We start from the raw sequence: 55,079 nt of genomic DNA on the forward strand, positions 1-55,079 counted from the left end.
CGAGGACCGCATGGCCATGCTTGGGGCCGAAGTGGTTCACGGCATCCACCACCACACAGCCTCGGACGCCCTCTGCCAGCGCCTCGGCCAGGCCCTCCTCCAGGCCGCGCCAGAAGGCATCGAGGGTGATCTGGCCACGATAAACCACCAGGAAATGGGGTGAGGCCCAGAGGTCGAAGCCCACGCCTCCCGCCTGGCGGGTGCGCCGCGCCACGGCGCGGACCGCTTCCTGCACGGCCTGTTGGCTGTCCAGCAACGCCGCACCGAAGAGGAAGGCCTCGATGAAGCCCTCGAAGGGCACGGCGCCGCCGGACCACAGGGTTCCCAGCGGCCCCGGCAGCGCCAGTCCGCGGCGTTCCGCCTCGCTCCGGACCCAGGCCGAATCCAGGGCCCCCTCCAGGTGGGTGTGGCGGTCCACGAGAGGATGGCTCGACGGATCACTCATCCCGGCCTCTCCCAGATGGCCTTCTCCCTCACAGCGAATGAGCGCAGCTCATTCGCTACTCGTCGTAGTCGTCCATGCGGAGATCCCCGGGGTCGAAGCCTTCACCGCGGCCTCGTTCGAGAGGCACGCCGCTTTCGCTGAAAGCCTCCTCGAGGTTCTCGGCTTCAGGCTCGGGAGTGAAGTCGTCCTCGATGACGTGGACGCTCTTCTCCTTCTTCACGACGCGAGGTTTGGCGGGAGCCGCCTTCTGGTTCGCGCCGCACTTGGGACACAATGCCTCCGGCTTCCCGAAGTCATAGAACTTCGTCGCACATTGGAAACACGTAAACTTCTTGCCGAGATCTGCCATTGACTTGTTCCTCGCCCATGCCCAAAGGAACAAGGTTCTACCAGAGTCGGCCGCTGTTGTCACCCTTTTCTGATGAGAGGGTTCAGGGCCAGGGGACTCTTCCCAGCTTGGAAGCATCGTCATCGCATAACTGATGAACAAGGGTGCTGGTGAAAAGCCGGTGTCGAACCTCGACATCCTCTCCGAAACGTTCTACGAAGGTGGCACGGCTGCGTTCGAGCTCATCCCGGAGCAACCCATACAGGTTGCCTTGGGCGCGGGCCTGGGCGACCTTCTCCGGGAAGTACAGCTCCACGTCACCCACCAGGACGCGGGCCAGCCGTTCCGCGGCGGCGCGGGTCTTGGGATCCAGGTCCGCCACGGGAGGGGCCTCGATGGTCTCCGGCACCATTTGCGTGGGGGCGCTCGACTGGGTGCTTGCGCTGGGCTGGGTGCTGGCGCTGGGCTGGGGCAGGAGAGAGGGCGGCGGGGCATGGGCTGGCTCGTCCTTGCCTGCGGCCAGGCTGCCCAGGGCGGCGGAAGCTGCCAGCACGAGGGCGCGCACCAGTTCGGGATGGTCCAGGTTCTGGCGGAGGCCGCTGTCCACGAGCAGCAGGGCCACGGTCTTCCGCTTGTGGCGGATGGGGAGGATGACGACGTCGGCGGCTTCGTAGGGGCTGAGCAGGGAGAGCAGGGCCGAGTAGCCGGCACCCTTCTTCCGCAGAGACCGGCCCAGGCCCTGGATGATCGCCTCCAGATCAGGGGGTGGCACCACGGCACCGGGTTTCAGGGGAGCGGTCGCCTCGAAGCCGCGCTGGGCATAGAAGGAGGCCAACCCCTGTTTGAGAATGAAGAGGGCACTGCGTTCCACGAGGGGCTGCAGGCCATCCAGCAGGCGCTTGAGCAGATCGCCCTGGGACGGGGCCCCTTCAATGAGGTCGAGAGCCCCCGCGAAAGCCGTCATGGTGCTGCTGGATCCAGCCTCGTCGGGAGCCTGGGCCGGGAGGGCCTGGCGCAGCCGCTCCAGGAGCGCCTCATCGGGATGGAAGCGCTCCATGGCTAGCTGCCAGGTGGCGATCACTTCCTCGAGCAGGCTCTGGTTCTTCTGATTCAGCCACGTTTCCAGAGGCCCGCGAAGGGCGTCGTGGGTGGGCTGGTCCTCAGGGCGGGGGGCGCTCATTGGGGGCTCGTGCGAAAGGTTCCGGTCCAGGGTATCCCAGTTCGGGGCGGAACCCCGTCTGCTGGCAATTGGCCCAGGGAACCGATAGGATGGCCCAGGTTCCTTGGAGATGGCGGATGGCGGATCTTTCCATTGCGGTGAGGCAGGCTGGTGACGTGGCGGTGCTGCTGCCGGCAGGCTTCATCAACGCCCATACCGTCCGCGAGTTCGAGGAGGCCCTGGAAGGGCTGGTCCGGGACGGACGCTATACGATTCTTCTCAACTGCAAGAATCTCAATTACATAAGCTCCGCCGGACTGGGGGCCATCATGGGCCTCATCGAGACGGTTCGGGATCATCAGGGCGACATCCTCTTGTCTGACCTCCAGCCGAACGTCTTCGCCATCTTCGACACTCTGGGGTTCACCCAGCTCTACCGGGTCTTCGGCGATGAGGACCAGGCGCTGGCCGCGGTCACGCCGGAGTGGAAAGGGTGAACGTGGCCGCCACCATGGAACCAGCCGAGTTCCGACTCGTGATCCCGAGTCAGACCCGCTATCTGAATCTGGTGACGGGGCTGGCCAAGCGGGCTTCCCTGGTGGCCGGCCTCGACGACGCCACCGCTGCCAAGGTGAGCATCGCCGTGGACGAGGCGGTGACCAACGTGATCCTCCACGCCTACCACGGCGAGGGCGAGCACAGCGTCGAGCTGGAGCTGCGCTTCACCGAGCTGGCGCTGGAGATCCACATCCTCCACTCCGGTCAGGGCCTCCGCGAGGACCAGGTCGTGCTGCCGGATCCGAAGGAGTACATCAAGCACCCCCGGAAGGGCGGGCTCGGTCTGCTGCTCATGAGCCGCTTCATGGATGAAGTGCGGTTTAAGGCGGATGACGCCTCTGGCCGGAACGAGTGCTGCCTGATCAAGAAGCTGGACTGAAGCCCTGGGTCCGCCCGCCATGCCGACCAATCCCTTCGACCGCCTTCGCCAACTGGCGCTGAAGATCCCGGAAGGAGCCCAGGAGCTGCTTCCGCTCATCGACTTTCTGGAGACTTTCCCGGAGCAGGGCACCGAAGAGGACCTTGTCCATCTGGTGGGGGTCACCGTCATGGGCATCGCCAGGACGGGGCAAGGCGGCCTGTGGGATGGCGGCAAGTGGCTGTTCCTCAGGGGGGCGGCGCCAGCCTTTCCCACTCACCCCGGCGAGGGCTGGCAGGTCCTGCCCTGGGCCTACGGTGAGGAGATCTACGGCCACCTGGTCCTGCGGGCCGAGGCGCTGCCAGGGGCGGTGCCGCTGCTGCTGTCCATCAGCGCCCCTCTGCTGGCCTGGCGCCGGGCCGAGGCGGTGCGCAGCTCCCAGAACCAGGCTCTGGCCCTGCAGTTGTCCCGCCTGAATACGGTCTTCGAGCTCACCCGCAACCTGGGCCAGGTGGAGACCCGGCAGGATCTGGTCCGGCTGATGGCCAACACGCTCATGGGTGAATTCCGGATCATGCGCCTCCTGGTGGTGGATGCCCAGGGCGCCGTCCTGCACGGGAAGGGGCTCGGGCAACTCCCGGAAGTCCTGGAAGGGGATAGCCTGCATGCGCTGGTGGAGGCGAAGGGCCTGGTCCACGCCGTCGAACTGTTGGACCAGAACCACAGTCACGGCTTTGCCTACGCTGCGGATCCGGCGGTGGGGAAGCTGTCCGAGGACGACGAAGTATTCCTGCACACCCTGCTGAATCTCACCTCCTCCCAGCTGTCGAGCCTGGAGTTCCGCGAAGCCCGCATCCAGGCCGAGCGCATGGAAAAGGACCTGGACCTGGCCCGGGACATCCAGCGCAGCCTGCTGCCCAAGACGCTGCCCGAGCCCAGCGGCTGGCAATGCGCCGCGGCGAATCTGCCCTACCAGGCCGTGGGCGGCGATCTCTATGACCTCTGGATGGCTCGGGACGAGGAACTGGGCGAGCGGCTCCACATGGCGGTGGGTGACATTTCGGGCAAGGGTCTGCCCGCGTCGCTGATGATGACCCAGCTCTCCGCCTTCCTCCGAGCCCTGGGGGGGCGCCGGGTGTCGGACTGGGGCAAGCTGGCGGAGCGGCTAAACCGTCGCATGAACGACGTCCGGGACGGCAACCGCTACACCACCCTGTTTGCCGCGAGCCTCAATCCGCTTAACGGCGATTTCCGGTTCGTGAACGGGGGTCACAATCCACCGCTGCTCATCCGTGCCAGCGGCGAGGTGGTCCGGCTGGACCCCACCGGCCCCATGGTGGGCCTGCTGCCCGGCGCCACCTTCACGGAGGGTCGCGCGGCCATGGGGTCGGGGGATGTGCTCGTGATCTTCACCGACGGCCTCGTCGAAGCCGAGAACGCCGCGGGCGAGGAACTGGGTGACGGCCGGCTGGCCGACGTCATCCTGAGGCGCCCCCAGGCCGGTGCGGATGAACTGTTCGAGGCCCTGCTGGTGGAGGCCTTCCGGCACCTCGAGGAGGGCCGCTTCCGGGACGACGTGACCCTGGTGGTCGTCAAGCGCATGGCTGAAGCACAGGGCCTGAACGCCCCTTGATCCGTTCCGTATCCTGGTACCTGGAGGCAGTTGCATGAACCAGGCGAAAACCCTTCTCATCATCGTGGCCATGACCGGGCTGCTGGTGTGGATCGGCGATTATTTCGGGGGCCAATCCGGCATGGTGCTGGCCCTCGCCATCGGCCTCGTGATGAACGGGGTGAGCTACTTCTTCTCCGACAAGATCGTGCTGGCCAGCTATGGCGCCAAGGTGGTGACGCAGGCCGACGCCCCCGAACTCTACGCCATCGTGGCGAACCTGACCCAGCGGGCCGGCCTGCCCATGCCCCGCATCGCCATCATCCCCGAGGACACCCCGAACGCCTTTGCCACGGGTCGGAACCCTGAGCACGCCGTGGTGGCCGTCACCGAAGGCATCATGCGGATCCTCAGCCGGCCCGAGCTGGAAGCCGTCATCGGCCACGAGCTGGGCCACGTGAAGCACCGGGACATCCTCATCGGCAGCATGGCGGCGGTGCTGGCCCAGGCCATCATGTTCCTGTCCCGCATGGCCATGTGGGTCAGTCCCCGGGACGAGGAGGGCCGCTCCAACCCCCTGGCCGGCATCGCCATCATGATCCTCGGCCCCCTGGCCGCGATCCTGCTTCAGATGGCCGTGAGCCGCTCCCGCGAGTACCTGGCGGACGACTACAGCGCCCACCTCACGGGTCGGCCCGACATGCTGGCCTCGGCCCTGGAGCGCCTGCAGAGCTACAACCAGCAGCTGCCCATGCAATCTGCCCAGCCCGCCACGGCGCACATGATGATCGTGAACCCCCTGAGCGCGGGCGGCCTCATGAGCCTCTTCTCCACCCACCCCCCCATGGCGGTGCGGGTGGAGCGGCTGCGGCGCATGCCCATCGAGGCCCGGTAGATCCTGATCAGACGTTGAAGAGGAAGTTCATCAGGTCCCCGTCCTTCACGACGTAGTCCTTGCCTTCCGTGCGCATCTTGCCGGCGTCCTTGGCCCCCTGCTCGCCCTTGTACTGGATGAAGTCCTCGTAGGCGATGACCTGGGCGCGGATGAAGCCCTTCTCGAAGTCGGTGTGGATGACGCCGGCGGCCTGGGGGGCCGTGTCGCCCTTGTGGATGGTCCAGGCGCGGACCTCCTTCACCCCGGCGGTGAAGTAGGTCTGGAGGCCCAGCAGGTCGTAGCTGGCGTGGATGAGGACGTTCAGGCCCGGTTCGGTCAGGCCAGCCTCCTCCAGGAAGAGGGGGCGGTCTTCTTCCGGCAGATCCTGGATCTCGGCCTCCAGCTTGGAGCAGATGGGAATGCAGGGGGCCTGCCGCTCGGCGGCCAGCTCCTGGAGCTTCCGGTAGTGGGCGTTGCCTTCGGGGTTCCGGATGTCCTCTTCCCCAATGTTGCCCACGAAGAGGGTGGGCTTCAGGGTGAGCAGGCCGTAGGACTTGATGAGGGCCTTGTCCTCGGCCGACAGCCCCGCGGTGCTGGCCCATTTGCCGTTGTCCAGGGCCGCGAAGACCCGTTCCAGCACGGCCACCATGGCCAGGGATTCCTTGTTGCCGGTCTTGGCGACCTTGCGATGGCGCTCCAGGCCCTTCTCCACGGCATCCAGATCCTTGATGACCAACTCCGTCTCGATGATGCCCAGGTCCCGCTCGGGGCTCACATTGCCCTCGACGTGCGTGACATTCCCATCCTCGAAGCAGCGGACCACCTGCACGATGGCGTCCGTCTCCCGGATGTGGCCCAGGAAGGCGTTGCCCAGGCCCTCGCCCTTGCTGGCCCCTCGGACCAGGCCCGCGATGTCCACGAACTCCTGGGCCGCGGGCAGGATGCGCTGCGGTTTCACGATTTCCGCCAGGGCCGCCAGGCGCGGATCCGGCACATCCACCACACCCGTGTTGGGCTCGATGGTGCAGAAGGGATAGTTGGCCGAAGCCGCGCCCGCACGTGTGAGGGCGTTGAAAAGGGTGGACTTTCCCACATTGGGCAAGCCCACGATGCCACAGGCGACGGCCATGCAATCCTCCAAGCCTTCCAGTATCACGTACCGGACATGTGACGAAAAGAACGGCTTCCGGGACTTGCGCGAGGGCTCCAGGCGCCATACTCTCCCGGCCAAGGTCACAGATGGGCCAGGGGAGGCAGCATGATCGTGCGGGCGGAATGGCCGGGCTATGTGGTGGACGTCCTCGTCCGCCCCGGCCAGGAGGTGGAGGAGGACGAGCCCCTGATGATCCTTGAGGGCACGGATTCCTCCCGCACCGCCTTCTACATCAATGCCCCGGAATGCGGGAAGGTCCGGGAAATCCTCATGGAAGAGGGCGACTTCGCCTATGAGGACGACGACCTGGTGGTGATCGGCGACTCCGACAAGGACGAATAGCCTCGCTCACGGCTAGACTGGAACCATTGTCCTGATGAGGTGCTCGATGGCGTTGGTCCGTGCCGAGATGGCTGGGAAGGTTCTGGAGGTTTGTGTCGCCGAAGGCGATGCCGTGGGCGAGGACCAGGACCTGGTCATCATCGAGAGCATGAAAATGCAGATTCCCGTGGGCAGCCCTGAGGAGGGGACGGTCAAGAAGGTCTTCGTGACTCCGGACCAGTTCCTGAACGAAGGGGACTCCATCGTTGAACTTGGGTGAGGTTCCTCGTGCGCAGAATGCTTGGTGTTGAGGTCTCGCGTATTCCCGCAGGGGATACCGAGAGGATGCAGATTCCCGTGGGCAGCCCTGAGGAGGGGACGGTCAAGAAGGTCTTTGTGACTCCGGACCAGTTCCTGAACGAAGGGGACTCCATCGTCGAGCTGGGCTGATGGAACTCCGCGTCGAACGCCTCGCGGGAACCGATGCTGGCATCGTCTTGCTGGGTCTGGACCGCCCTGCCGCGAAGAATGCGCTGGGGCGGCAGCTCCTGGCGGAGTTCCGCCAGGCTCTCGCGGATCTGCGCTTCGACCCGGCCGTCCGGGTGGTGGTGGTGCATAGCCTCGTGCCGGGCGTCTTCTGCGCCGGGGCGGACTTGAAGGAGCGGGCCGGCATGGCCCCGGCGGAGACCGCCGCCTTCGTGCATGGCCTGCGAAGCGCCTTCACGGAGCTGGAGGACCTGCCAATGCCGGTCATCGCCGTCCTGGAAGGCGTGGCCTTCGGCGGTGGGCTGGAGCTGGCCCTGGCGGCGGACCTCCGCGTGGCGGGGGCCGAGGCGAAGCTGGGTCTGGTGGAGGCGTCCCTGGCGATCATTCCGGGCGCCGGAGGCACCCAGCGCCTGCCGAGGCTCATCGGCGCTTCCCGCGCCAAGGAGCTGATCTTCACGGCCCGCCGCATCGGAGCGGAAGAGGCCGGGCGCCTGGGGATCGTGGACCGGGGGGTTCCCGCGGGCGGCGCCCTGGACGCGGCCCTGGCCTTGGCGCGGGAGATTCTCCCCAACGGGCCGGTGGCCCTGAAGATGGCCAAGCTGGCCGTCAACCGGGGGATGGAACTGGACCGGGACTCGGGCCTGGCCTTCGAGCAGGCCTGCTACGCCCAGGTCATCCCCACCCAGGACCGGCTCGAGGGGCTGGCCGCCTTCCGGGAGAAGCGGAAACCCCAGTACCGGGGCGAGTGATGTCGGATCACCACCATCACGGGCCCAGCATCACCGGGCGCCTGGCCTGGAGCGCCGGCATCTTCTTCGTCAGCTTCATCCTTCAGGGCCTCGGCGGGTGGTGGACGGGTTCCATCGGCCTGGTCAGCGACAGCCTGGAGAATCTTAACGATGTGCTGGTGAACAGCCTGGGCATCCTGAGCCTGTGGCTGGCCAACCGGCGGGATCCCGACGACCGCTGGACCTTCGGTTGGCACCGACTGGAGGTGTTCAACAGCCTCGTGGGCGTGGGTTTCCTCCTGTTCCTCGCTGGGGCCGTGGGCTGGGAGGCCCTGGCCCGCTTCCGCCATCCGGTGCCCATCCATACGGGCTGGGTGCTGGTGTTCTCCGGCATCGGCCTCCTCCTGAACATCGCGGCCACGGTGGTGCTGGTGCCTCGGGACCGCAGCCTGCTGGAGCGGGATGCCAATCTGCGTGCCGCCTACCTGCACGCCTTCGCCGACAGCCTCACCAGCGTCTCGCTGGTGGGGAGCATGCTCCTCATCCGGCTCACGGGTTGGCGCTGGGTGGATCCGGCCATCGCGCTCGTGATCCTGGTGGTCATCCTGCGGGGCGCTGTGCTGCTGCTGCGGGATGCCGTGGGCATCCTCATGCACCGGGCCGCTTTCGAGCACGAGTCCGTGAAGGCGGAGCTGATGGCGCTGCCGGGCATCCTCGGCGTGGAGGACTTCCGCAGCTGGAAGATGTGCAGCCACCTCACCATCGCCACGGCCCACATCATCGTGGAGGCAGACCGGCTGGGGGACACCGAGGCTCACCTCGAGCGCATCGAGCGCCTGTTGTGGGATCGCCATGGCGTCCGCCACCTCACCGTCCATTTCGAGACCCGGGAGATGGCGGATCACCACCACCACCGGTTCATCCACCAGCACGAGGTGGAGGCCGACCATCATCATTAAGCCGCATGTCATGCACGGCAAAACCAAGGGCGGCCTGGGGCCGCCCTTGGTTTTGCTGATGGGGGGAGAACGGAAGTCGGGACTGGCCTCAGTTTCCCATCCCATGCTTCTTCATGATGGCGGCGCGCTGGGTGTCGTATTCGCCTTGGGTGATGAGCTGGCCGTCGAAGAGCTCCTTGAGCTCGGTCAGCTCATCCTTGAGCGACTTGGCGGGGACCGCAGGTGCGGCGGGGGTGCTGCCGGCAGGGAAGCCCTGCTGGCCCATCTGCTGGGCGGCCCCGGTCATCTGCTGGCCCATCATGTTGCCCATGCCGAAGCCCAGGCCCACGCCCATGCCCATGCCGGCGACGCCGCCGGGGTTCTGGGCGGCGAGCGGGATGCTGTCGGCCACCTGCATCTGGGTGTAGGCGCCCATGACGGGGGCCATCATGCCCACGCCGGTGCGCTTGTCCATCATGGCTTCCACTTCCTCGGGCAGGCTGATGTTCTCCACGAAGAACTTGGACAGTTCCAGGCCCATGGTCTTGAACTCGTCCATGAGCTTCTGCCGAACCAGGTCCGATAGCTCGTCGTACTTGGCGGCCAGGTCCAGGGCGGGGATCTTGGACTCACCCAGCACGTCCGTGAAGCGGCTCATGATGGTCTTGCGGAGCTGTTCCGAGATGTCGGGCATGGTGTAGACGCCGTTGGTGCCCACCAGCTGCTTGAGGAAGGTGCCGCTGTCCACCACCTTGATGGAGTAGATGCCGAAGGCCCGGATGCGCAGCATGCCAAAGTCGGCGTCGCGCATCATGATCGGGTTCGAGGTACCCCACTTCAGGTCGTTGTAGAGCTTGGTGGAGATGAAGTAGACATCGCTCTTGAAGGGGCTCTCGAAGCCGTACTTCCAGCCCTTCAACGTGGCGAGGATGGGCAGGTTCTGGGTGGTGAGGTTGTGCGTACCGGGCTTGAACACGTCCGCCAGCTGGCCTTCGTTGACGAAGACGGCCTCCTGGCTTTCCCGCACGACGAGCTTGCCGCCGGTCTGGATTTCCTGGCCCCGCATGGGGAAGCGCCAGGCCAGTGTGTCGTTGGAATCATCCAGCCATTCGAGGATGTCGAGGAATTGGGCTTTGCCCCAGTCCATCAGACCCATGTGTCGTTCTCCTTGCGGCACTGGCCGCAGGTACGATTCTAGGCCGGGCTGTCAAGCTGGACAGGCTGCGCGATGGGAAAAACCGGCGAACGGTCGCCGCCCGCCGGACAGTGGGCGTCAGCGGCTCCCCTTGATCATGCGCACGGAGCCGTCGGCCTTGCTTTTGGCACCCGGCTGATCGATGCGCGCCTTGCTGTGGACCATGTGCGTGTCCGAGTCGATGATGCAGCGCCAGCCGCGCTCTTCGTTCGGCATCCGCAGATCCACTTCCCAGCCGCCCGAAGCGCCGTTCAGGGGGATGCGCCGGGCGCTGATGGCATGGCCACCCGTTTCTTGTTCGGCGATGGCCTTGGCTTCCTTGGCGGAGCTGATCGGCCCGGTCGCGTGGTGCCGGCGCGGCTTGGTGGAGCCAGCGGACAGGACAAGGGCAGGGACGAGCGCCAGGGCGGCGCCAAGGGTCAGAGAACGCATGGTGACTCCGGGGTGTGCCAGGATTCTAGTCTTGCCCGGGTGTGGTCTGCAATTGGAGCGCCTGACAAAACACCACACGAGGCCTGCCAGCGCGGCCTGCGGGATTTGGCAGGCCTCCTCTCAGGCCCGATAGAGCGTGGCCCCCCAGTGCAGGCCGGAGCCCAGGGCCGTGAAGGCCACGAGCATGCCGGGCTGGAGCCGCCCGTCCTCCAGGCATTCGTGGAAGAGGATGGGCAGCGTGGCGGCCGTGGTGTTGCCGTAACGCTCTATGTTGTGGGGCACCTTTTCCGGCGGCAAGCCCAGAGCCTTCTGCACCCCTTCGATGATGCGGAGGTTGGCCTGGTGGACCAGCACCAGGTCCAGATCCTCCACGGCCACGCCGGCCTCGGCGCAGACCTCGCGCACCGCCTGGGGCATCAGGGTGACGGCGGACTTGAAGACTTCCTTGCCGGACATGACGGGGAGCGTCTCGCCGGTCTGGATCTGTTCGGCGGTCACGAAGGGGCGTCGCTTGAAGCTGACGCCCGGCATGGTCAGCACGCCCGCGCCGGAACCATCGGTGAAGAGACGGGTCTTCAGCAAGCCTGCCACGCCTTCCCGCGCCTCGATCACCATGGCCCCGGCGCCGTCGCCGAACAGCACGGTCCGGTCGCGGCTCAGGGTGTTCTCCGCCCGTTCGGCCTCAGTGATCGCCCGGGTGGACTGGCCGATGAGGGTATCCCAGCCCAGGTGCCAGGGCATGAAACCTGTATGCACCTCAGCCCCCACCAGCAGGACCCGCCGGTAGCGGCCACTCTGGATGAGGAGGTCCGCCAGCTCCAGGCCGTACAGGAAGCCACTGCATTGCTGTCGGAGGTCAAAGGTGGGCAGGTCCGTGCGCAGGCCCAGGGCCGCCTGGAGCAGTGGGCCGTTGCCTGGGAGCACATGGTCCGGTGTCATTGTGGCGAAGATGGCCGCGTCGATATCCGCCATGCCGAGACCGGCCTTGGCAATGGCGGCCCGGGCGGCGATGACCCCGAGGTCCGTGGAACCCTGCCCCGATTCCGCGTAGCGCCGCTCCTGGATGCCACTGCGCACGCGGATCCACTCATCCGATGTATCCATGAGCCGTGACAGCGCTTCGTTAGTCACGATATGCGGAGGCAAGCCAATGCCGCTTCCAGTGATGACACTTTGCATGGAACGCCTTTCGGTAGGACGGGAGCGCGTCAGCATAGCCGGATTTGAAGTGCCGAACAAAACCCCTCCCGTGATGATGGGGGGCGGATGGGTGCCTTCACCGTTCGGGCAGGCCCAGAAGCCGAAGGGCGGTGGCCTGCTCGGTGGGGCGCTCGAGGCGCGCTCCATCAGTCCTCAGGGTGAGGATTCGCAGTGCGCCATCGGCGAAGCCCAGCAGCACCCCTTCCCGCGAGGTCCGGAAACAGCCCTGAGGGCAGGGCAGTTCCGTGGGCAGGGCCCAGGCCACCTTGAGCGTCCCTTCCGCAGTTTCGACGAACGCATTCGGCCAGGGGTCGGCCACGGCGCGGATCTGGTTGAACGCCGCTCCGACGCTCATGGTGAAGTCGAGGCGGGAGTCGGCGGGCTTCCGGCCACCGAAGTAAGTGGAGGGGCCGAGGGTTTTCTGGTCGATGCGGGGGAGGCTGCCGTCCACCAGTCCCGGCACAGCTTCGCGAACCAGGCCACGGCCGGCATCTGCGGCCTTGAGGGTGAGGCTCAAGGCCGTCTCATCCCAGTCGATGGACAGCCGCGCCTGGGCCAGAATATGGCCGTCATCGGGTTTGGGCGTCATGGCATGCAGGGTGACACCGGTTTCAGTTTCGCCGTTGACCAGCACCCAATTGATGGGCGCCCGGCCACGATATTTCGGCAGCAGGCTCCCGTGCAGGTTGTAGGCGCCGAGGCGGGGGAGCTCCAGGAACCGCGCCTGGATCATCTCCCGGAAATAGAAGCTGAAGAGGAAGTCGGGCTGGTGGGCCCGGATGGCCCCGAAAACCTCATCTGTATTTAAGGATGGCGCCAGGTGGACCGGAATGCCATGCGCCTTGGCCACGACTGCGGGAGGGGTGAACCATTGCTCGTCCACTCCCTGGGCGTAGGTGTATAGGGCCTTCACCTCGACCCCGGCCTCCAGCAGGCCCTCCAGGGCCGCGGTCCCCACGCTGGAATAGGCACATACCACGGCGGTTGGGCTCGGCATGGTTCCTCCGCCATCAGCATCTCATAATCCGTTGACCTTCCTGTGCGTAGCCCTATGTTGTGCCAGGGAGTCACCCCATGCGCCTGCGTGTCCTGCCCCTCTTGTTCGGCGCTGCGCTGATGATGGCGGGCGAGGATCCCTTCGAGGCGCCTCCGGAGGTGCAAGCCTTCGCCCGCGAGCACACGAACATCCGCGAGGGCGTTCCCGCCAAGGTTTCGGCCCTGCTCAAGGCCTTCTTCACCCCCCCCGAGGAGGGCGGACTGGGAATCGTCTATGACAACGCCTACACCCGGACTCCCAAGGAGGTCTGGCGTGACCGCAAGGCCAACTGCCTCAGCCTCACGGCCCTCTACGTGGTGGCCTGCAAATCCATCGGCCTTCAGGCCCGGTATGGCGAACCGTTGCGCATCAGCCGCTGGCGGCGGGTGGGAGCGACTGTGCGGTTCGAACGGCACGTGGTGGCCGTGGTGCAGGGTGGAACCCCGGGTCAGGAACTGGTGGCCGACTTCCTGCCCGAAGTGCGCCGGGACACCATGCTCATCGCCCCGTTGGAAGCCAGCCGGGTGCGGGCGCTCTTCTACAGCAACCGCGCCGTGGAACTGATGGCGGAGTCCCGCATGGAAGAGGCCCTGGCGTCGGCCCACCGGTCCCTCGAGGTGGATCCTGGCTCGGGCGTGGGCTGGAACATCCTGGGCGTAGTCCAGCGGGCCCAGGGGCTGGACGCCGACGCCGAGGCCTCTTTCCGCAGGTCCCTGGTTGTGGATCCCAAGGATGGCGCCCCCTGCGGGAATCTGGAAAACCTGCTGCGGGCCCAGGGGCGGCTGGAAGAGGCCCAGGCCTATCGGGAGCGCGGGCTGGAGATCCGGAAGCGCGATCCGTTCTTCAACGCCTTCCTGGCCGAGGAGGCGCTCGGAGAGCAGCAGTGGGATGAGGCGGCCCGGCGCATCAAGCAGGCCATCAGGCTCCTCCCCATGGAACCCGAATTCTACTGGATCCAGGCGCGGGTGGCCCTGGCCCAGGGGCGGACGAAGGACGCCATCAAGGCCCTGGAGAAGGCCAGGAAGTGGGCCCAACCGGAAGCACAGGCCCGCTATGACAGCAAGCTCAGCCTGCTCCGGAACATCAAGCCGGAGTGAGGCCCGAGGACGTCAGTTGGACTCCAGTTCCGCCAAGGCGGCCTGGGCAGCCTCACTGTCGGGGTGGTGCAGCAAGCACTCGCGCAGGTAGCGGCGGGCCCCGTCCAGGTCCTCCAACTCCCGCCTGGCCTCGGCCAGGTGGAGCAGGGCTTCCTCGGATTGGCCGTCCACCTGGAGGGCCTGCCGCCAGTGGCTCTCGGCGCGATCCCAGTCACCGAGTTCAGCGCAGCCGTGACCTGCGTCCAGAAGGTATCTGAGGTTGCGAGAATCCATGCGCACCGCGCGTTCCAGGTCCAGGCGGGCGGGCACCTGTTCACTCAGGTTGGCTTGGGCGAGCCCTCGCAGGTGCCAGAAATCGGCCTGCCCGCGGCAGGCTTCACTCAGGCCGTTCAGGTAGGGCAGCAGCGCCTCCCAGGCGTCCATGCCGGCGAGGCAGTCGGCCTGGAGCAGCAGAAGGCTTGTGTCATCTGGCGCGTTTCGAAGCAGGGCGGCGACCTCCCCGTAGGCAGTCTCGTACTGCCCCAGGGCCACCTCGACCTGCAAGAGGATCGGCGGATGATGGTCACCCCGGCCTTCGGGCGGCAGCTTCGCCAGCAGCTCCTTGGCGGAGGTCGGGTCGTCTTCCCACCAGAAGGCGAATTCAGCCCGGCGGAGCTGCCACTCCTGGCGAAGGGCTTCCCCTTCGGGTCCGGCGGGCAGGGTTCGCCAGGCCCGCTCCAGACTTCCCAGGGCCTGTTCGGCCTCACCCCGTTCGAGGGCGATCTGGTACCGCTCCATCCAAAGCTGGAAGGCGTCAGGCAGGTGGCTGACCGCAGCCTCCGCCACCTGCCAGGCCCCGGCCAGATCCCCCAGCCGCCGCCGGGCCACGCTCTCCGTGAGCCAGAGCAAGGGCTGGTCGCGGCGATGGTCGCGGGGGAGTCCCGCCACCAGGGCCAGAGCCTCGGCCGGCCGGCCGTTCCGCAGCAGGTACATGCCGGCGGCGCCCCGATCCCAGGGCAGGCGGGGATCGCCGTGGTGGGAGGCCAGCACGGCCAGGGCCCGCTCGACCACGTCCTCTCGGCCGTGCTGGAGGCCGGCCAGCATCAGGTCCTCAAGCACCAAGGGGTCGTCCCAGGCCAGGGGCAGGGCGGCTTCGAAGTGGGCCCAGGCTTCGTGCAGCGCATCCTCGTGGCCGGAGCGCAGCAGGAGAATCCCCTGCAGGTGGTGCAGCCGTGCCATGCGCGGGGCCAGGCGAATCAGGCGATCCCCCCAGGCCAGCCGCCGGGCCGATGGCGTACCTGGGATTCGGCGGAAGATCTGGGATATCACCAAGCGCTTCCAAAGAGGAAGGCGGGCAAGGTGGGCTTCCAGGGCGTCCAGCCAGGCCCGATCCCGGTAGCCCAGGGCCTGGTTCGCTACGCTCCGCAGAAGGCGGATCCGGTAGCCCAGCTCTCCCGTGGCGAGGGGGGCCTGGGCCAGGCGCTCCGCCACGGCAGAGGCGGGATCGCCCGCGGCCCACAGCGCTTCCGCCTGGGCCAGCCGCGCCGGGTAGACCCACGTCTGGCGTAGTGCCCAGCCCACCCAGGCCCCCGCCACCACGGCAACGGGGAGGATCCATCCGAAGGCGGGATCGCGTCGGAAGCCTTCCACTGACAGGAAGACCGCCAGGAGGATCAGCAGGGTGCCCAGGGCCGGACGCAGGGAGACCTTCTTCATGGCTCCAGGGTACGCGACGAGCCAGGGTCGAAACCGGGATCCAGGGGACTAGGGCGATCAGGCCTTGGTGACGTTGGCCGCCTGTGGGCCCTTGGGCCCTTGCACCACGTCGAAGGTGACGCGCTGCTTTTCTTCCAGGGTCCGGAACCCCTTGGCCTGGACGGCCGAGTAGTGGACGAAGATATCGGCCCCACCCTCATCGGGGGTGATGAACCCGAACCCCTTCTCGGCGTTGAACCACTTGACGCTGCCTTCGGACATGACTTTCTTCCCGGGGACCTGGCCCCTCACGCCTGGAGGTTGATCGCGCGACCCGCACCAGGCATGGGGATCGCGGGGGCTTGCGCCCGCGCAGGGACGGGATCCCCGACGGGAGTCCGCCCCACTTTCACGGTTGTTGAGTTGGTAAAGATAGATGGTTGAGAGGGATTCTAGGGTCGGGGTTTGTGTCCAGCAAGACCCAAATCAGAGGCTCAGGTTCGTGTGGTCACTTTCAGGCCGATGACCCCGATCAGGAGCAAGGCGAGGAAGCAGAGCCGTGCCGGGGTCGCTGGTTCCCGGAAGAGGAGCATCCCCAACACTGCGGCCCCGAAGGCGCCAATGCCCACCCAGACGGCGTAGGCGGTACCGATGGGCAGATCCCGGGCGGCCAGGCCCAGCAGGACCATGCTGCCCACGATGGCCAAACCTGTGAGGATCGAAGCCAAGGGTCGCGTGAACCCGTGCGTGTATTTCAGGCCAATGGCCCAGGCCGTCTCCAGAAAGCCGGCGATGAGGAGGAGGGTCCAGCTGCGCATGGGGGTCCCGGAACAAAGAAGGCGGCCAGGAGGCCGCCTGCTGAGAATAGAGCGTTCTCTTCCGATCAAATACCCTGCTGAATTTCCTTCGCGATCACCAGCCGCTGGATGTCCCGACCGCTGGATGACTTCGCGGCCTCCGGGGGAGGCTGCGAAGTCAGGATCCGGCGAGGAGGGAATCAGGCCGGAGTGGGTCCGACTAGTTCCCCTGCTGAATTTCTTTCGCGATGACCAGACGCTGGATCTGATTCGTTCCTTCGTAAATCTGGAGCAGCTTGGCGTCGCGCATGCACTTCTCGACGAGGTAGTCGCGGCTGTAGCCGTTGCCGCCGAGGATCTGCACGGCGTCGGTGCTGACTTCCATGGCGGTGTCGGTGGCGAAGGTTTTGGCGATGGCGCTCTGCTTGGAGTTCTTGATGCCGTTGTCGGTCATCCAGGCAGCCTGCCAGGTCAGCAACCGGCTGGCCTCGATCTTCTTCGCCATGTCCGCCAGCATGAAGCTGATGGCTTGGTTGGCGAAGATGGGCTGGCCGAACTGGATGCGGGTCTTGGCGTAGTCCAGGGCGATCTCGTAGGCGGCGCGGGCCACGCCTACGCCTCCAGCGGCCACGGCGGCGCGCGTCTGGTCCAGGGTCTTCATGGCGATGACGAAGCCCATGCCTTCCTTGCCCAGGATGTTCTCCACGGGTACTTCGGCATCGTTGAAGTAGAGCTCCACCTGGTTGGATGCACGCTGGCCCATCTTGTCCATGGCCTTGCCCACCACCAGGCCCGGCGTGTCGCGGGGCACCACGATGCAGCTGGTGCCACGGGCCCCCTTGCTGGGATCGGTGCTGCAAAAGAGCGCGTACCAGTCGGCGTAGCCGCCGTTGGTGCAGTAGCACTTGGTGCCGTTGATGATGTACTTGTCACCCTTCTTCTCGGCCCGGCAGCTCATGCCACCGGCGTCGGAGCCGGCGTTGGGCTCGGACAGGGAGAAGGCCGCGAACTTGGGTTCCTCCGCGAGCATGCCCAGCCACTTTTTCTTCTGCTCGGGGCTGCCCGCGATGAGCATGGGTGTCATGGCCAGGCCGTTGGCCATGATGGAGGTGTAGAGGCCGGCGCAGCCCCAGGCCAGCTCTTCGCAGACGATGGCCTCCTCGACCTGCTTGGCGCCGGGGCCGCCGCAATCCTCGGGCACCAGGGCCTGAAGGTAGCCCTGATCCCAGGCCGCCTTGTAGACGTCCACGGCCCACTCGCCGGTCTCATCGTACTTGCGCGCCACGGGCCGCATGATTTTTTCAGCGAACGTATGGGCGCGATCTTTTTCGGCCTGCTGTTCGGGGGAAAGTGAGAAACCGAGCATGAATACCTCTATGAAAAATGGAGGGGAGGTGACGTGGCTGGAAGATTCCGGAAGCATCAGTCTATCTGCCCACCCGTTTCCGCCCAAGGCCTGAGAGTGTGATTTAGAATTCCCGCGAGCCGCGACGGCGGCCAGCCGCGTGATCCAGCAAGGAAGCGTGCGCAGGGCGATGCGGGACATCGTCCAAGCGCGATGACACAACTGGGCGCGCGGCTGGCAGCCGTCCCTCCGGGCTGGGGCGGCGGGCGTCGCCTGGCGTCGTCCAGGGCCCTAAACATGGAACCACCATGCCTGCGGGCCCTGTCCTAGCCATGCTCGCCCGGCGCTCCCAGCGCGGCCCGTGCGAATTCTAAAACACACTCTGAGGCCCTGACGCGAAGTAGGATGACGACGGTCACATCGTGAGCTCGGGTTAAACTCAAGGGTTGGAGTACCCATGACCATCCGATTGACCGATCTTGGCAAGGCCGTGCTCGAGGCCGAATACGCTGTGCGGGGCCCCATCGTGGCCCGGGCCGCGGACCTGGAGAAGCAGGGCCGCGAGATCATCTACTGCAACATCGGCAACCCCCAATCCCTGGGTCAGCGGCCCCTCACCTGGAACCGGCAGATCCTGGCCCTTTGCGAGTATCCGGCCCTCATGGAGCTGGCTCCCGGGGCCTTCCCGCCGGACGTGATCGAAGCCGCGCGGGCGATCCTCGCTGGCACGAAGTACGGGTTGGGCGCCTACAGCGAAAGCCGGGGCGTGCGATTCATCCGCGAGGCCGTGGCCGAGTTCATCCTGGAGCGCGATCACATCGGGGTGGATCCCGACGCCATCTTCCTCACGGACGGCGCCAGCAAGGGCGTGCAGACCGCCCTGCGCCTGCTGATCAGCGGGCCCACGGACGGCATCATGATCCCCATCCCGCAGTACCCGCTGTATTCCGCCACCATCACGCTCTACGAAGGACGCATGGTGCCCTACTACCTGGACGAGGCCAACGGCTGGAAGCTGAGCCGTCCCATGCTGGAGGCCTCCCTGGCCCAAGCCAAGGCCGAGGGCACCCATGTGAAGGCCATCTGTGTCATCAACCCCGGCAACCCCACGGGCGCGGTACTGGACGAAGCCAACATCGAAATGATCATTGCCTTCGCCAGGGACCACGGGCTCACGATCCTGGCGGACGAGGTCTACCAGGAGAACATCTACCTGCCAGGTGACGAGTTCGTGTCCTTCGCCAAGGTGCTGCACCAGTCGGATGCGAAGGAGGTCTCCCTTTTCAGCTTCCATTCCTGCTCCAAGGGCTTCCTGGGCGAGTGCGGCGTGCGGGGCGGCTACTTTGAGTTCCGGAACGTGCCTCAGGATGTGGCCGCGCAGATCCTGAAGCTCCAAAGCGTGAGCTTGTGCGCGAACCTCGCGGGCCAGGCGGCGACTTATGCCATGGTTCGTCCACCAAAGCCCGGGTCTCCCTCCCATTCCCGGTACCTCCAGGAGAAGGGGGCCATCCTCGATGCGCTGAAGCAGCGGGCCATCCTGCTGGCCGAGGGGCTGAACCGCATCGAAGGCATCTCTTGTAATGTGATCGCCGGAGCCATGTACGCCTTTCCCCGGATCACCCTGCCGAAGGGGCGCACCGATTCCGACTATGCCATGGCCCTGCTGGAACAGACCGGCATCTGCGTGGTACCGGGTTCCGGCTTCGGCCAGGCCGAAGGCACCGCCCACTTCCGCACCACCATCCTGCCGCCCACGGAGAAGATCCAGAAAGTGGTGGATGCCCTGGGCGAGTTCCACCGCAACTACCGCTAGATCCTCCAGGAGTCGCCATGCGTCCCGAGCATCCCATCGTTCTCATCACCGGTGCGTCCAGCGGCTTTGGTGAAGCCATGGCGCGGCTGCTGGCCTCCCAGGGCTGCCACTTGGCCTTGGGCGCCCGCCGCGTGGAGCGCGTGCAGGCCCTGGCCGACGAGCTCGGGAAGGCTCACGGCGTGAAGGTCTTCGCCGGGGCCGTGGATACACGCCACACCGCCAGCGTGGATACCTTCGTGACGGAAGCCGCTGCGGCCCTCGGCGGGCTGCATGTGCTGGTGGCCAACGCGGGTCTGGCCAGCGGCACCTTCAAGATGTGGGAGACGCCGGACGAGGATCTGGAAGCCATGATGCGCACCAATGTCGAGGGCGTCGTGAAGACGGTCCGCGCGGGCCTGCCTCACCTCCGCAAGGCCGGCTGGGGCCACGTCTTCTTCATCGGCTCCACCGCCGGCCACCAGCCTTATGAGGGCGGCAGTGTCTACTGCGCCTCGAAGTTCGGCGTGAAGGCCATGGCCCAGAGCCTGCGCCTGGAACTGAACGGCGAGCAGATCCGCGTGACTTCCGTGGATCCCGGCATGGCCGAGACCGAATTTTCGAACGTGCGCTTGAAGGATGAGGACAAGGCCAAGGCCGTCTACCAGGGCGTGAAACCCCTCACCGCCTTCGACGTGGCCGAGTGCGTGCGCTGGTGCCTCATGCTGCCCGACCACGTGAACATCGACGAGATTCTCGTGAAGTGCGTGGACCAGGCCAGCGTCCATAAGCTGCATCGGCGGGCATGATCAGTCCCGGCTGAGCCTCAGCGCCAGCGGCAACGACGCGAGAATGGCCAGGGCACCCAGGGCCCAGCCGGCGCGGTAGCCGTAGGTGCCGATGACCCAGCCGAGGCTGAAGCTGCCGAGGCCGATGCCCGAATCAAAGGCGAAAAGCAGGGCGCCGAAGGCCGAGCCCCGCCGCTTGGGATCCGCGGACTCCAGCAGCTTCGCGTTGATGAGCGTGTGCATCATGCTGTAGCCCGCGCCGTAGAGCAGGGCCGAAATCACGTGGCGGAGCGTGCCGCCGGGCAGCGCCGCCAGCAGGGCCATCCCCGCGAAGGCACCCACGAGCATGGCCGGCAGCAGGCGGATGGGACGCTTCCCGAAACCCCGTCGAAGCATGGCGATGCGCATGAGCACCATGCCCACCGCCATGGAGGACAGGAAGGCCGAGGGCACGGGCATTCCCAGGGCCAGGGCCTCCTGGGCCGTATAGCTCCCCAGGGCGCCGTAGCCCAGCGCCACGCAAAAGAGGACAAGGCAAGGCACCAGTACGATGGCATCAGGCCACTTGAACCCTTCCGCGCGACCGTGGGGATGATCCTTCGGCAGGGTGGTTCCCAGCACGCCCAGGAGGACGAAGAGGATCGCCAGGTAATAGCCGATGGGTGCGAAACCCCAGTGCTGGTGGATCCACAGCCCCAGCAGCGGCCCCACGATGACGCCACCGGGGCTGGCCAGGCCGTAGAGGCTGAGGCCGTCGGCATGGCGGCCATCCGGCAGCACATGGGCCAGCGAGGCCATGGTGGCGGTGAGCAGTCCCGACCACACGATGCCATGGGGGAGGGCCAGGACGTAGAAGCCCCAGCGCACGGGCAGCACGGCGTAGGCGCCGAGGAAAAGCGCGTAGAGCAGGGCTGAGGTGATCACCAGCCGCCGATGGCCCAGCCGATCACCCAGGGCACCCGTGAACAGGGCGCCCAGGGCGCTGCCCGCCGTGAAGAGGCTCATGAACCGGCCGCTTTCCGCCAGCGAAGCCCCGAGGGCGCGCAGGCGGAGCGGTACCGTGGGAAAGAGCTGGAAGGCCGCAAAAAAGGTCAGGAAGGTGATGGCCCAGACCAGGGCGAACTGCCGCGTCATCAAGCGCGGCTGCGGGCTCGAAAGATCCTTCATCCCTCTACGATGACAGAGGGCGCCGACGCGGATGTAACGCCCGGTCTGTGGACGACCCGCTGGGCCATGGGGATGCACAGCGTCATCAGGCCCGCCCCGATGGCCCAGCCCCAGCGGAAGCCACCGCGTTGCATGACCCAGCCGAGGCCCAGGGATCCCAGCGCGGTGGCTGCATCAAAAGCAAAGAAGAAGGCCCCGGTGGCCGCGCCCCGACGCTGGGGTGGGGTGGTCTCCATGAGGTGCGTGAGCATCAGGGTGTGCACCATGCCGTAGCCCGCGCCGTAGACGAGGCCCGAGGTCAGGTGCCGGGCCAATCCGCCCGGCAGGAAGGCCAACATGGCGTAACCCACCGCGGTCAGGGCGGCCATGCCCGGCATGAGCGCCACCGGCCGCCGGCCCATGCCCGTCAGCGCCAACACGCCGCGCATGGCCATCATGCCCAGGGCGAAGCAGGTGAGGAACGCCGCCGGCCAGGCCATGCCCAGGGCCTTGGCCTCCTGGGCGCTGTAGGGCGTCATGGGGCCAAAGCTTAGGCCCACCAGCCCCATCACCGCCACGGCTCCCCACACGGAGCGGTCCGGCCACTGGAAGACTGGGCCTTCGATTTCGCGGGTCGCCTCGCGCGGCAGGGCCCCGATGAGGGCATACAGCAGCGCGAAGACCCCGGCCAGCAGCACCAGCATCCAGGTGAAGCCCAGGTGGGGCATGAGCCAGAGGCCCACCAGGGGCCCCACCGCCACGCCGCCGGGGCCGGTCAGGCCGAAAATCGACAGGCCCTGGGCCCGATGCGCCAGGGGCAGGATGCCGCCCACTTTGGCGACAGAGGCCGTGCGCAGGGCCGACCACAGCAGGCCGTGCAGCGGCGCCAGCAGGTAGAACACCCAGCGCACCTTCAGCAAGGCATAAATCACGAGGATCCCCACCACCGCCAGGGAGGCCACCCGCAGCACGCGGCGCGGCCCCAGGCGGTCGCCCAGGGGGCCTGTGAACAGCGCGCCGAAGCCCGAGCCCAGCATGAAGGCCGTCTGGAAGCGTCCGCTCTCCGCCAGGTCCGCGCCCAGCTCCCGCAAACGCAGAGGCACCACCGGAAAGAGTTGGTAGCCGGCGGCGAACACCAGAAAGTAGAAAACGCAGACCACGAAGAAGGGCACCGTCAGGAACCCGGGCCGCCTCGAATCATCTGCGTCCAGCATCCCTCCAGGGTCGCATGCCAGGCCGCTATGCTGAAGGATCCATCCCGAGGTTCCCATGCAGCTGGATCAGTTCCATTCGGAAGTTGAGCGCATCAAGAAGGGCGGCTCGACGAAGGCCCACGAGAAAAACACCGAAGCCGGCAAGCTCTTCGCCCGCGAGCGCATCCGCCTGCTGGTGGACGAGGGGAGCTTCCTGGAGGACGGGCTCTTCGCGAACGCACTGCACAAGGAGCTTCCGGCGGATGGCGTGATCACGGGCACGGCCACGGTGGCCGGCCGCCCGGTGGCGCTCATGGCCAACGACAGCACCATCAAGGCCGGCAGCTGGGGTGCCCGCACCGTGGAGAAGATCATCCGCATCCAGGAAGTGGCGATGCGGATGAAGGTCCCCATGCTTTACCTGGTGGACAGCGCCGGGGCGCGCATCACAGACCAGCTCGACATGTTCCCGGGCCGCCGCCACGCCGGCACCATCTTCCACATGGAGGTGGCGCTCTCGGGCCTGGTGCCCCAGGTCTGCCTGCTCTTCGGGCCCTCGGCGGCCGGCGGCGCCTACATCCCGGCCTTCTGCGACGTGGTAATGATGGTGGAGGGCAACGCCAGCATGTATCTGGGTTCGCCGCGCATGGCGGAGATGGTCATCGGAGAGAAAATTAGCCTCGAGGACCTCGGCGGCGCCCGCATGCACTGCTCCGTGAGCGGCTGCGGCGACTTCCTGTGCAAGACCGAAGTGGAAGCCATCGCCCTCTGTCGTCAGTACCTGGCCTACTTCCCGCAACACTGCGAAGCCGCGCTTCCCACCGTCCCGCCAAAGGCGGTATCTCACAAAGCGAAAGCGCTGGACAACCTGGTGCCGATGGACATCATGGCTCCCTTCCAGATGAAGGACCTGATCGAGGGCCTGGTGGACGAGGGCAGCTTCCTGGAGGTGAAGAAGCTCTATGCCGGCGAGATCATCACGGGCCTGGCACGCCTCGACGGCAAGCCCGTGGGCATCCTTGCCAACCAGCCCCGGGTAAAGGGCGGTGTGCTGTTCGTGGACAGCGCGGACAAGGCCACGCGGTTCATGACGCTGTGCGATGCCTTTGGCATTCCGCTGGTGTTCCTCAGCGACGTGCCGGGCTTCATGATCGGCAGCGCCGTGGAGAAGCAGGGCATCATCCGCCACGGCGCGAAGATGATCAGCGCCATGGCCAGCTGCAGCACGCCGCGCATCTGCGTGGTGGTGCGCAAGGCCTACGGCGCGGGCCTCTACGCCATGAGCGGGCCGGGCTTCGATCCGGATGCCACCCTGGCGCTGCCCACCGCCAGCATTGCCGTCATGGGCGCCGAGGCCGCCGTGAACGCCGTCTTCGCCAACAAGATCGCGGAAAAGCCCGAAGAGGAACGGGCCGCCTACGTCCAGCAGCTCCGCGACGAGTACAACGAGGACATCAACCTGAAGAAGCTGGGCGCCGATCTCCACGTGGATGCCATCGTGGCTCCCACGGACCTCCGGGCCGAACTCATCACCCGCCTCGCCCGCGCTCGCCGCCGGGACGTCTGGCCCGCCAAGCGGCGGGCCGTCACCCCCGTTTGACGAGTGCCTCGAACTCATCGACAGGAAGAGGGTGGCTGAACAGGCACCCCTGGAAGGCATGACACCCGATGCTGGCCAGGAAGTCCCTCTGCGCGACGGTCTCCACCCCCTCGGCGATGACGCCCAAGCCGAGGCTCTCGGCCAGCGCCACGATGGTGCTGGCGATGGCGGCATCATTGGGGTCGCTCAACACATCCCGGACGAACGACTGGTCGATTTTTAGCTGATCGAACGGCATCCGCTTCAGGTAAGCCAGGGAGGAGTAGCCCGTTCCGAAATCATCCAGCGCGAAGCCCACGCCCTTGGCCCTCAGGAGGGTCATCTTTACGGCGACCTCCTCAGGGTTCTCGACCAGCAGTCCTTCGGTCAATTCCAGCTTCAGCCGCTCCGGGTTCACACCTGTGCTTCCAATCACCTCGAACAACTGGTCCACGAAGCCTGCCTGCCGGAATTGGCGGGGGCTGACATTCACGGCGACCGTCACATGGGCCATGCGGGGGTCTTGGCCCCACTTTGCCAGCTGAGTGCAGGCCGTCCGCAGGACCCACAGGCCCAAGGGCAGGATCAAGCCGGTCTCCTCGGCCAAATGAATGAACTCGGCAGGGGGCACTGTTCCCCGTTCTGGATGTTGCCAACGCACCAGAGCCTCAGCGCCGGTCAGGGCCCCATTCTCCAGGACCTGAGCCTGGTAATGGATACAAAATTGCTGGTGCTCGATGGCCTCGCGCAGGCTCCTTTCCTGGGCAACGCGACTGATCACGGCGCTTTCCATATCCGGGTCGAAGAATCGCAAGGCGTTGCGCCCGGATTCCTTCGCGCGGTACATGGCCAGGTCGGCCTGTTTCATCAGGTCATCGAGGGTGGCGTCCTTGCCCATGAACAGGGTGGCCCCTACGCTCGCCGTGCTCCTGTAGGGATGTCCGCCCAGCTGGTAGTCCGCATTGAGCGCCTGGATGATCTTCTCCCCGACCAGTTCCGTCGACCGGGCGGCGTCCTCCGTGACCGGACTCAGCCCTGGCAGGACCACCACGAATTCGTCGCCCCCGATCCGCGCGACGGTGTCGCCCTCCCGGATGCAGGCGGTCAGCCGCTGCGCGACCTGCTTCAGGAGGAGGTCGCCCTGGTCGTGGCCCAAGGTGTCATTGAGCGTCTTGAAGTGGTCGAGGTCGATGAAGAGCAGGGCGCCGTGGCCTTCATTCCGGGCGGTGGCGGTCATGGTCTGTTTCAGGCGGTCCATGAGGAGGGTGCGGTTGGGAAGTCCCGTCAACTGATCGAAGAAGGCCAACGCCTGGATCCTCTCTTCGGTCCTTTTCTGTGCCGTGATGTCGAAGTGGGTGCCGATGTAGTGGGTGACCACCCCATCCTCCCCCGCTACGGCGGAGATGGTGAGCCATTTGGGATATTCTTCACCGTTCTTGCGCCGGTCCCACACCTCACCCTGCCAACCACCGGTCTGCCCGATGGCCTCCCACATGGCCTTGTAGAAGTCCTGATTGTGGCGGCCCGACTTGAACATGCGCGGCGTCCGGCCCACGACCTCTTCTGCGGTGTAGCCGGTGATCTCGGTGAAAGCCTGGTTGACCCGCAGGATGGTCTCCTGGGCGTCCGTGACGATCATGGCCTCCCTGGAATCGAAGGCGGTCGCCGCCACCCTCAGGTCCGTCTCGATCCGCTTGCGGGCGGTGATGTCTTCGATGATGGACCAGATGGACGGCTGGCCATCCGGCAGCTTCATCAGCATGCCGTTAAGCTGGATGGAGATGCGGCTGCCATCCCTGCGCACGTATTCCTTTTCGTAGGGTCCGTAGCGCCCGGTGCGCTTCAGGGATTCCAGCTGGCGGGCCTCCTCCGCCTCGAAGGACTTAGGGGTCAACGTCCAGTAGTCGAGATGGGCGAGTTCCTGCGCGGTGTAGCCGGTCATGGCCTGGAAGGCGTCGTTGAATTCCAGATAGTGACCCTGCATATCCGTCAGCGCGATGCCCAGGGGGGACATCTCGTACAGCCCCCGGAGCCTCGCTTCCCGGTCGCGGAGGCGCTCCTCCATCCTCAGCCGTTCGGCCTGCAGGGCCGTGATCAGGAGACCCGTGAGGACCAGGGCGGTCATGTAGCTCCACAGGATCAATTGGCTGAGCTGGGGGTTGAGGAAGCGGGAAAGCCCATGACCCATGAGCACGGCCCAGGCTGCCGCAAGGGAGAACCCCAGCCCGGCCAGGGCCGTACCCGTTCTCCCAAGGCGCAGGCCGGCCCAGGTGAGCAAGGGGAGGGTCAGCAAGGCGATGGGCAGAGATCGGCCTGCCTGCGACGGAGGGTGGATGAAGGCCAGCCACACGACCGTGGCGGCGATCATGAGCCAGAGGACATATTCCCTCCGGACCTGCCTCAGCCGATCGAAGTTTTTCTGGTTGAAGGACAAGAGGAGTGGAGCGGCCAGGAACACGCCCACCGTATCTCCCATCCACCAGGAGAGCCAGGCGGGCCCTGCGGCCTTCAGCGACATCGATCCCATGAGGAAGAGGCTCGCGGTGCCGAAAGTGGCCGATACGGTCATGCCAAGGGCGGCCCCGACGATGAACAGGCCGACATCCTTCTGCCTCGAGAAGGCGGTGTCGAATTGGAATCGGGTGAGGTAGGCCAGGCTGAGGAGCGGTGCGAGGGTGTTGCCAATCGCGATGCCAGCGGCGAGGTGCCAGGCCGAACCGATGGCGAGGTTGACCAGAAAGGCCCCCAGGGCGATGCCGGGCCAGACCCCGCGGCCCCATTGGAGGAGAGCGGCCACCGCGATGCCCGTCGGCAGCCAGATGAGGGTGATGTGCATTCCCGAATAGGGAGTCTTCAGGCCCAGCCATCCCGCTGCGAAGTAGGCCAGGGCGAGAAGGCACTGGCGGTAGAACATCGAGGTTCTGGGTTTGGCTTGTTCCATGTGCGTAAGGAGATCCAAGAGGGGCGTGCCAGGCGCAAGCATGATCACACGCTCTGCTTTGAGGAAAGGCGTGGGTTGCACAGGGAGGTCAGGATGGCATTCCAGGTCCCCTACCGACTCGCTATCGGTCTGCAGTCGGCGAGGTTGAGTTCGGTTCAGAGATCACTCCGATCCAGGCGCTCTTCCCTCCATCCCCAGGTCGTTGCGTTATGCTTCCGGCAGCTTTGCGGGAGGCTGGCATGTTCCGTCGCGTGGACGACTTCAAGACCATCTGGCGGCAGGAGGCGGAGAAGACCCTCGCGGTCTTCGCCGCCATCCCCGACGCGGCGGCCCACCAGGCCGTGGATGAGCAGCACCGGGACCTGCGGCGCATGGCCTGGCACCTGGTGGAAACCATCCTGGAACTCCCCCAGAACCTGGGCCTGAGGGTGAAGGGACCGGTGGGCCTGGGGCCCGACGGCTTCATCGCCACCCCGCCGCCGCCCACCATGGCGGAGATTATTGCCGCCTACCGCGCCGTGAGCGACTCCCTGCTGGACCATATCGGCAGCTGGAGCAATACGGAGCTGGGCCGGAACTTCACCCTCTATGGCGAGACCTGGACCGGTGCCTTCGCGCTCTACGTGCTCGTGAGCCACCAGGCGCACCACCGGGGCCAGATGACGGTCCTCATGCGCCAGGCGGGCCTGCACGTGCCCAGCATCTATGGACCGACAAAGGAAGGCTGGGCCCAGTTCGGCCTGGCCGCCCCGAAGGTGTAGACGCGCTTACTTCAGGGGGAACTCCTTCCAGACGAAGAGGACCACCTCCACCAGGATGAGCACGATGATGATCCACTCCAGCCGCTGATCCTTCCGGCGGGCCAGCACGTCCAGCACGGTGGCGCCCGCGTCCTGGAGGTAGGCCACCTTCTGGTTCACGGCGGAGAGGCGCTCCTCCAGGTCGAACTGGTCGAAGAGGGCGCTGTCGAGGTGGGCCAGGGCCTCGCTTTCCCAGGTCTCCGGCGGATCGTCGAAGAGGGTGAGGGTGTCCAGTACCGTCGCCCGCACCGCCATGGCGAAGCCCACAGTGCGGAGCAGCTCCTTTTGCCCGAACACCAGCCGTCCCTCCTCGCTGAGCGCTGTCACCACAGGGCCAAAGCGGGACATGGCCAGACTCACTTCCACCTCCACCGAGTCCAGGGCGACGCTCTGCGCCAGGGCCAGGGAGATGACCTTCAGCTTGTCCAGGGTGAGCTCCCGGAGCCAGACCTCAGAGAAACCCACCCGGTCGGCCTCGGCACCGAGGTGGACCCGCAGGTCGTCCCGGGCCGCCTCCGCCCGCGCGCCCGTCCCCGGCAGCCGCACGAGGTCCTGGAGGACCGCGGCCGTGACTTCAGGGGAGACGCCCCAGAACACCGCCGCCCCGAACCGGGCGAGGTACACCCAAGCTCCGGCCTCTGGTTCCAGCACCAGGGGGTTGGTGGACAGCACCCGGTAGTGGGGGTAGGCCGTGCTGAAGGCCCGGAAGTCGATCTGGCCCTGGAAGTACTCCGCCCGGAGCAATACCTCGTCGGCGGGGTTCTCGGAGAGTAGGGGCATGCGCTGAAGCGCCAGGGATCCCTGATCCATGGCCCCAGTGTAGGCCTCACCTTGGTCGGTGAGGGGTATCCGGTCAGGGACTGACCAGGTGGATAGACATTTACCTGGGCGGACCGCCGCCCACCGATAGGTCGGGTTCATTAACCTTCCCGCTCCGAAGGGTTGATCCAGGGCCTTTCCTTGGCTTTGCTGTTGCTTATATAACCAACCTGCTGTCGATAGTTGTTATGTCACCCGCTGTTCCGTCATCTTTTGCGGAGGATCTCCAGGTGCTCAAGGACCTGACGATCAAATGGAAGTTGAACCTGCTCCTCGGGTTCGCCGTCCTGAGCCTTGGCACGATCGGGGTGCTGTCGCATCTCCAGCGGCGCCAGATGGAGGTCTCGATCACGTCGATGGTCGACCGTGACCTCCAACTGCTCGTGGACCTCAACCGGGCCCAGGCCGAAGGCCTGCAGATGGGCCAGGCCACGCGGAACGTCCTGATCGACCCGTCCGACGCCCAGGCCCAGCAGAATTTCGAGGAAGCCTTCCGGCAATCCACCGAGGCTCTGGAACAGGCGGGCCGGTTGGCCCCTGAAAGTCTGCGGGCGCGCCTGCCGACCCTGCTGGCCCTCTGGGCCGAGGACCACGCCTTGCAGGTCGAGGTCCAGCGCGAGGCTGGCTTAGGTCACAAGGAGGCCGCCACCACGTTGCTGGTGCAGAAGGAGAAGCCGGCCTGGCGCGCGGCCAAGGCCCTCGTGCTCGGGCTCATCGCGGAGCAGCAGAAGGCCTTCACCGCCAGGAAGGATGCGGAGGTCGCCAGCATGGCGAGGACCCGGAACCTCCTCGCCATCGGCCTGGCTGCCGTCGGCCTCCTGTTCATCCTGTTTACCTTGGCGATCGCCCGCAGCATCGCCAAGCCGCTCCGCCTGAGCATCGAGGTGGTCAAGCAGCTCGCCCGCGGAGACCTGGCAGTCAAGATCCAGGTGCCCGGAAAGGACGAGGCCAGCTGGGTGCTTTTCGCCATGAAAAAGATGATGGAGAGCATGAACCAGGTGGTGACAGAGATCCGAAGTGCCGCGGCCCAGGTGGCCATGGGCAGCCAGCAGATCGCGATCGGCGCCGAGCAGATGTCCGGTGGCACCTCCCAGCAGGCCACCTCGGCCGAGGAAGCCGCCGCCTCCATCGAGGAGATGAACGCCACCATCCGACAGAACGCGGACAATGCCGGCCAGACGGAACGGATGGCGAGGCAGGCCGCGGACGATGCGGGGAAGAGCGGGGCGGCGGTGGCCGAGGCCGTGGCGGCCATGAAGGACATCGCCGCCCGGATCGAGATCATCGACGACATTGCCTGGCAGACCAACCTCCTCGCGCTCAACGCCGCCATCGAGGCGGCGCGGGCCGGGGAGCACGGAAAGGGCTTCGCCGTCGTGGCCTCCGAAGTCCGCAAGCTGGCCGAGCGCAGCCAGGTCGCCGCCGGCGAGATCAGCCGGTTGTCCTCGGCCAGTGTCGACGTGGCGGAGCGGGCGGGCCAGATGCTCAAGAAGCTGGTGCCCGACATCCGCAAGACCGCCGAGCTGGTCCAGGAAATCAGCGCCGCCTCCCGGGAGCAGGCCACGGGGGCGGGGCACATCAGCTCGGCTATCCAGCAGCTGAGCCACGTGATCCAACAGAACGCCGGGGCCGCCGAGGAAATGGCCTCGACCGCGGAAGAACTGTCCGCCCAGGCGGAGCATCTCCATACGACCCTCGGCTTCTTCCGGACCGAGGGGGAGCGACCGGGCGCCGGGCCCGGCGCCAAGCCCGGCCCGGCGGGCAGCCGCCGCCAGCTGGCGGACCTGAACACGGCCAACTGACCCCGGCGGGGATCCCGAACCTTCCCGCCGCGCCCTTCGTCAGGCCTGGGGTCCAGGGCGGGGCAGCCGATCCCAAAAAAGATGTTGCAACATTAGAAAAAAGACCTAGACTGATTTGCATGGTGAAACACCTATTCCCTGGAGGCTCCATGCGACACCCCTTCCGCACCCTGCTCGCCATCCTCGCCATGGCGGCCGTGCCCGCCCTGGCCGGCGAAGACACCTACAAGATCGACCCCGTCCATAGCGAGGTGAGCTTCAAGGTCAGCCACCTGCTCGCCAAGGTGAGCGGACGCTTCACGAAGTTCGAAGGCACCATCCAGGTCGACACCGCTGACATCAGCAAGTCCAGCGTGGCGGTCGCCATCGACGCCGCCAGCCTGACCACGGACAACGAGGCTCGGGACAAGCACCTCAAGTCCCCCGACTTCTTCGACGTGGCCAAGTTCCCCACCATCACCTTCAAGAGCACGGCCGTGAAGGAAGTGGCCAAGGGCAAGCTGGAGATCACCGGCGACTTCACGATGCACGGCGTGACCAAGCGCATCACCTTCCCCATCACCAACGCGGGAACGCAGGCGGGCATGGCGCCCGGCACCGTGGTGGCAGGCTTTGTTGATGGCGCGCTCAGCCTCAACCGCAACGAATTCGGCATCAAGACCTTCCCCGGCGTCATCGGCGAGACCGTGGCCGTCAGCCTGAACGCCGAGGCCGGCAAGGTCGCGCCCGCCGCCAAGAAGTAAGCCCCTTCCGATCACGCTGTCCCCATCTGCCTCCGGCCGTTCCTCTGGAGCGACCGGAGGTGGGTCTTTCTGCCCTTCTTTTCTGGAGGCTTGCCATGGCATCCCCGGCCCCATTCCCCGGTGCCCTGCAACTGGACGCTTCATCGGGCCTGTCCTACCGTGTGATGCAGCCACCCCCGGCCCAGCCCAGGGCGCTGGTGGTCCTCCTGCACGGGGTGGGCGGTCAGGAGACGGACCTCGCCGACCTCGCGGCGGGCGTGGATCCCGCAACCCTGGTGGTGCTCGTCCGCAGCCGCCTGCAGCTCGGTCCCCAGCAGTTCGGCTGGTTCCGCGTGGCGTTCACAGCGGAGGGGCCGAAGATCACGGAAAGCGAGGCCGAGGCCAGCCGCCATGCGCTCATCCGCCTCGTCGACCACCTGCAGTCCCAGCACGGGATCGAGGCCCGCCGCACCGTCCTCGCCGGCTTCAGCCAGGGCGGCATCATGAGCGCCAGCGTGGCCCTCAGCGCGCCCGAGCGCGTGGGCGGCTTCGCCATCCTCTCGGGCCGCATCCTGCCGGAACTCGAACCCCGCATCGCCAAGCGGGAGTGGTTGGCGCACCTGCGGGCCTTCATCAGCCACGGCGAGCAGGACCAGACCCTGCCCCTGACCTGGGCCCGGCGGGCGGACCGCTGGCTGGACGACCTGGGCATCCCCCACGTCACCCGCCTCTACCCCACCGGCCACACCCTGAATTCCCAGATGCGGGCCGACGTGCTCGCCTGGATCGGCGGCCTCTCCGGCGCCGCGTGAGTTCAGCCGGAAGAACCGCCAGATCAAGGCACCTGGAAGCCTGATGGAAGCCTTATGTAAGCGGAGGAGAGCTGAGGTGTGGAGGAGAGCGGAGAAGACCTTCTCGACACTGGAGGTTCTTCTCTCCGCTTACTCCGCTACTCAGCTTTCCTCCGCTTCTTGATGTTGTTCTCAGGACTTTGATCTGTTTCCTTCCGGTTCGATGAAGCCCCCGCCTGGTATTCAGGACGCAGCCAACGGATGTGGCCCTGGGCTTCTTCGGCGCCGCGTTCGTGGTTGAGGGTTACCAGGCGGTCGAGGATGGCGGCGTCGGGCAGGTCCGCAGGCCAGCCGTAGGCGTCGGCCACGGCGGCATCCAGCTTCCGGTGCAGGTCCAGCAGCAGGCTCACCAGGCCCTTCGCATCCAGCGCCTGTTCCTTGTCCGTGAGCGCGTCGCCGCTGCGCAGGCGCTCCAGCAGGTTGTACTGGGTGATGATGCCCAGGCCCGCTTCCTGGGCCCGCTTGCGGTGCTGGTCCAGTTCCTCGGCCAGATCGCGGATGCGGGCGGCCTGGGTCTTCGTGGCCTCCGGGAACGGGAAGGGATCGAAGCAGCGGGATTTGAAATACCGCGGTGTATTGCCTACGCCCAGCATCGCCCCGGCCGCCAGGGCCCAGACCACATGGATGCGGCTGCTGAGCACGCCCAGGTGGAAGGCATCGGCACTGGCGATGGCTGTGACCGCATTGTCAGGTACCGTGGTGCCATCGAGGAATTGAAAGACACGGTGCTTGGTTGTTTCCGGCGTGGCGATGTAGCGGGGAAGAGCTTGGAGCATTTGGTGGAGTCCGGGGTTGGGTTCACCGAACAGCCACCAGTTCTTTTTTCTGATGTCTCGATTGTTCTGTTCCCGTTCAGGCTTCACGGTTTGAAGCAGGTGCTGATAGATCGCTGGGTACGCCTTTCGAACTTGTTCTTCCGTCAGTCCGAGGAGGTCAATGACCATGACTCCCCGGGGCTGATCCACGAGATCACGACCATTGCGGTAGGGATGCACCACGGCGGGCTGCTTCCATGCCTGCCACTGCTCGGGTGTGACGATGAAACCGTTGCCATGGAGCTTCACGCCCGGTGTGCAGATCCCGTCATTGGCCTTTAGGGCCTTGGCATCTGTCACCCGGGCCCCGGATCTCAGATCCTCATGGATGGCGTCCACGGGAAATTCATCGATCACCAGGCCTTCGGCGGCGTGCTCGGGATCGGGCGTCTTGGGCTCAGCGGCGACGCGGGCCAGCACGGGCGAGCCCTCCAGGCCGCCCACCGTCATGGCGATGCGCACGGCCGCGCCTCCGCCGTGCCAGGGATGATCCGGAATGGCCCAGAGCAGTTTCAAGCCAGGGAGATCCTGGTCATTCATCACCGTTGATCTCCGTTCATCACCGGCTGATTTTGTTTTTTCAACCGGTGATGAACAGTGATGGACGGTGAGGGGAACGGCGCAGTGGTGGGCGATGACGCCGCGCTGGCGGACCTGGCTCAGGCTGTTGGTGGTGATGAGGCCGAAGCGCCGGGCGCGGCCTTCGCGCACTTCCAGCGCGGCACGGTGCCACCAGTAGAGGACGAAATCCACGGTGTCGGGCACGTCGGGATAGGCCGCCCGCAGGGCTTCCGTGTAGCCCACGCCCAGCTCGCCCAGCATGGAGGCGTTCCCCAGGAAGGGCGGGTTGCCGATGATGTAGTCCGCCTCGGGCCAGAGGGCGGGCCGGGGGTTCAGCAGCCGGGTGGCGTGGGTGCGGGCGCTGTCATCCGGCACTTTGCGGCCCCGCGCATCCACCTTGAAGGTCTTGCCATCCCAGCGGCTGGCGCCGGTGGCTTCTTCGTCATCGCAAGCCAGCACGGCGTCGCGCTCCTCGATGCTGCCGTAGTTCTGGAGCACGGGCTCGGGCGGTGTGCCCGCCGGGTGGCGGCGATGGAACCACTGGAGGTAGGCGATCCACAGCACCAGCTCGGCGATGCCCGCGGCCCAGGAATCGAGCTCGATGCCCTTGAACTGGGCCGGCGAGATGCGCTCGTGGGACAAATCGAAGGCCGAGAACCCTTCGCCGAGATCCTCCAGGCGCTGAAGCACTTCGCCTTCGAGCCGCTTCAGGGTGTCGAAGGCCACATAGAGGAAGTTGCCGCTGCCGCAGGCGGGATCCAGGAAGCGCAGGGTGGCCAGCCGCTGGTGGAACGCGTGCAGCTGCGCCTTGGCCGCCGCCACGGCTTCGGGCGTATTCCCATGTTCGAGGAGGGTGGCGAGGTCGCTTTCGATGGCTTCCCATTCGCCCCGCAGTTCCAGGCCGAAGGTGGCGTCCACCAGCCGCTGGATGTAGGCCCTGGGTGTGTAGTGCGCGCCCAGGCGGTGGCGTTCGTCCTCGTCCAGGGCGCTTTCCAGCAGCGTGCCGAAGATGGCGGGATCGACCTCTTGCCAATCCTTCTCCGCCGCCATCCGCAGCAGGGCGATCTGCCGCTGCGACAGGGGCGGCACGGAGACCTCCTTGAAGAGGCCGCCATTGAAGCGCAGCACCCGCTTCCAGCCCCACTTGCCGCCCTCGTCCATGATCTTCCACCAGTCCTGGAGGAAGGGCACGGCCTGATCGGGATCCTTCTCCAGGTCGCGCAGGCCTTCGGTGAAGGGCTTGCCCGGCAGCAGGCCGATGTCCTCGGCGAAGCAGGTGAAGACGCAGCGCATGAGGAAGTGGGCCACCTCCGCCTTGCTGCGGGTGGTGCTGCGCAGCTCTTTGGCGAGGCCGCCCAGCTCCCCGGCGATGCCGCGAGTCACCTGGGCGATGCGGCGGTTGGTGTCGAGGGCCCGGGGATTCGTCCAGATGTCGCGGAAGAGCTGCTGGATGTCGGGCTGCTCAAGGTCGTCGAGCAGGACGATGCGGCGGGCGCCGAAGCCGCCGTAGCCGCCACCGGCCTTGGGATCGAAGCGGTTCCAGATGTGAAAGCTGTGCCCGATGTCGCACACGATGAGAAAGGGGGGCGGCGGCGTTCCGTGCAGGGCGAGGGTCTTGGCGTACTCGATCCCCTGGCCGAAGGCCCGTTCGAGTTGGGCGTCGTAGGTGGCGTGGGCGCGGTAGCCTCCGGCGGAGGGTTCTTCCACCAGCCCCGGCAGTCCGGGGGCATGGATCGTGGGCCGTTGGCCGCCCTTGCCACGCGCGGCGCCACCGCCGCCCGCGCCGGTTGCCCCTTTCGCCCGCAGCTTATCGGACGTGCGCTTGGCTTCCAGGATGAAACATCCGGCCTTGTAGAGATCCATGTAGTTCTTGGTGAACTTTCCCTCGGGCGAGTAGTTGGGGACCTGCTTCTCGAAGCAGTAGTCGCTGGAGGCGCCAGCCGGCTCGGGGGACGGAAGCCCCAGCACCTCTGCCAATTGGAGAAGGAAGAGCTCCTTGTTGCCGCGCTCTGGGCCATCGGCGGCCTGCCAGCGGGCGATGAAGGCGGGAAGGGTCTGGGACATGGCTCCATCCTAATCGGGCGGAGGGCTTCCCGTGGCTTCCGGCTTGGCCGGGCGCCTTAGAACCGCGCCCCGATCTGGATCTGGATGTCGAAGGCGCCGCTGTCATCCTCGGAGCTGACGCTGGTCTTCGTGGACACCTTGGCACCGGGGCTGAGGTAGAGGCCGAGGTTGAAGTAGGCGTGTCGGCCCAGGGTCCGGGTATAGCCACCACCGAGAAAGGGGGCGGTGGTGGCGGCCCGGCTCACCTCTCCGGTCACCAGGGATGCTTCGCGCTTGGACCACCGGAACACGGCCCCGCCGAGGTACCACGTGCCTGGTGACCCAGGGCGGAGGAGATATGCCACGAGCGGGCCGGATCGCGTTTCGGTCGTTTCGGTCAGCCTGCGACCGGTGAAAGGATCATTGAAGTGGTCCCGCCACTGGACGTGCCGGTAGCCGAACTGCCAGGCGCTCGAAGCCGGCCGGAAGCTGATCTGGAAGTCCTGCCCCTGATCAGCCAGGAGGAACACCCCGATTCCAGCCCGGAACTCCTGGGCCTGCAGCATGGTGGCGCCCATGGATAGCGCCAGCAGCCAGACCAGGGAAAGCCGCGTCATCAGTGCGATTCCTTCCCGTCGGCCAGGGCCTAGAACCGCCGCCCGATGCCGAGCCACACGTTGGGCCCGGTGGAATCGGTATCCGCCTTGACGGTGGGTGGGACCAGGGAACCGCTGGCGGAGACATCGTGCTTGAGGCGGGCCCAGGTGTAGCTGGCGCCGGCCTCGGCGTACCAGGTGCGATGGTCGGAGAGGTAGAGATCCACACCAATCCCCGCCGTGAACATGGGGAACCAGCCATCGTTGTCCACGCGGACCAGGGTTTCGTCCAGCACGTCGTTGCGGAGGGTCAGGAGCGTCCGGTCCTTCTCGTAGGCCATGCCGGCCCCCGCCTGGAAGAAGGGGATCCAGCGGTGGTCCGTCCCGATGGGCCGGAACTGGACCAGGAAGAGGAGGTCCGCATAGACCGAGTACTTCTGTTCAAAACGGAGCGTTGCCGGGCCCGCGGGGGTGTCTACGGTGGACGTGCCATCGATCTTCCCCCGGGAGTAGTCGAGTTCGACCCCGGCCTTCCAGAGCGGGTGGAGATCGCGGTAGACCTGCAGGCCGAGATTCAGGTTCGCCACGTCATCCCAGGTCTTGAAGGACGAACCCATGGCCGCATTGATGTCCTTGATCTGGCGGTTCGTCTCCGTCTGCTTGGGCCAGCTCTGCTGGACGTAGACGGTGGCGGTCCATGGGTTCCACTCCACCTGGGCCCGGGCCGTCGTGCCCCCCAGGAAAAGGCCCACGGCGAGCAGGCCGGAAGCGGGTAGGCGGAGACGTACGGGGCGCGTCGTCATGGCATCACCGGAAGGGTTGCCACAGGAATAATCCCGGAGCCACGAGGTGTCAACGCGAAAAGAAGATGATTGGGTGTTCTTGACAGTTCAGGTCCAGATGACAACTCTGGTCCATGCCCCTCTTCTCCCGACCTGACGGTGACCTTGTCCGTGGCGAGGCCCCGGTGCGGCGCATCATGCCGTACCTCATGCGGGGGCGGAACGAGAGCTGCGTCTATCAGGAATCTGTCTATCGCATCGCCGCGGCGCGCACCTGGCTCAAGGCCTACAACCGCGCGCACCATCCCCGGGCCACGCTCTTCCACCTGGTGGCCTACGCGACGGCCGTGGCCTTGGAAACCCGGCCGCGCCTGAACCGCTTCGTCTCCGGCGGGCGGCTCTACCAGCGTCGGGGCGTGTCCATTTCCTTCGTGGCCAAGAAGGTCTTCACTGACGATGGCCCGGACGTCACGGTGAAACTGGCGTGCCCCAAGGGCGAAGGCTTTCCGGACTTCTCCCGGCGCATCTCGACCCGGGTGGACGAGGCCCGGGACAAGGACTGTGCCGTGGACAAGGAAGTGGCTCTGATCATGCGGCTTCCCGGCCCGCTGGTGCGTGGGCTGGTGGCCCTCGCGCGGGGGCTGGACCACTGGAACCTCTTCCCGGGCTTCATGATCCGCGATGACCCCATGTACTCGACAGTCTTCCTGGCCAACCTGGGGTCCGTGGGCGTCTCCGACGTGTTCCACCATCTCTATGAGTACGGCACCGTGTCCATCTTCGGGGCTGTCTCCGCGCCCCGGCGCGCGGTGTTCGCCACCCGGGACGGCGTGACCTCTGAGGAGGCGCTGTCCGTGCGCTGGACCTTCGACGAACGCATCGATGATGCCTTCTCCTGCGCCCGCTCCATGGTGCTCGTGCAGAAGATCCTGGAGGATCCGGCGCGGTGGCTGGGGCCACCGGAAGGGACGCCCGTCTGGCGGGGCCTGGAAGCGGGCCCGCGCGAATCATGATCGCCGGGGCGATCGCGGCCCTGCGGCCCTCCGAGCGGCTGACGGGCCTGGTCCTGACTGGCCTCCTGGCGCTTACCGTTCTGGCGCGTCCCCAAGGGGGAGGTCTCCGGGCCCTCACTTTCGCCGGGCTGCTCCTGGCCGTTCTGCTGCTGGACCGAGTGAAGGGGAAGCGGGGGGCGGTGCTGCGCGACTTCCTGCCGATCCTCGTTGTGCTCCTCGTGTTCCTCCTGCTTCAGCCGCTCGTGGTGGCCGTGAATTCCCATCGCTGGGACACCGCGCTCGCCGCCGCCGACGGCCGCTGGTTCGGCCCTCTCGCCGAGGCCTGGCGGGGCGCCTTCGGCCGGCCCTCGGCCTTCACGGACCTGGTCTACCTCGCCTACGCCAGCTTCTACTTCCTGCCCATCACCGTGGCGATGCTGGCCTGGTTCCGCCTGGGACCTGAAGGTTTCGAGCGGGTGGCGTTCCGGATCCTCCTCGGGTTCTACCTCTCCTTCCTGGGCTACTTCCTGTGGCCCGCCGAGGGCCCCCGGGTGCCGGAGGCCGTGGCCGCCGCACAGCTGGGCGGCGGCGCGATCTCCCAGGCCGTGCGGGCTTTCCTCCACGGGGCCGAAGCCACCACCCTGGACGCCTTTCCCAGCGGCCACACGGTGCTCTCCGTGCTGCCGGCCATCCTGGCCACGCGGCCCTTCCCGCGTCTGGCGCCGCTGCTCTGGGCCTGGGCCCTGGCCATCGTGTTCGCCACCGTCTACATTGGCGTTCACTACGTGGCGGACGTGGCGGCGGGCCTCCTGCTGGCGGGCCTCACCCTGGCCGTGGCGCCTCCGTTCTCCCGGTGGCTCGGGCGGGGCTTCAGCGCTCCAGGATGAAGGTCACCGGGCCATCGTTCACCAATTCCACCTCCATGTGTTCCTGGAAGAAGCCGGACTTCACGCGGGGATGCTGGGCCTTGAGCAAGTCGAGGAACCTGCGAAAAAGCACCCGCGCTGCGTCCGGCGCCATGGCCTGATCGAAGGAGGGGCGCCGCCCCCGGGCAATGCTGCCGGCCAGGGTGAACTGGCTGATGGCCAGGATCTCGCCGCCCACATCCTGGAGGCCCAGGTTCATCTTCCCGTCCCCATCCTCGAAGACGCGCAGCGTGGCGATCTTGGCGGCAGCCCAGGCGCAGGTCTCCTCCGTGTCCCCGGTCTCCAGGCCCGCCAGCACCAACAGACCGGGACCGATGCTGGCCTCCAGCGCCCCGCACCGCACCGAGGCCCGCTGCACACGCTGGATGACGGCTTTCATCGGAGGACCCCCACCGCACTGTGCCATGGCGGAGGGGCCCGGTCATCGGGTGGTTCGGACTCCGAGATTCATGCTCAACCCTCGGGTCAACTTCGGCGTAACCTGGGTTTCCCATCCATTCTTTCCAAGGAGCTCAAGCCCATGAAACGTCATGTGTCCCTGTCCAGCCTCCTGTGGTCTGGCCTTGTCCTGGCCCTGGCGCTGCCCGCCCTGGGTGCCAAGGTGCCCCCGGTGGCCGAGGTCAATAAGAGCCAGCTACCGCCCCTCATCGACCGGGACAAGTTCTTCGGCAACCCCGAGATTGCCGGCGCCCAGCTTTCGCCCGACGGGAAATGGATCGCCTTCCTCAAGCCCTACAAGGAGACCCGCAACATCTGGGTCAAGAAGGTGGGTGAGCCCTACGCGAAGGGGCGACTGCTCACGGCGGACCCCAAGCGCCCCATCCCGGCCTTCTTCTGGAGCCGGGACGGCAAGCAGATCCTCTTCGTGCAGGACAAGGACGGCGACGAGAACTTCAATGTCTATGCTGTGGATCCCGCCGCGGCGCCCGCAGCCGGCAAGGACGCGCCCGAGGCTCGCAATCTGACGGCCGCCAAGGGCGCCCGGGCCATGATCTATGCCGTGCCCAAGGCGGATCCCGACACGATCTATGTGGGCCTCAACGACCGCGACGCGGCCTGGCATGACGTCTACAAGGTGAAGATCTCCACGGGTGAGCGTACGCTCATTCGCAAGAACACCGAGCGCATCGCCGGCTGGGTGTTCGACAAGCAGGGAAACTTGCGCCTCGCCCTGCGCACCACGGACAAGGGCGATACCGAGATCCTCCGCGTGGATCCCGAGGGCTTCAAGAAGGTCTACGAGTGCACCGTCTTCGAGTCCGCGGCGCCGATCAACTTCCACAAGGACGGCAAGCGGGTCTATCTGGAAACGAACAAGGGTGCCCGGGATCTCACGGAGCTGGTGCTCTTCGACCCCACCAGCGGCAAGGAGGAGAAGCTCGAATCCGATCCCAAGGGCCGCGTGGACTTCGGTTCCGCCGTGTTCTCCGATCTCACAGATGAGTTGATCGCCACGACCTACGACGATGACCGCACCCGGATCTACTGGAAGGACAAGGCTTGGGAAGCGGACTACAAGCTGCTGCAGAAGAAGCTGCCGGGCCGGGAGATCAGCCTTGGATCCATGACTACTGACGAGCAGCTGGTGATGGTGACGAGCTACAGTGACCGGGACCCCGGCACGCGCTACCTCTTCGACCGCCGCACCAAGAAGCTGAGCCTCGAATACGTCTCCCGCGAGGAGCTGCCCCGCCAGTACATGGTCGCCATGCAGCCCATCCGCTACAAATCCAGCGATGGCCTGGAGATCCCCGCCTACCTCAGCCTGCCCAAGGGCGTGCCCGCCAAGGGCCTGCCCCTCGTGGTGGTGCCGCACGGTGGCCCCTGGGCTCGGGACACCTGGGGCTACAACAGCCTGGCCCAGTTCCTCGCCAATCGTGGCTACGCCGTACTGCAGCCGAACTTCCGGGGCTCCACCGGCTACGGGAAGAAGTTCCTCAACGCCGGCAACAAGCAGTGGGGCGACCTCATGCAGGACGACCTCACCTGGGGCGTGAAGCATCTCGTGGCCCAGGGCATCGCGGATCCCAAGCGGGTGGGCATCCTGGGTGGCTCCTACGGCGGCTACGCCACGCTGGCCGGTGTGGCCTTCACACCGGACCTCTACGCGGCAGCAGTCTCCATCGTGGGCCCCTCCAACCTGCTGACCTTGCTGGAAACCATTCCCCCGTACTGGGAAGCGGGCCGCATCATTTTCCACGAGCGCATGGGCGACCCCAACACGCCGGAGGGCAAGAAGCAGCTGGAACGCCAGTCCCCGCTGAATTCCGCGGCGAAGATCCACACGCCCCTCATGGTGGTGCAGGGCGCCAATGATCCCCGCGTGAAGAAGGCCGAGAGCGACCAGATCGTCATCGCCCTGCGGGACCGGGGCTTCCCGGTGGAGTATCTCTGCGCGCCGGATGAGGGCCACGGCTTCGCCCGCCCCGTCAACAACCAGGCCATGTTCGCGGCCGCGGAAACGTTCCTGGCCAAGTACCTCAAGGGCCGCTACCAGGAGGGTGGCAAGCCGGATGTCATGAAGCGCCTGCCGGAGATCACGGTGGATCCCAAGACCGTGGTGCTGGCGAAGAAGGCCGACACAGCCTCCGTGACCGTTCCCAAGCCCGTCGCCAAGCCCACGGCCGGCACCTTCACCTACGCGGGCACCTTCGCCATGGGACCGCGCTCCATGGCCATCTCCATGGTCCGGACGGTGAAGGAAGAGACCGGAACCTGGGTGGTGACGGATGCCACCAAGCTGCCGGGCGGCGAAGCGGTGGACACTACCACCATGGCTCTGGCTACCTTGGTGCCCCTGAAGCGCCAGGTGAAGCAGGGCCCGGTGGTCATCGAGATGGCCTTCGACGGCGGCAAGGCCACCGGGACCATGGCCATGGGTGGCAACGCCAAGCCCTTCAGCATCGAGCTGGGCGGCGGGGCCTACGCGGAAGGCTCCGGGGCCGAGGACGCCCTAGCCTGTCTGCCTCTGGCGGAGGGCTACACCGTCACCTTCCGCAACGTGGACATCCAGCGCCAGAAGGTCCAGCTCAAGCAGGCCAAGGTGCTGGGCCAGGAGGAGCTGAAGGTGCCCGCGGGCAGCTTCAAGGCCTGGAAGGTGGAGGTGACCTCCGCCGAGGGCGATCCCGGCAGCAAGACCCTGTGGGTGGACACCACCAGCCGCAAGCTGCTCAAGACCGTGGAGACGAGCCCCCGGATGGGCGGCGCGGTGGTCACGGTGGAACTGCAGAACTGAAGGCTGGAGACTTAATGAAAGGGCCGGGCTTCGCCCGGCCCTTTCCCGTTACCGCCCCAGCTTCTGCCGGATTTTGTCGGATAGTTGGCGGGCCTCGGGATGACCCAGAACCACCGTGGCGAGACCGTAGGCGGCCGCACAGACTCCGATGAGGGGCAGCAGGCGCAGGGTCAACCCCGCCCGGCGGAAGGCGTGGGGAGTGTCCATCCCCAGCAGCCTCGCACCCGCCCAGGCCAGCAGGCCCATGAGGAGCGAGGCGGCCAAGGCCTTGGCCGTGGCGTTCAGGAGGGGGCGCAGGTTGAGGCCGGGCAGGCGCGGGCGCAGGCGCAGCAGCACGCCCAGCAGGCCGGCGAGGCTGGCGAGGCCATTGGCCAGGGCGAGACCACCGGTGCCGAGGGGCCTTAGCAGGGCGAGGCTGAGGGCCACATTCAACAGCAACGTTCCGCCAGCCAGGGCGGCGGGGCCACGGTAGTCCTTGAGGGCGTAGAGGGCCTGGTTGCCCAGCCGCTGGGCCGCCACGAAGACCAGGCCCACGGACTGGAACACCAGCGTCAGGGCCGTCCAGTCCGAAGCGGCTGGCGTGTAGGCGCCGGTGCGGAAGAGCAGGGCGCAGATGGGCCGTGACAGCACCGCCAGGCCCACGGAAGCGGGCAGCACCAGCAGGGCCGAGGCGGAAATGGATTGCGTGAGGCTGCGGTTCAGGGCCGGCCAGTCCCGGGCTTCGGCCTGGCGCGAGAGGGTGGGCAGGCCAGCGGTGGCGAGGCTCATGGCGAAGAGGCCCATGACCATTTCACTCATCATGCCGCTGTTGAAAAGCACGGTCTGGGCGCCGTTGGGCAGCTTCGAGGCGAGGGTGGTGCTGATGAGGGCGTTGATGGGGTAGATGCCTGCGGCCAGCAGGCCCGGGCCCATGCGCTTGAGGGTCTTGAACACCCATGGATCGCGCAGGTGCAGGCCGAAGGAGAGCCCGAAGCCTTCCTTCCGAATGGCGGGCAGCAGGACGAGGAGTTGGAGCACACCACCCGCCAGCACGGCAAGGGCGCACACGACGGCGACCGTCTCGTAGGGGACGCGCCCCGTCCGTTCCAGCACCCGGAGGCTCGTCCAGCCGAAGGCGATGAAGGCCAGGTTCCAGAAGATCGAGACCGACGCCGCGAGCGCAAAGCGGTGGCGCAGATTCAGCAGGCCCGCGAAGCCCGCGGTAAGGCTCACCAGGGCCAGGTAGGGAAACATGATCCGGCCCAGCCGGGTGGTCAACTCGCCCTGGACCTCGGGCCGCCCCAGGGTGAGCAGGCCGGCGAGGGGACCCATGAAGATCAGCACCAGGGCCACGCCGAGTAGCAGGATGGTCAGGAGGGTGCCGAGGAACCGGGCCGCCACGGCCCTCACGGCGGCTTCGCCCTCCGCGGCCTCGGCTTCCGCCAGCGTGGGCAGGAAGGCCGCGGTCATGGTGCCCTCGGCCGTGAAGCGGCGCAGGAGGTTGGGCAGGCGGAAGGCCACGAAGTAAGCGTCCGCCGCCGCGCCCGCCCCCAACACGTGACTAAGGAAGAAGGTCTGGAGCAGGCCGGTGAGCCGACTCAACAGGGTCATGAACCCCACGACTCCCGCGGAACGGAGCAGGCTGGGGCGGACGGGGGTGGGATCGCTCACGGTCGGCACTGGGCGAAGTGGTCCATGAGGCTCCCCGAATTGGAGCCGCTAGTCGGAATTGAACCAACGACCATCCGCTTACAAGGCGGGCGCTCTACCAACTGAGCTATAGCGGCACGGGATCCAGTCTATCGGATTTTGCGGCTTTGCTAAACGTCGTCGAGGAAGCCTGTGGCCGACCTGGTTATTATTCTCAGCGGTGCGGGGGCCCAATGTTCAGGCGACATTCAGTCGCCTGAACATGGACCCGCATCCGCTTCGACCCGCTACCGCGGATCCCCGACTGGATTCCGCTTCAGTTCTTCGAGGAAGCCCTCCATCCAATTGGTGGAGAAGGTGCCAGCGATGAAGTCGGGATGGTCCATGATGCGGCGATGCAGGGGCGCGGTGGTCTTGATGCCTTCGATCACCAGGGTGTCCAGGGCGCGGCGCATGCGGGCGATGGCCTCAGGGCGGTTGGCGCCGTAGGCGATGAGCTTCGCCACCATGGAGTCGTAGTGGGGGGGGATCACGGCGTCCTGGTGCATGGCGGTGTCCACGCGGATGCCGGGGCCGCCGGGGAAGTGCAGGGCCGTGATGCGGCCGGGGCAGGGCGTGAACTTGAAGGGATCCTCGGCATTGATGCGGCACTCGATGGCGTGGCCTTTCTGGACCACGTCTTCCTGCCGGAAGCTCAGCTTCTGGCCGGCGGCGATGCGGAGCTGCTCCTTCACGATGTCGATGCCCGTGACCAGCTCGGTGACGGGGTGCTCCACCTGGACGCGGGTGTTCATCTCCATGAAGAAGAAGTCGCCGCGCTTGTCGAGGAGGAACTCGATGGTGCCTGCATTGTAGTAACCCACGGACTTCGCGGCGCGCACGGCGGTGTCGCAGATGCGCTGGCGCAGGGCGGGATCGAGGACAGCGCTGGGGCTTTCCTCGATGAGCTTCTGATGGCGGCGCTGGATGGAGCACTCGCGCTCGCCGAGGTGCACCACGTTGCCGAAGAGGTCGCCCATGATCTGGACTTCGATGTGGCGCGGCTCCAAGAGGTACTTCTCCATGTAGACGCTGTCATCGCCGAAGGCGCCCTTGGCCTCGCTGCGGGCGTTGTTGTAGAGGTCCGGCAGCTCCTCGGGATTGTTGCAGATGCGCATGCCGCGTCCGCCGCCCCCCGCGCTGGCCTTGACGATGACGGGATAGCCGATCTGCTCGGCCACGATCAGGGCCTCTTCGACCGTCTCGATGATGCCGTCGCTGCCGGGCATGAGGGGCACGCCCGCGTCCAGCATGGTGGCCTTGGCCTGGGCCTTGTTGCCCATCTTGCGGATGATCTCGGGGCTGGGCCCGATGAAGGTGATGCCGCAGGCTTGGCAGACTTCCACGAAGTGCGCGTTCTCGCTGAGGAAGCCGTAGCCGGGATGGATGGCTTCGGCGCCGGTCACTTCCGCCGCCGCGATCACCTGGGGGATGTTGAGGTAGGACTTGGAGGACGGGGCGGGACCGATGCACACTTCCTCGTCCGCGAAGCGCACGTGCAGCGCATTGCGGTCGGCCTCGGAGTAGACGGCCACGGTCTGGATGCCCATCTCCTTGCAGGCCAGGATCACGCGCAGTGCGATCTCACCGCGGTTGGCGATGAGGATCTTCTTGAACGGCGGTTCGTCCGGCGCGGGGGGTGCGGGCTGCGAGCCCTTGCGCTTGATGGCGGAGGCCATGGCTAACCGATCCGGACCGCGAAGAGGCGCTCGCCGTATTCGACGGGAGTACCGTTTTCCACCAGCACCTTGACGATCTCACCAGCCACGTCGCACTCGATCTCGTTCATGAGTTTCATGGCCTCGACGATGCAGAGGGTCTGGCCAGGCTTCACGAAATCGCCGGGGGAGGCGTAGGGGGTCGCGGTGGGGTTGGAGGCGCGGTAGAAGGTGCCGACGATGGGACTGGTGACGTAGTGGATCCCTGGTTCCTCCGCGGGGGCCGCCGGCTGGGCCGCGGGAATCGCCATGGCAGGGAAAGGTTGAGGCGCGGGCGCGGCGAGCATGACCGGGGCGGCCTGGACCACGGGGACCGGGCCATCCTTCCGGATGCGGAAGCGCATGTCGCCGGCCTCGAACTCGAACTCCTGGAAGGGCTCCCGGCCGACCAGGGCGATGAGCGCCTTGATTTCCTCCAGGCCCAGGGGGCCACCCGAGGTGGTGCGGGGTGGGGTGGCCTTGGGGGCGGCCTTGAGGGCAGCAGGCTTGGGGGCCGGAGCGGGCTTCTTGGCGGCTGCAGATTTCTTGCGGGAGGTGCTCATCAGGGCTCCAACGATCGGATCAGGCTGGGGAAGGGAACGAGCATACCAAACCAGCCTGAGAGGGTCAGGTCACGATTCTTCGGGGGGATCCACGGCCAGGGCCTTCTTGCGCAGCCGGGGGCCGGTTTCTTCGGGGCGGAACTCTTTGCGGGCAGCATCCAGAATGCCATTGAGGAATTGCGTGCCTTCCTGGTCGCTGAATTCCTTCACGATCTCCAGGGCTTCGTTGATGACGATGGGGAAGGGCACTTCCTTGACGTACATCAGCTCGTAGAGCCCCAGCCGCAGCAGGTTGCGATCCACGGCGGCCATGCGGTGGATCTTCCAGTGCTCAGCGTACTTCGTCAGCACGCCGTCGATCTCGTCCATGTGGCCATGCACGCCGTCCACCAGCCGCCGGGCATAGTAGAAGGCATCCCGGTTCAGATCCTGGATGGCGTAGAAACCCGCAAACACCTGGTCCGGCTGGTAGCCGGTCAGGTCCATGGCATACAGCATTTGCAGGGCGTACTCGCGCCCTCGGCGACGGACACCCATCTACTTTCGCCCCTTGGTTCCAGCCTTCAGCGTGTGGGCGAGGTCGGCCATCTCAAGGACGCTCTGGGCGGCCTCCCAGCCCTTGTTGCCCATCTTGGCGCCGGCCCGATCGATGGCCTGCTCGACGCTGTCGGTGGTCAGCACGCCGAAGGACAGCGGCAAGCCGGTCTCCAGGGCCACCTGGGCGGCGCCCTTGGTGACCTCGGCGGCGATCATGTCGAAGTGGGGGGTGCCGCCGCGGATCACCGAGCCGAGCACGATGATGCCGGCGTAGCGGCCGCTCTGGGCGGCCAGCTTGGCCGCCTGCGGCAGCTCGAAGCTTCCCGGGACGCGGATGAGGTCCATCTGCTCCTCGTGGCCGCCGTGGCGGAGGATGCAGTCCTTCGCGCCCTCGATGAGGCGGTCGACGATGAAATCGTTCCAGCGCGAAGCCACCAGCGCGAAGCGATCGCCGTCGTGGACGCGGATGTGGCCCTCAAAGATCCCCATGGGAACCCCCCGAAAGGTGGTCAAGAACTGATGAGACTAGCATACCCCGCCTGAGCGGTCACCCGGAAAAGGCCCGGGGCATGGCTCCGGGCCTTTTCCGAGGTGGATAAAACCTAAACCTGGACGGTGTCGGCGATCTCGCGGAAGTCCGGGATCTGGTCGAAGTTCATGTAGCGGTAGATGTCGGCGGACTTCTGGCCGACGATGCCGACCTGCTCCATGTATTCGGCCACGGTGGGGATCCTGCCGATCAAGGCGCAGATGGCGGCCAGCTCCGCGGAGCCCAGGTAGACGCGGGTGTCGAGGCCCAGGCGGTTGGGGAAGTTGCGGGTGGAGGTGGACATGGCCGTGCTGCCCTTGCGGATCTGGGCCTGGTTGCCCATGCACAGCGAGCAGCCGGGCATCTCCATGCGGGCGCCCGTGCGGCCGAGGATGCCGTAGTAGCCCTCCTGGGTGAGGACATACTCGTCCATCTTGGTGGGCGGGGCGATCCAGAGCCGGGTGGGGATGTCGCTCTTGCCGTCCAGCAGCTTCCCGGCGGCGCGGAAGTGGCCGATGTTGGTCATGCAGGAGCCGATGAACACCTCGTCGATCTTGTCGCCAGCGACCGTGGACAGGAGCTTGACGTCGTCCGGATCGTTGGGGCAGGCCACCAGGGGTTCCTTGACATCGGCGAGGTTGATCTCGATGACGGCGGCGTACTCGGCATCCGCATCGGGCGCCAGCAGCTCGGGCTTGGCGATCCAGGCCTGCATGGCCTTGATGCGGTTCTCCAGGGTCTGGCGGTGCTCGTAGCCGTTGGCGATCATCCACTTCATGAGCGTGATGTTCGAGGTCATGTACTCGATGATCGGTTCCTTGTCCAAGCGCACGGCGCAGCCGGCGGCGGACCGCTCGGCGGAGGCGTCAGACAGCTCGAAGGCCTGTTCCACCTTCAGCTTGGGCAGCCCCTCGATCTCGAGGATGCGGCCGCTGAAGATGTTCTTCTTGCCCTTCTTCTCGACGGTGAGGAGGCCCTGCTGGATGGCGTAGTAGGGGATGGCGTTCACCAGGTCGCGGAGGGTCACGCCGGGCTGCAGCTCACCCTTGAAGCGCACCAGCACGGACTCCGGCATGTCCAGGGGCATGACGCCCGTGGCGGCAGCGAAGGCCACCAGGCCCGAGCCCGCGGGGAAGGAGATGCCGATGGGGAAGCGGGTGTGGGAGTCGCCGCCGGTGCCAACCGTATCGGGCAGGAGCAGGCGGTTCAGCCAGCTGTGGATGACGCCGTCTCCGGGCTTCAGCGACACGCCGCCGCGGTTGGTGATGAAGGGCGGCAGCTCGCGGTGGGTCTTCACGTCCACAGGCTTGGGGTAGGGCGCGGTGTGACAGAAGGACTGCATCACCATGTCGGCGGAGAACTGCAGGCAGGCCAGGTCCTTCAGTTCGTCGCGGGTCATGGGGCCCGTGGTGTCCTGGGAACCCACGGTGGTCATCCTGGGCTCGCAGTAGGTGCCGGGGCGGATGCCGGCCACGCCACAGGCTTTGCCGACCATCTTCTGGGCCAGGCTGAAGCCCTTGCCGGTGTCCTTGGGGATTGCGGGCAGGCGGAAGGTGGTGGAGGCCGGCAGGCCCAGGGCCGCGCGGGCCTTGGCGGTGAGGCCGCGACCGATGATGAGGGGGATGCGGCCCCCGGCACGGACTTCGTCGAAGATGACGTCGGACTTCACCTTGAATTCGGCGATGACTTTGCCGTTCTTCAGGGCCTTGCCCTCGTAGGGGCGCAGCTCGATGACATCACCCATCTCCATGCCGTTGACGTCCAGCTCGATGGGCAGGGCGCCGGCATCTTCCATGGTGTTGTAGAAGATGGGGGCGATCTTGGAGCCGAGGCAGACGCCGCCGAAGCGTTTGTTGGGCACGAAGGGGATGTCCTCGCCCGTGAACCACAGCACGGAGTTGGTGGCGGACTTGCGGGAGGAACCCGTGCCCACCACGTCGCCCACGTAAGCCACCAGGTGGCCCTTGGCCTTGAGCGCTTCCAGCTGCTTGAGGGGGCCCACCTTGCCAGGCTCGTCAGGGTTGATGCCGGGGCGGGCGTTCTTCAGCATGGCCACGGCGTGGAGCGGGATGTCAGGGCGGCTCCACGCGTCGGGGGCCGGGGAGAGATCGTCGGTATTGGTTTCGCCGCTGACTTTGAAGACCGTCAGGGTCAGGCTCTGGGGCACCTCGGGGCGGCTGGTGAACCACTCGGCCTCGGCCCAGGACTTCAGCACGGCCTGGGCGTTCTTGTTCCCCGCATCAGCCTTGGCCTTCACGTCCGCGAAGGCGTCGAAGACCAGCAGGGTCTTCTTGAGGCCTTCGGCAGCGAGGGTGCCCACCTGGGCATCGTCCAGCAGGTCGATGAGGGGCTTCACGTTGAAGCCGCCCAGCATGGTGCCCAGCAGCTCCGTAGCCTTCTCGCGGGAGACCAGGGCCACCTTCTCCTTGCCGCTGGCCACACTGGCCAGGAAGGCAGCCTTCACCCGGGCGGCATCATCCACGCCAGCGGGGACGCGATGCGTCAGGAGATCCAGCAGGAAAGCCTCTTCGCCTTTGGGGGGCTTGGCCAGCAGCTCGGTGAGCTCAGCCGTCTGTGCCTCGGTGAGCGGCAGGGCGGGAATGCCAAGGGCGGCACGTTCGGCGACATGTTGGCGATAGGCTTGCAGCACGGTCAACTCCCCTGAGAACGCCACTGGGCGCGAACGGATGGCAGTGCGGGGCACCGTCCCCGCGTCGGCAGGCGCAGTCTCCCGCCACGTCCATTCTACATGGGCGGCCCTGGGGCATCTTCGGTCAGGGTTCTGATCGAGGCTAATTCCTAGTAGCCTGCCGCCTGGCCGTCCTTCCGCGACTCGCTGGCCCCGAAGTAGACCTTCTGTTTGGGATCCCACCGGATGGCCTGGTAGCCGCCGTAGCCACCGAACATCCAGCCCACGCCGTGGCCGCGGTTCATCAGCTCGCGGATGGTCTCGTAGGGGAAGCCACTCTCCAGCTGGATGGTACCTGGCAGCTTGCCCTTCTCGCCCGTGGGCTCAGGTGAGCCGTCGTGGCTCATGCGGGGCGCGTCGCCGGCCTCCTGGGCGTTCATGCCGAAGTCGATCAGGTTCATGACGATCTGGACATGGCCCATGGGCTGGAACTCGCCGCCCATGACGCCGTAGCTGAGGAAGGGCACGCCGTCCTTGGTGATGAAGCCCGGGATGATGGTGTGGAAGGGCCGCTTGCCGGGCGCGTAAGTGTTGGCATTGCCCTCTTCGAGGTTGAACAGCTCGCCGCGGTCCTGGAGGCAGAAGCCCAGGTCGCCGGGCGTCATGCCGCTGCCCATGCCGCGGTAGTTGCTCTGGATGAGGCTCACCATGTTGCCTTCGCCGTCGGCGGTGGTGAGGTAGACGGTGTCGCCTTCCTTCAGGGGCGGGTGGCCCGCCTCCAGGCGTCGCGACGCGCGGTCGCCGATGAGGGCCCGGCGCTGGGCGGCGTAGTCCTTCGAGAGCAGCCAGGACAGGGGCACCTTCATGAAATCCGCATCAGCATAGAACTTGGCCCGGTCCTCGAAGGCCAGCTTCTTGGCCTCCGCGAACAGGTGCACATGCTGGGGGCTGCCGAAGGGGATCTTCGAGAAGTCGTAGCCTTCGAGGATGTTGAGCATCTGGAGCGCGGCGATGCCCTGGCCGTTGGGGGGCAGTTCCCACACGTCGTAGCCGCGGTAGTTGACGCTCACCGGCTCCACCCAGTCCGAGTGATGGGCGGCCAGGTCGTCGTAGCTGAGGAAGCCGCCGTTGGCCTTCATGTAGGCGTCGATCTTCCGGGCGATCTCCCCCTTGTAGAAGGCGTCGCGGCCGTCCCTGGCCAGGAGCTCCAGGGTCCTGGCCAGGCGCGGGTTGCGGAATACTTCTCCGCTCACCGGTCCGCGCTTGCCGTCCACGGTGAAGGTTTTTAGGAAGCCCGGGTACTTGCCCAGCGCGGGCACGCTGCGGCCCCAGTAGTAGGCGATGAGCTCAGATACCGGGAACCCATCCTTGGCGTACCGGATGGCCGGCGCCAGCACCTGCGCCATGGGCAGCTTGCCGAACTTCTTGTGCAGCTCGAACCAGCCGTCCACGCAGCCGGGCACGCTCACGGGCAAGGGACCCTGGGCCGGGATGTGCTTGAGGCCCAGCTTCTTGAAATGGTCGAGGGTGAGGGACTTCGGCGAGCGCCCGCTGCCGTTGAGGCCATGCAGCTTCTTCGTCTTGGCGTCCCACACGATGGCGTAGAGGTCGCCGCCCATGCCGCTGCCCGTGGGCTCCATGAGGCCCAGGGCCGCGTCCGCCGCGATGGCCGCGTCCACGGCGGAGCCACCCTGCTTAAGCACATCCAGGGCGATCTGGGTCACCAGGGCCTGGCTGGTACAGGCCATGCCGTGCTGGGCCGCCACCTCGGAGCGGGTGGCGAAGGCCCGACCCGTGACCCGGTCCCCACCAAGCAGGGGGGACAGGACCACCAGGCTGGCGGCAACCGGGAGCAGGGAGCGGAACAGCGGGCGCATGGGATCTCCGGGCATCAATTCTGGTCGTCGTCCACGCCGGGCCAGCAGGTCTCGATGCCGCGACGGGTGGAGATCGCGGTGGTGAGGCCGGTCGGAGCGGCGAACTTGGGATCGAGGATTCGGGTGATCTGATCCTTCAGGTCATCGAGGTGGGCGCGGAGGGCCTTGTCGCCGCCGGGCCTGGCCACCAGGGCCTGAAGGGCCTTCAGCTCGGCGCGGACCACGCCGCGGGTGTCGTCGCTGGTGTTCACGGGCAGCTGGGACATGCCCAGCCCGCCCATGGCCAGGCTGGGGGCCGGCGCCTGGTTCAGCAGGTTGCCCAGGAGCTCCAGGTAGGCGCGCTGGAGGTTCCGGCGGGCGGGGGCGACCTTCGCCCCGGGGGCCTGGAGCTCGGTGAAGACGCCGCCACGCAGATCCGCCAGCAGCCGGGCGGCGGTGTAGGACTTGTCCCCCAGCAGAGTCTCCTGCTCTTCCAGGCGGGACAGGCGCGCGCGGTCCAGCAGGGTGGTCAGCACACCACGCTGGGCCGCGAGCAGTCGGGCCTGCCCCGCGTCGGGCTCCAGCTTGGCCAACAAGGCGGGATCCAGCAGCCAAGTGGGCGTCTTGAAGACGGCCCCGTTGAGGTAGTTCACAGCCTCGGCCTGGCGGGTCCGGGGCACGGGCGTGAACCGGCCGCCATCCTGCCCGGCGTGCTTGTTCTCGGTGTCGAAGCCGCCCACGAGCACGGCCACGTGGCCCAGCTCCCGGCGCCACTGGCCCCAGATGGCCTCGTAGAGGTGGGCGAAGTCCTTGAAATCCTCGCCGGGCTTCAGGGCGGCCTTCGGCAGGAACCCCATGATGCGCTGGAGGTTCTTCGTGCCGAGCGTCGTGGCCTTCACGGCGTCCGCGTCACCCACGGCTTCGGTCTGCTCGCCAGGATCGACGCCCGCGCCGCCGGCGGTGGAGAAGCGGAGCCAGGGCTCTGTCTCCTGGACCTTCAGCCACTCGTTGAGGGTGGCCTTCTCGTCATCGGCGGTCTTCGCCGCGGGAATGGGCGTGTAGCCCCACTTCACGGCGAAGGTGTCGTAGGGGCCGATCTTCGGGATCAGGTCTGCGGGGGCGAAGCCGTCCTCGGGCTGGGCCACGTAGTTGAAGCGGCAGTAGTCCATCAAGGTGGACACGTGGCCCATCTTCTTGACCCAGGCCTTGTCGCGGATCTTGTCGAAGGGATACTGGGAGCTGGCCTTGAAGTTGTGAGGGAAGCCCAGGGAGTGGCCCACCTCGTGGGTCACCACGTAGGCCAGCAGCTCGCCCATGAGGTCGTCTGGCATGGGCAGGGTCTGGGCCCGCTTGTCCAGGGGCGCCACCTGGGTGAAGTACCAGTCGCGCTGGAGCTGGAGGATGTTGTGGTAGATCACGATGTCGGCTTCGAGGATCTCGCCGGTGCGGGGGTCGCTGATGTGGGGCCCGTAGGCGTTGGCCACCGGCGAAGGCACCCCGCGGATCACCGAGTAGCGGGCGTCTCCGGCGTCGAAGTCAGGATCCTCCTCCTTGGACGGGGCCAGCTTGGCCACGATGGCCTGCTTGAAGCCGGCGGCCGCGAAGGCCGGCTGCCAGGCCTCCACGCCCTTCTTCACGAACGGTACCCACTGGGCCGGGGTGGCGCGATCGATGTAGAACGTGATGGGCTTGACGGGCTCGCTCACGGCGGCGGCGGGATCCTTCTTCTCCAGGCGCCAGCGGGTGATGTAGGTGCGGCGGGCAGCCTCATGCTCGGGGCGGCCATAGTCGGTGTTCCGCACGCTGAAGAAGCCCAGGCGCTCGTCGAAGACGCGGGGCATCATGGGCTTTTCCGGCAGCTCGACGAAGGAGTAGAACATCGTCACGGTGCCGCTGGTGCCGGGCCGCAGCGTGGGTGTGCCGAAGGGCGACGGTGCGGGGAAGGGCGCGGCGCCCGCGGGGCTGAAGGGCACGCTGTAAGTCTGCAGGGCTTCGATGTTCAGGTTGGCCGGGAAGGCCTTCACCTTGTCCACAAAGCTGCGCGAGGGGTCGAACAGCTGGGCGCCCAGCAGCTGGCGAGCGCTGTACTCGGGGATCTCCGTGGTGAACAGGCGGGTGGCCTCGATGACCGGTGAGCCGTCCTTGGCGAAGGCCTCCACGGGGAAGCTCATGAGAATGGTGCCGTTGGTGGAAGCATCCACGGCCTTGGCGATGGGCTGGGTTGGATCGGCCACCACCGAATGGGAGACTTGCTGGAGCAGGACCCGATGCTCCTTCAGCACCCAGCGCACGGTGTCCGCATCGAGCACCCGGCCAGCGTGGTCAATGTTGGCCGGGGTGCGGTTGGCCGAGACCACCAGCAGCAGTTCGCGATCCAGCCGCGCTTTGGGGATCTCCAAGTAGAGCTTGCCCTTCACCTGGTGGACCTTGATCAGGCCCTCCTGGGACTTGGCCTCGGCGGTGATGACCTTGTCGTAGGGTTTGGGTTCCGCTGGCTCCGGTGCGGCCGCCGGCCGCGGCGCGGCGGTGCCCCCATTGGTGGGCGGAGCTTGGATGGTAGGACGCTGGGCGGTGAGCAGGCTGGCCGCGAGGGCCAAGGCGAGGCTGGTCAGGCATCGGGAAGACATGGGGACTCCAGGGGATCTGGCCCATGATAGACAGGCTTGCCTCGCAATTCGAGGCTTATGATCGAGATGCCCTTGGAGCCTTCCCTGGCGGGCCAGGAGGATGTGACACTGGGCCCGAGGTGCCCATGCCCTTCGACGCCGCCACCCGGGAAGCTCATCTCACTCGCTATCGCCAGGGACCCACGCTGCTCCGCCAGGCCTGGGAGGACATGCCGGCGGAGGCTCGCACCTGGCAGCCCGGCGAAGGCAAGTGGAGCGCCCACGAGGTGGTGGTGCATTGCGCGGACTCGGAGACCTATGCGGCCATCCGCATCCGGCTCCTGCTGGCCGAGCCCGAACCGCTCATCGTGGGCTACGACGAGAATGCCTGGGCGAAGCGGTTCGACTACCACGCTGCCGATCCGGAGCTGGCCCTGCGACTGATCGAGATGGTGCGGGCCCACACCGCGGCCACCCTCGACCGGTTGCCGGAAGAGGCCTGGGGCCGCATGGGGCAGCACACGCACAGCGGCACCTACGGCACCGATGACTGGCTGCGGAGCTACGCAGCCCACCTGGAGATCCACACCGCCCAGATCCAGCGGAACCTGGCGGCCTGGCAACAGCGATAGCTCACCGGCCCCCACTATTCCTCACCGATAGAAGCATTTAATCTCCAATCAGCCGGAACCACCCCAGGAGGACCCATGCCCCTCGTTCGCATCTCCCACCGGGCTGGAGTGACGGATGCCTATCGCCGGGCCCTGTCGGATGGCGTACAGGAGGCCCTGGCCACGGCCATGAAGGTGCCTGCCGACGACCGCTTCCACATCCTTACGGAGCACGCCACGGGGCTGATCTTCGACTCACATTACCTT

The 55,079-nt window shown here is 66.5% G+C and carries 50 protein-coding genes and 1 tRNA gene (2 of these 51 running past the window's edge); 22 read left to right on the forward strand and 29 right to left on the reverse strand.

The window, feature by feature from the left end; all coding sequences use genetic code 11:
* The 3 genes from NOV74_RS10045 to NOV74_RS10055 form a co-directional block, all read right to left on the reverse strand.
* Positions 1–445: the 5' end (the start) of an adenosine deaminase family protein gene (locus tag NOV74_RS10045; RefSeq protein WP_257311779.1), read on the reverse strand. Its footprint begins 491 nt before the window's first position; only the first 445 of its 936 coding nucleotides appear in the window; its start codon is at positions 443–445; its stop codon lies beyond the left edge, outside the window.
* A gap of 55 nt (positions 446–500) precedes the next feature.
* Positions 501–794 (reverse strand): FYDLN acid domain-containing protein, encoded by a 294-nt coding sequence (locus NOV74_RS10050; RefSeq protein WP_257311782.1) that lies wholly within the window; start codon positions 792–794, stop codon positions 501–503.
* An 82-nt stretch (positions 795–876) separates the two neighbouring features.
* Entirely contained in the window at positions 877–1,953 is a 1,077-nt protein-coding gene (locus tag NOV74_RS10055) for a hypothetical protein (RefSeq protein WP_257311784.1), read from the reverse strand.
* 116 nt (positions 1,954–2,069) lie between these two features.
* Between NOV74_RS10055 and NOV74_RS10060 the strand changes: the two genes are divergently transcribed.
* From NOV74_RS10060 to htpX, 4 genes are read left to right on the forward strand one after another with little or no spacing between them, the layout of a single operon-like run.
* Positions 2,070–2,429 carry an STAS domain-containing protein gene (locus NOV74_RS10060; protein WP_257311786.1) on the forward strand — a complete coding sequence of 120 codons (360 nt, stop codon included), beginning with the start codon at positions 2,070–2,072 and terminating at the stop codon, positions 2,427–2,429.
* A complete protein-coding gene (locus NOV74_RS10065) occupies positions 2,426–2,869 on the forward strand; it encodes an ATP-binding protein (RefSeq protein ID WP_257311787.1) in 444 nt (147 codons plus the stop codon). The genes NOV74_RS10060 and NOV74_RS10065 overlap by 4 nt, the downstream gene beginning before the upstream one ends.
* Positions 2,870–2,888: 19 nt before the next feature.
* On the forward strand, positions 2,889–4,481 hold the full coding sequence (locus tag NOV74_RS10070; protein ID WP_257311788.1) for a PP2C family protein-serine/threonine phosphatase: 1,593 nt from the start codon (positions 2,889–2,891) through the stop codon (positions 4,479–4,481).
* A gap of 34 nt (positions 4,482–4,515) precedes the next feature.
* Positions 4,516–5,355, forward strand: coding sequence for a zinc metalloprotease HtpX (gene htpX / locus NOV74_RS10075; protein ID WP_257311790.1), 840 nt, complete (start codon positions 4,516–4,518; stop codon positions 5,353–5,355).
* 7 nt (positions 5,356–5,362) lie between these two features.
* Here the strand turns inward: htpX and ychF are convergent, their stop codons facing one another.
* Entirely contained in the window at positions 5,363–6,463 is a 1,101-nt protein-coding gene (ychF, locus tag NOV74_RS10080) for a redox-regulated ATPase YchF (RefSeq protein WP_257311792.1), read from the reverse strand.
* A 129-nt stretch (positions 6,464–6,592) separates the two neighbouring features.
* Here ychF and NOV74_RS10085 point away from each other — a divergent pair, with 129 nt between their 5' ends.
* The 5 genes from NOV74_RS10085 (at position 6,593) to NOV74_RS10100 (ending at position 8,981) form a co-directional block, all read left to right on the forward strand.
* The gene (locus NOV74_RS10085) at positions 6,593–6,829 is read left to right on the forward strand and encodes an acyl-CoA carboxylase biotin carboxyl carrier protein subunit (protein WP_243304506.1); all 237 of its coding nucleotides are present in this window, start codon (positions 6,593–6,595) and stop codon (positions 6,827–6,829) included.
* 46 nt (positions 6,830–6,875) lie between these two features.
* Positions 6,876–7,088, forward strand: coding sequence for a biotin/lipoyl-containing protein (locus NOV74_RS10090; RefSeq protein ID WP_243304504.1), 213 nt, complete (start codon positions 6,876–6,878; stop codon positions 7,086–7,088).
* 65 nt (positions 7,089–7,153) lie between these two features.
* Positions 7,154–7,258, forward strand: coding sequence for a biotin/lipoyl attachment domain-containing protein (locus NOV74_RS15535; RefSeq protein WP_482184092.1), 105 nt, complete (start codon positions 7,154–7,156; stop codon positions 7,256–7,258).
* Positions 7,258–8,043, forward strand: coding sequence for an enoyl-CoA hydratase-related protein (locus tag NOV74_RS10095; protein WP_257311795.1), 786 nt, complete (start codon positions 7,258–7,260; stop codon positions 8,041–8,043). The genes NOV74_RS15535 and NOV74_RS10095 overlap by 1 nt, the downstream gene beginning before the upstream one ends.
* Positions 8,043–8,981, forward strand: a complete 939-nt coding sequence (locus NOV74_RS10100) for a cation diffusion facilitator family transporter (protein WP_257311797.1) — start codon at positions 8,043–8,045, stop codon at positions 8,979–8,981. Before NOV74_RS10095 ends, NOV74_RS10100 begins: the two co-directional genes overlap by 1 nt.
* Positions 8,982–9,069: 88 nt before the next feature.
* Here NOV74_RS10100 and NOV74_RS10105 read toward each other — a convergent pair whose 3' ends face one another.
* The 4 genes from NOV74_RS10105 to NOV74_RS10120 all read right to left on the reverse strand — a co-directional run bounded on the left by NOV74_RS10105 (position 9,070) and on the right by NOV74_RS10120 (position 12,784).
* Complete coding sequence (locus NOV74_RS10105) at positions 9,070–10,116, reverse strand: SPFH domain-containing protein (protein ID WP_257311799.1); 1,047 nt, start codon at positions 10,114–10,116, stop codon at positions 9,070–9,072.
* 117 nt (positions 10,117–10,233) lie between these two features.
* A complete protein-coding gene (locus NOV74_RS10110) occupies positions 10,234–10,587 on the reverse strand; it encodes a hypothetical protein (protein WP_257311802.1) in 354 nt (117 codons plus the stop codon).
* 120 nt (positions 10,588–10,707) lie between these two features.
* On the reverse strand, positions 10,708–11,691 hold the full coding sequence (locus NOV74_RS10115) for a 3-oxoacyl-ACP synthase III family protein (RefSeq protein ID WP_257311805.1): 984 nt from the start codon (positions 11,689–11,691) through the stop codon (positions 10,708–10,710).
* Between the two features lie 172 nt (positions 11,692–11,863).
* Positions 11,864–12,784 carry a formyltransferase family protein gene (locus NOV74_RS10120; RefSeq protein WP_257311807.1) on the reverse strand — a complete coding sequence of 307 codons (921 nt, stop codon included), beginning with the start codon at positions 12,782–12,784 and terminating at the stop codon, positions 11,864–11,866.
* Positions 12,785–12,861: 77 nt separating this feature from the next.
* Between NOV74_RS10120 and NOV74_RS10125 the strand changes: the two genes are divergently transcribed.
* Positions 12,862–13,920: a tetratricopeptide repeat protein gene (locus NOV74_RS10125; protein ID WP_257311809.1), complete on the forward strand. Its 1,059-nt coding sequence runs from the start codon at positions 12,862–12,864 to the stop codon at positions 13,918–13,920.
* 12 nt (positions 13,921–13,932) lie between these two features.
* On the opposite strand, the gene NOV74_RS10130 is transcribed toward NOV74_RS10125, so the two are convergent.
* From NOV74_RS10130 to NOV74_RS10145, 4 genes are all read right to left on the reverse strand, one after another.
* Positions 13,933–15,615 carry a tetratricopeptide repeat protein gene (locus NOV74_RS10130; RefSeq protein ID WP_257311811.1) on the reverse strand — a complete coding sequence of 561 codons (1,683 nt, stop codon included), beginning with the start codon at positions 15,613–15,615 and terminating at the stop codon, positions 13,933–13,935.
* Between the two features lie 57 nt (positions 15,616–15,672).
* Positions 15,673–15,876 carry a cold-shock protein gene (locus NOV74_RS10135; RefSeq protein WP_257311814.1) on the reverse strand — a complete coding sequence of 68 codons (204 nt, stop codon included), beginning with the start codon at positions 15,874–15,876 and terminating at the stop codon, positions 15,673–15,675.
* A gap of 212 nt (positions 15,877–16,088) precedes the next feature.
* Positions 16,089–16,412: a DMT family transporter gene (locus tag NOV74_RS10140; protein ID WP_257311816.1), complete on the reverse strand. Its 324-nt coding sequence runs from the start codon at positions 16,410–16,412 to the stop codon at positions 16,089–16,091.
* Between the two features lie 199 nt (positions 16,413–16,611).
* Positions 16,612–17,757 (reverse strand): acyl-CoA dehydrogenase family protein, encoded by a 1,146-nt coding sequence (locus tag NOV74_RS10145; RefSeq protein WP_257311819.1) that lies wholly within the window; start codon positions 17,755–17,757, stop codon positions 16,612–16,614.
* A gap of 436 nt (positions 17,758–18,193) precedes the next feature.
* On the opposite strand from NOV74_RS10145, the gene NOV74_RS10150 reads away from it, so the two are divergent.
* Together NOV74_RS10150 and NOV74_RS10155 are read left to right on the forward strand one after the other, a co-directional pair.
* Positions 18,194–19,549, forward strand: coding sequence for an aminotransferase class I/II-fold pyridoxal phosphate-dependent enzyme (locus NOV74_RS10150; RefSeq protein ID WP_257311822.1), 1,356 nt, complete (start codon positions 18,194–18,196; stop codon positions 19,547–19,549).
* 17 nt (positions 19,550–19,566) lie between these two features.
* The gene (locus NOV74_RS10155) at positions 19,567–20,334 is read left to right on the forward strand and encodes an SDR family NAD(P)-dependent oxidoreductase (protein ID WP_257311825.1); all 768 of its coding nucleotides are present in this window, start codon (positions 19,567–19,569) and stop codon (positions 20,332–20,334) included.
* Here NOV74_RS10155 and NOV74_RS10160 read toward each other — a convergent pair whose 3' ends face one another.
* Positions 20,335–21,480, reverse strand: coding sequence for an MFS transporter (locus NOV74_RS10160; protein ID WP_257311827.1), 1,146 nt, complete (start codon positions 21,478–21,480; stop codon positions 20,335–20,337).
* Positions 21,477–22,673 (reverse strand): MFS transporter, encoded by a 1,197-nt coding sequence (locus tag NOV74_RS10165; RefSeq protein ID WP_257311829.1) that lies wholly within the window; start codon positions 22,671–22,673, stop codon positions 21,477–21,479. The genes NOV74_RS10160 and NOV74_RS10165 overlap by 4 nt, the downstream gene beginning before the upstream one ends.
* Positions 22,674–22,728: 55 nt before the next feature.
* On the opposite strand from NOV74_RS10165, the gene NOV74_RS10170 reads away from it, so the two are divergent.
* Entirely contained in the window at positions 22,729–24,252 is a 1,524-nt protein-coding gene (locus tag NOV74_RS10170) for an acyl-CoA carboxylase subunit beta (protein ID WP_257311831.1), read from the forward strand.
* On the opposite strand, the gene NOV74_RS10175 is transcribed toward NOV74_RS10170, so the two are convergent.
* On the reverse strand, positions 24,239–27,172 hold the full coding sequence (locus NOV74_RS10175; protein WP_257311834.1) for a bifunctional diguanylate cyclase/phosphodiesterase: 2,934 nt from the start codon (positions 27,170–27,172) through the stop codon (positions 24,239–24,241). The two genes, NOV74_RS10170 and NOV74_RS10175, sit on opposite strands and share 14 nt — an antisense overlap.
* Positions 27,173–27,411: 239 nt before the next feature.
* On the opposite strand from NOV74_RS10175, the gene NOV74_RS10180 reads away from it, so the two are divergent.
* Complete coding sequence (locus NOV74_RS10180; protein WP_257311837.1) at positions 27,412–27,933, forward strand: DinB family protein; 522 nt, start codon at positions 27,412–27,414, stop codon at positions 27,931–27,933.
* Between the two features lie 6 nt (positions 27,934–27,939).
* On the opposite strand, the gene NOV74_RS10185 is transcribed toward NOV74_RS10180, so the two are convergent.
* Positions 27,940–28,782: an RMD1 family protein gene (locus tag NOV74_RS10185; protein ID WP_257311839.1), complete on the reverse strand. Its 843-nt coding sequence runs from the start codon at positions 28,780–28,782 to the stop codon at positions 27,940–27,942.
* 239 nt (positions 28,783–29,021) lie between these two features.
* Between NOV74_RS10185 and NOV74_RS10190 the strand changes: the two genes are divergently transcribed.
* The 3 genes from NOV74_RS10190 to NOV74_RS10200 all read left to right on the forward strand — a co-directional run bounded on the left by NOV74_RS10190 (position 29,022) and on the right by NOV74_RS10200 (position 32,127).
* Positions 29,022–30,593: a methyl-accepting chemotaxis protein gene (locus NOV74_RS10190; protein WP_257311842.1), complete on the forward strand. Its 1,572-nt coding sequence runs from the start codon at positions 29,022–29,024 to the stop codon at positions 30,591–30,593.
* Positions 30,594–30,742: 149 nt separating this feature from the next.
* On the forward strand, positions 30,743–31,336 hold the full coding sequence (locus NOV74_RS10195; protein ID WP_257311845.1) for a YceI family protein: 594 nt from the start codon (positions 30,743–30,745) through the stop codon (positions 31,334–31,336).
* Between the two features lie 95 nt (positions 31,337–31,431).
* Positions 31,432–32,127: an alpha/beta hydrolase gene (locus NOV74_RS10200; protein ID WP_257311847.1), complete on the forward strand. Its 696-nt coding sequence runs from the start codon at positions 31,432–31,434 to the stop codon at positions 32,125–32,127.
* A gap of 137 nt (positions 32,128–32,264) precedes the next feature.
* On the opposite strand, the gene NOV74_RS10205 is transcribed toward NOV74_RS10200, so the two are convergent.
* The 3 genes from NOV74_RS10205 to NOV74_RS10215 are packed head-to-tail and all read right to left on the reverse strand — an operon-like array spanning position 32,265 to position 36,984.
* Complete coding sequence (locus NOV74_RS10205) at positions 32,265–35,606, reverse strand: class I SAM-dependent DNA methyltransferase (protein WP_257311850.1); 3,342 nt, start codon at positions 35,604–35,606, stop codon at positions 32,265–32,267.
* A gap of 56 nt (positions 35,607–35,662) precedes the next feature.
* Positions 35,663–36,202, reverse strand: a complete 540-nt coding sequence (locus tag NOV74_RS10210) for a hypothetical protein (RefSeq protein WP_257311853.1) — start codon at positions 36,200–36,202, stop codon at positions 35,663–35,665.
* A gap of 29 nt (positions 36,203–36,231) precedes the next feature.
* The gene (locus tag NOV74_RS10215; protein WP_257311856.1) at positions 36,232–36,984 is read right to left on the reverse strand and encodes an outer membrane protein; all 753 of its coding nucleotides are present in this window, start codon (positions 36,982–36,984) and stop codon (positions 36,232–36,234) included.
* A 113-nt stretch (positions 36,985–37,097) separates the two neighbouring features.
* Between NOV74_RS10215 and NOV74_RS10220 the strand changes: the two genes are divergently transcribed.
* Both NOV74_RS10220 and NOV74_RS10225 read left to right on the forward strand, forming a co-directional pair.
* On the forward strand, positions 37,098–37,976 hold the full coding sequence (locus NOV74_RS10220) for a 2-oxo acid dehydrogenase subunit E2 (RefSeq protein WP_257311859.1): 879 nt from the start codon (positions 37,098–37,100) through the stop codon (positions 37,974–37,976).
* Positions 37,973–38,842, forward strand: coding sequence for a phosphatase PAP2 family protein (locus tag NOV74_RS10225; protein WP_257311862.1), 870 nt, complete (start codon positions 37,973–37,975; stop codon positions 38,840–38,842). The genes NOV74_RS10220 and NOV74_RS10225 overlap by 4 nt, the downstream gene beginning before the upstream one ends.
* Here NOV74_RS10225 and dtd read toward each other — a convergent pair.
* Positions 38,826–39,260: a D-aminoacyl-tRNA deacylase gene (gene dtd / locus NOV74_RS10230; protein ID WP_257311864.1), complete on the reverse strand. Its 435-nt coding sequence runs from the start codon at positions 39,258–39,260 to the stop codon at positions 38,826–38,828. The two genes, NOV74_RS10225 and dtd, sit on opposite strands and share 17 nt — an antisense overlap.
* 141 nt (positions 39,261–39,401) lie before the next feature.
* Here dtd and NOV74_RS15355 point away from each other — a divergent pair, with 141 nt between their 5' ends.
* Entirely contained in the window at positions 39,402–42,116 is a 2,715-nt protein-coding gene (locus tag NOV74_RS15355) for an alpha/beta fold hydrolase (RefSeq protein ID WP_306672401.1), read from the forward strand.
* 48 nt (positions 42,117–42,164) lie between these two features.
* Here NOV74_RS15355 and murJ read toward each other — a convergent pair whose 3' ends face one another.
* The 9 genes from murJ to NOV74_RS10285 all read right to left on the reverse strand — a co-directional run bounded on the left by murJ (position 42,165) and on the right by NOV74_RS10285 (position 54,222).
* A complete protein-coding gene (gene murJ, locus NOV74_RS10245) occupies positions 42,165–43,766 on the reverse strand; it encodes a murein biosynthesis integral membrane protein MurJ (RefSeq protein WP_257311866.1) in 1,602 nt (533 codons plus the stop codon).
* A gap of 40 nt (positions 43,767–43,806) precedes the next feature.
* Positions 43,807–43,882, reverse strand: a tRNA-Thr gene (locus NOV74_RS10250).
* A 150-nt stretch (positions 43,883–44,032) separates the two neighbouring features.
* Positions 44,033–45,463: an acetyl-CoA carboxylase biotin carboxylase subunit gene (accC, locus tag NOV74_RS10255; protein WP_257311869.1), complete on the reverse strand. Its 1,431-nt coding sequence runs from the start codon at positions 45,461–45,463 to the stop codon at positions 44,033–44,035.
* A 2-nt stretch (positions 45,464–45,465) separates the two neighbouring features.
* Positions 45,466–46,044, reverse strand: coding sequence for an acetyl-CoA carboxylase biotin carboxyl carrier protein (gene accB / locus NOV74_RS10260; protein WP_257311872.1), 579 nt, complete (start codon positions 46,042–46,044; stop codon positions 45,466–45,468).
* 69 nt (positions 46,045–46,113) lie between these two features.
* Complete coding sequence (gene nusB, locus NOV74_RS10265; RefSeq protein ID WP_257311875.1) at positions 46,114–46,581, reverse strand: transcription antitermination factor NusB; 468 nt, start codon at positions 46,579–46,581, stop codon at positions 46,114–46,116.
* Complete coding sequence (gene ribH / locus NOV74_RS10270; RefSeq protein WP_257311878.1) at positions 46,582–47,070, reverse strand: 6,7-dimethyl-8-ribityllumazine synthase; 489 nt, start codon at positions 47,068–47,070, stop codon at positions 46,582–46,584. It lies immediately after the preceding gene.
* Positions 47,071–47,183: 113 nt separating this feature from the next.
* Positions 47,184–49,760 carry a bifunctional aconitate hydratase 2/2-methylisocitrate dehydratase gene (gene acnB / locus NOV74_RS10275; protein ID WP_257311882.1) on the reverse strand — a complete coding sequence of 859 codons (2,577 nt, stop codon included), beginning with the start codon at positions 49,758–49,760 and terminating at the stop codon, positions 47,184–47,186.
* 149 nt (positions 49,761–49,909) lie between these two features.
* Positions 49,910–51,616 (reverse strand): gamma-glutamyltransferase, encoded by a 1,707-nt coding sequence (gene ggt, locus NOV74_RS10280; protein ID WP_257311884.1) that lies wholly within the window; start codon positions 51,614–51,616, stop codon positions 49,910–49,912.
* A gap of 14 nt (positions 51,617–51,630) precedes the next feature.
* A complete protein-coding gene (locus NOV74_RS10285; protein ID WP_257311887.1) occupies positions 51,631–54,222 on the reverse strand; it encodes a zinc-dependent metalloprotease in 2,592 nt (863 codons plus the stop codon).
* 125 nt (positions 54,223–54,347) lie between these two features.
* Between NOV74_RS10285 and NOV74_RS10290 the strand changes: the two genes are divergently transcribed.
* Together NOV74_RS10290 and NOV74_RS10295 are read left to right on the forward strand one after the other, a co-directional pair.
* Positions 54,348–54,833, forward strand: coding sequence for a DinB family protein (locus NOV74_RS10290; protein ID WP_257311890.1), 486 nt, complete (start codon positions 54,348–54,350; stop codon positions 54,831–54,833).
* A 75-nt stretch (positions 54,834–54,908) separates the two neighbouring features.
* Positions 54,909–55,079, forward strand: partial view of a tautomerase family protein gene (locus NOV74_RS10295; RefSeq protein WP_257311893.1) — the beginning only. Its footprint extends 210 nt past the window's final position; the window shows 171 of its 381 coding nt (coding positions 1–171); its start codon is at positions 54,909–54,911; its stop codon lies beyond the right edge, outside the window.

Source organism: Geothrix fuzhouensis (genome assembly GCF_024609325.1).
Taxonomy (GTDB): domain Bacteria; phylum Acidobacteriota; class Holophagae; order Holophagales; family Holophagaceae; genus Geothrix; species Geothrix fuzhouensis.

What these genes read in the sequence shown, in the direction of transcription:
- NOV74_RS10160 (WP_257311827.1), bottom strand. Translation starts at nt 21,480, where the DNA reads ATGAAGGATCTTTCGAGCCCGCAGCCGCGCTTGATGACGCGGCAGTTC.
- NOV74_RS10290 (WP_257311890.1), top strand. Translation starts at nt 54,348, where the DNA reads ATGCCCTTCGACGCCGCCACCCGGGAAGCTCATCTCACTCGCTATCGC.
- NOV74_RS10180 (WP_257311837.1), top strand. Translation starts at nt 27,412, where the DNA reads ATGTTCCGTCGCGTGGACGACTTCAAGACCATCTGGCGGCAGGAGGCG.
- accC (WP_257311869.1), bottom strand. Translation starts at nt 45,463, where the DNA reads ATGGCCTCCGCCATCAAGCGCAAGGGCTCGCAGCCCGCACCCCCCGCG.
- nusB (WP_257311875.1), bottom strand. Translation starts at nt 46,581, where the DNA reads ATGGGTGTCCGTCGCCGAGGGCGCGAGTACGCCCTGCAAATGCTGTAT.
- NOV74_RS15535 (WP_482184092.1), top strand. Translation starts at nt 7,154, where the DNA reads ATGCAGATTCCCGTGGGCAGCCCTGAGGAGGGGACGGTCAAGAAGGTC.
- htpX (WP_257311790.1), top strand. Translation starts at nt 4,516, where the DNA reads ATGAACCAGGCGAAAACCCTTCTCATCATCGTGGCCATGACCGGGCTG.
- NOV74_RS10095 (WP_257311795.1), top strand. Translation starts at nt 7,258, where the DNA reads ATGGAACTCCGCGTCGAACGCCTCGCGGGAACCGATGCTGGCATCGTC.
- NOV74_RS15355 (WP_306672401.1), top strand. Translation starts at nt 39,402, where the DNA reads ATGAAACGTCATGTGTCCCTGTCCAGCCTCCTGTGGTCTGGCCTTGTC.
- NOV74_RS10145 (WP_257311819.1), bottom strand. Translation starts at nt 17,757, where the DNA reads ATGCTCGGTTTCTCACTTTCCCCCGAACAGCAGGCCGAAAAAGATCGC.
- ychF (WP_257311792.1), bottom strand. Translation starts at nt 6,463, where the DNA reads ATGGCCGTCGCCTGTGGCATCGTGGGCTTGCCCAATGTGGGAAAGTCC.
- NOV74_RS10205 (WP_257311850.1), bottom strand. Translation starts at nt 35,606, where the DNA reads ATGTCCCAGACCCTTCCCGCCTTCATCGCCCGCTGGCAGGCCGCCGAT.
- NOV74_RS10085 (WP_243304506.1), top strand. Translation starts at nt 6,593, where the DNA reads ATGATCGTGCGGGCGGAATGGCCGGGCTATGTGGTGGACGTCCTCGTC.
- NOV74_RS10220 (WP_257311859.1), top strand. Translation starts at nt 37,098, where the DNA reads ATGCCCCTCTTCTCCCGACCTGACGGTGACCTTGTCCGTGGCGAGGCC.
- NOV74_RS10130 (WP_257311811.1), bottom strand. Translation starts at nt 15,615, where the DNA reads ATGAAGAAGGTCTCCCTGCGTCCGGCCCTGGGCACCCTGCTGATCCTC.
- NOV74_RS10210 (WP_257311853.1), bottom strand. Translation starts at nt 36,202, where the DNA reads ATGACGCGGCTTTCCCTGGTCTGGCTGCTGGCGCTATCCATGGGCGCC.
- NOV74_RS10285 (WP_257311887.1), bottom strand. Translation starts at nt 54,222, where the DNA reads ATGTCTTCCCGATGCCTGACCAGCCTCGCCTTGGCCCTCGCGGCCAGC.
- NOV74_RS10050 (WP_257311782.1), bottom strand. Translation starts at nt 794, where the DNA reads ATGGCAGATCTCGGCAAGAAGTTTACGTGTTTCCAATGTGCGACGAAG.
- accB (WP_257311872.1), bottom strand. Translation starts at nt 46,044, where the DNA reads ATGAGCACCTCCCGCAAGAAATCTGCAGCCGCCAAGAAGCCCGCTCCG.
- NOV74_RS10170 (WP_257311831.1), top strand. Translation starts at nt 22,729, where the DNA reads ATGCAGCTGGATCAGTTCCATTCGGAAGTTGAGCGCATCAAGAAGGGC.
- NOV74_RS10200 (WP_257311847.1), top strand. Translation starts at nt 31,432, where the DNA reads ATGGCATCCCCGGCCCCATTCCCCGGTGCCCTGCAACTGGACGCTTCA.
- NOV74_RS10195 (WP_257311845.1), top strand. Translation starts at nt 30,743, where the DNA reads ATGCGACACCCCTTCCGCACCCTGCTCGCCATCCTCGCCATGGCGGCC.
- NOV74_RS10165 (WP_257311829.1), bottom strand. Translation starts at nt 22,673, where the DNA reads ATGCTGGACGCAGATGATTCGAGGCGGCCCGGGTTCCTGACGGTGCCC.
- NOV74_RS10115 (WP_257311805.1), bottom strand. Translation starts at nt 11,691, where the DNA reads ATGGATACATCGGATGAGTGGATCCGCGTGCGCAGTGGCATCCAGGAG.
- NOV74_RS10060 (WP_257311786.1), top strand. Translation starts at nt 2,070, where the DNA reads ATGGCGGATCTTTCCATTGCGGTGAGGCAGGCTGGTGACGTGGCGGTG.
- NOV74_RS10100 (WP_257311797.1), top strand. Translation starts at nt 8,043, where the DNA reads ATGTCGGATCACCACCATCACGGGCCCAGCATCACCGGGCGCCTGGCC.
- NOV74_RS10110 (WP_257311802.1), bottom strand. Translation starts at nt 10,587, where the DNA reads ATGCGTTCTCTGACCCTTGGCGCCGCCCTGGCGCTCGTCCCTGCCCTT.
- NOV74_RS10140 (WP_257311816.1), bottom strand. Translation starts at nt 16,412, where the DNA reads ATGCGCAGCTGGACCCTCCTCCTCATCGCCGGCTTTCTGGAGACGGCC.
- NOV74_RS10125 (WP_257311809.1), top strand. Translation starts at nt 12,862, where the DNA reads ATGCGCCTGCGTGTCCTGCCCCTCTTGTTCGGCGCTGCGCTGATGATG.
- NOV74_RS10215 (WP_257311856.1), bottom strand. Translation starts at nt 36,984, where the DNA reads ATGACGACGCGCCCCGTACGTCTCCGCCTACCCGCTTCCGGCCTGCTC.
- ribH (WP_257311878.1), bottom strand. Translation starts at nt 47,070, where the DNA reads ATGGGGATCTTTGAGGGCCACATCCGCGTCCACGACGGCGATCGCTTC.
- NOV74_RS10120 (WP_257311807.1), bottom strand. Translation starts at nt 12,784, where the DNA reads ATGCCGAGCCCAACCGCCGTGGTATGTGCCTATTCCAGCGTGGGGACC.
- NOV74_RS10105 (WP_257311799.1), bottom strand. Translation starts at nt 10,116, where the DNA reads ATGGGTCTGATGGACTGGGGCAAAGCCCAATTCCTCGACATCCTCGAA.
- NOV74_RS10185 (WP_257311839.1), bottom strand. Translation starts at nt 28,782, where the DNA reads ATGGATCAGGGATCCCTGGCGCTTCAGCGCATGCCCCTACTCTCCGAG.
- NOV74_RS10150 (WP_257311822.1), top strand. Translation starts at nt 18,194, where the DNA reads ATGACCATCCGATTGACCGATCTTGGCAAGGCCGTGCTCGAGGCCGAA.
- NOV74_RS10055 (WP_257311784.1), bottom strand. Translation starts at nt 1,953, where the DNA reads ATGAGCGCCCCCCGCCCTGAGGACCAGCCCACCCACGACGCCCTTCGC.
- dtd (WP_257311864.1), bottom strand. Translation starts at nt 39,260, where the DNA reads ATGAAAGCCGTCATCCAGCGTGTGCAGCGGGCCTCGGTGCGGTGCGGG.
- ggt (WP_257311884.1), bottom strand. Translation starts at nt 51,616, where the DNA reads ATGCGCCCGCTGTTCCGCTCCCTGCTCCCGGTTGCCGCCAGCCTGGTG.
- NOV74_RS10090 (WP_243304504.1), top strand. Translation starts at nt 6,876, where the DNA reads ATGGCGTTGGTCCGTGCCGAGATGGCTGGGAAGGTTCTGGAGGTTTGT.
- NOV74_RS10070 (WP_257311788.1), top strand. Translation starts at nt 2,889, where the DNA reads ATGCCGACCAATCCCTTCGACCGCCTTCGCCAACTGGCGCTGAAGATC.
- NOV74_RS10175 (WP_257311834.1), bottom strand. Translation starts at nt 27,172, where the DNA reads ATGGAACAAGCCAAACCCAGAACCTCGATGTTCTACCGCCAGTGCCTT.
- NOV74_RS10225 (WP_257311862.1), top strand. Translation starts at nt 37,973, where the DNA reads ATGATCGCCGGGGCGATCGCGGCCCTGCGGCCCTCCGAGCGGCTGACG.
- NOV74_RS10155 (WP_257311825.1), top strand. Translation starts at nt 19,567, where the DNA reads ATGCGTCCCGAGCATCCCATCGTTCTCATCACCGGTGCGTCCAGCGGC.
- NOV74_RS10135 (WP_257311814.1), bottom strand. Translation starts at nt 15,876, where the DNA reads ATGTCCGAAGGCAGCGTCAAGTGGTTCAACGCCGAGAAGGGGTTCGGG.